The organism is Tractidigestivibacter sp. (assembly GCF_057241865.1).
Genome location: NZ_DBHHPX010000012.1, coordinates 1 through 57076, shown reverse-complemented (window position 1 = coordinate 57076; position 57076 = coordinate 1). Strand labels below are relative to the sequence as shown.

The window sequence follows — 57076 nt, the reverse complement described above, 5'->3', positions numbered from 1 at the left end:
GCGTGCTGTTCTGGCTCGCGAGCATGACGCCGGGCATGTGGGGCGCCTACTACGACACGGGCAGCCTCCAGGTAAACGATGCCCTCAACGCCACGTTTGGCGGCTCGTGGTACGTGGTGGCGGGATCGTCTGTGGCCATGCTCTGCTCGTCTGTGACCAACTCGCTGCTCAACGAGGGCATCGGCCGCAGGCTCCGCAAGGACACGTTTGGCGCCTTTGCCCTGCGCTCCTACGCGAGCACGCTCGTTGGGCAGTTTGTCGACAACCTTGTGTTTGCGACCATTGTGAGCCACACCTTCTTTGGCTGGACGTGGCTGCAGGTCCTTACCTGCTCGCTCACGGGAGCCATCTTCGAGCTCCTGTGCGAGGTGTTCCTCTCGCCTGTGGGCTATCGCGTGGTGCGCGGCTGGGAGCGCGAGCGCGTGGGCGAGGAGTACCTGCACCTGCATGCCGCCAAGGCGACAGGGGCCGAGCAGTGAGTGCCGATAGGGGCCTGCCGCTCGACGCCGGCAGCCGCTCGCTTTCCGTGCTTGTCACGGGCACGTCGCGCGGCATCGGCCAGGCGACGGCGGGCCTCTTCCTGTCGCGCGGGCATCGCGTATGGGGGATGGACGTGTTGCCCGCCGCAATCGAGCACACCCGCTATCAGCACGTTGTTTGCGATGTGCGCAATCGTTCTGCACTGCCGGCCGGCATTGCGCCCGAGGTCATCGTGAGCAACGCGGGCGTGCAGGGCAGCGGGGCCGACATCGACGTCAATCTCAAAGGCGCTCTCAACGTATGCGAGCGCTACGCGTTTGAGCCAGGTGGTCGTACGCCTGCGCCGCAGGTGCGCGCCGTAGTGCTCGTGGGGTCTTCCAGCGGGCACACCGGCGCGGAATTCCCCGAGTACGCGGCGTCGAAGGGCGGCGTGCTTGCGTATGCAAAGAACCTGGCCCAGCGCCTTGCCCCGCAGGCAACCTGCAACAGCGTGGATCCGGGCGGGGTGCTCACCAAGCTCAACCGCCCCGTGATGGATGATCCTGCGCTCTGGGGGCGTATCATGGCCCTCACGCCGCTTCGCCGCTGGGCAACGCCTGGAGAGATTGCGGAATGGATCTACTTCGTTGCCGTAACCAACCGTTTCATGACGGGGCAGAACCTGCTCATCGACGGTGGCGAAGCGGGAGGTTTTGATTTCGTGTGGCCGGAGGACTAAGAGATATGAGCAATCTGCTCGATGCCATCGCCGAATCCGACGGGGACATCCGCGGCCGTGAGTTTGTGGGCGAGGACCTCTCGGGAGAGGACCTTGGGCATGTGGAGTTCGAGGACTGCACCTTTAGCGGGTGCGTTCTTGCCTCTGCGCGGACGGGTCGGCCGAGCCTCGAGCGCTGCACGCTTATGGGTTGCGACTTGGCAAACGTTGCGGGAAACACCGGCTTCTGGCGTGATACGAGGGTTGCCGACTGCCGGCTTGTGGGGGCCGACCTCCACAAGTCCGTCCTGGTGCGCACGCAGTTTTCGGGCTGCAACCTGTCGTACGTGGGGCTTGCGGAGTCCAAGCTCGAGCGCGTCTCATAGGGCAGCTGCGACCTGCGTGAGGCGTCCCTCTCGCAGCTTCGCATTCGCGGCTGGCTGCACCTCGAAGACTGCGACCTCACGCGCGCCGAGCTCTTCCAGACGCGCTTGGCGGGTGTCAACCTCACGAGCTGCAGCATCGCGGGCGTCCGCGTGGTGACGATTGTGTTGCCGCCTGCAACACAATCGTCGACGAATCTGTTGCGACCTGCGGCTCGTCACACATTCGTGCACGAATGTGTGACGGATAGAAGGGAGGCTGGCGAGAACGGCGCGAGGGCGGCTGGCGAGAACGGCGCGCAATCAGGGCGCCGCGCCCCCTCATTAGCGTCTCGGCAAAGGGGTATCCTCTTCTTTGTCAGGCCGACGGAAAACCCGTCGGGACGGCGGTCGACAGGGGAGTTGCGCATGGATGGGTTCAAGCGCTTCTGCATGTTCGTCTTCTCGCTGGCAGGGCTTTTGACCCTAGCGGCGTTCGCGCTCACATGGCTGGGACCCTGGACGGCCCAGGCATCGGCGCTCTTCGTGCTTCCGGGGTACTACACTGCGGTTGAGGTGCTGCTTCTCATTACGGTGGTGGGTCTTCTCATCCTGCTCTTCCGCTCGGTCTTTGCGCGGCGAGTACGCACCGTCGAGGTGACCACCGTCGACGGCGGTACCATCTCGGTCTCGCGTGATGCCATTGCGTCCCAGGCCAGGCATGTGGTCGAGGTAGACGGTGCCTGCTCGGCAGACCGCGTCTACGTGAACGCCAAGAAGAGCGGGCACATCCGCGTGCATGTGCGCGTCCTGCCGCACGAGAGCGTGGACGTGGTCCAGAAGGGCACCGAGCTCCACGACGAGCTGGTCCATGGTCTCGCGGCCGTGTGTGGCGACAAGCTCGAGGACGTGAGCCTCGAGTTCGTGGAGCCCAGGGAACCCACTGACACCCCCGTTGCGGGCAACGTGAGCGTGCCCACGCCCTCGCAGGCAGCACCTGCTGCTGAGGACCATCTCGCACCAGGGCCCGAGGTCGAGGCCCCCGCGCCGGAGGCCCCTGTGGCAGCATCCCAGACGGCATCCTATGGCGCCATTACGGTACCCATGAGCCCGGGACATGAGGGGTCGTCCGCCTCAGCAGACGATAAGCCCGCAGACAACCGGGATGGGGAGGCCTAGCCATGAGCGACGAGTTCAACAAGGCACCGCGGGCCAAGGTCGAGGCAGAGGCCCCGCAGGCGCAACGCGCCGACGAGCACGACGCCACGCAGGCGTCCACGGAGACTCCCCGTACCGACGCCACACCCGGGAAGACGACCCCCGAAGGCTCGCAGAGCGGCGTCGACAAGGTCTCCGCGTGGGTGAGTCGCACCTTCCCCGGCCACGAGAATGCCTTCTTGGGCGGCGTCTGCGGTTTGATCGTTGCAATCGTGATGGCGGCCATCGGATTTTGGCGCGCGCTGCTGCTCGTGCTTCTCGTGCTTGTCGGCGTGGCCATAGGCCAGAAGGCAGACGGCGACCCCAAGATCTGGCGCGCAATAAGCAAGCTCTTCAGGGATCACGAGATTCACTAGGCACGCGACTCACGCATCATGCCCACTATGCCGTAACATCGCAGTCATCAGTCCACATAAAAGGAGCGAGCATGGACACCGAGAATAGCGCACAGCAGGCCGAGGCTCCGGCAGAGACGGGCATCGTTGCCACCACGGCATCCACAGTCCCGAGTGAGCCTGTCCAGGTTCAGGACATCGACATCGCAGACGACTCCGATTCCGAGGACTCCCTCACGTTCTCCAACGGCGTGATCGAGAAGATCGTCGCCATTGCCATGCGCGACGTCCCCGGCGTAGTGGGCATGAAGGGCAGCTGGCTCAACCGCGTGCAGGATGCGTTTGGTGCCTCTGATACCACGAAGGGCGTGTCGGTTGAGGTCACGCCCGAGAGCGCCGTCAAGGTGAACGTCTCGGTGCTCATCGAGTACGGCGCCTATGCGCCGCAGGTCTTTGAGGACGTCAAGAAGGCCGTCGTGAAGCAGGTCACGGGCATGACCGGCCTGGAAGTTGCGGGCGTCAACCTGCGTATCGAGGACGTGCTCACGCCTGAGGAGTACAAGCGCAGCGTGGAGGCCGAGAGGGGCGCAGAAGAGTCCGCGCCCGTGGCCGGCACCGACGACGCTGACGCAGCCACTGCACGTGGCGGGAAGGCATAGCGCATGGGAGTTCGCAATGCCTGCGCCGTCGGCCTGGGACGGCTTGCGTCCTGGGGCCTGCGTCGTGTGCTCCACCGCAACGCATCGCAGATGCCGGGCAGGGTCGCCCTTGCGCTCGACCCTAATGCCATAGCGCACCTCGCGTCCAAGCTCTCCGAGGGCTCTATCGTGGTCTGCGGCACAAACGGCAAGACCACCACCAACAACGTGCTGGCCAACGCCATCGAGCGCTCGGGCAAGAGCGTGCTGTGCAACCGTGCGGGTGCCAACATGGCGGCTGGCGTTGCCGCCGCAATGCTTCCCGGCTCCGGCGCGGACTGGGCGGTGATGGAGGCCGACGAGCTCTCGACCGTCCACATCCTGCCCCAGCTGCGTCCTCGCTACCTGGTGCTGCTCAACCTCTTTCGCGACCAGCTCGACCGTGCGGGCGAGATAGACCACGTACAGGACACCATCGTCGCCGCGCTCGCAGCCTCGCCCAACACGACGCTTGTGGTGTGTGGGGACGACCCGCTCTCCGTGGGAGTGGCGCTACGCGCCCAGAGGGTTGGCACCAAGGTACTGACCTTTGGGATGGGAGAGGACCTTCGCCTTCCGCCCGACCGCGTGCCCGAGGCGCGCTTCTGCCAGGTCTGCGGAGCCGAGCTCACCTACGACTATCGTGCCTATGCCCAACTCGGCGCCTTTAGGTGCCCCAACGGCGACTTCTCCCGTCCCAAGCTGGACTTTGTTGCCACAGGCGTGCACGTGGACGCCCATGGCGTGGCCTTTGACGTGGCGTTTCCCGAGGGTGGCGCGGCGCACGTCTCGGCGGGCTTTGGCGGCGTGTACATGGTCTACAACCTGCTTGCGGCTGCGGCGGCGGCGCACCTTGCGGGCGTCGATGCCGCCTCGTTCCAAGCCGCGCTCGACGGCTACCATCCTGAGAACGGCCGCCTCCAGCACTTCATGGTGGGAGGCCGCGAGGTTGTGCTCAACCTGGCAAAGAACCCCACGGGCTTCAACCAGAACATCTCGCTGCTCCAGGCCGACGCCCGCCCCAAGGCCGTCTTCTTTGTGATCAACGACGACTTCAACGACGGCAAGGACATCTCCTGGATCTGGGATGTGGACTTTGAGCGGCTTCTTGGCGAGAAGGACCTCCTCGCCTTTGCGGGCGGCCACCGCGCCAACGACGTGCAGGTGCGCATGAAGTATGCGGGCATCAAGGCGCCCGTGGCGGCCACGGTCTCCGAGGTGCTGGGGCGTCTTGGCTCGGTACCCGTCGAGAGGCCCCTCTACGTGCTGTGCAACTACTCTGCGCTGTGGCCGGCCAAGGCCGAGCTCGAGGGGATGGGTGAGCGCCGTGACTAGCCAGGCTGTCGAGAGTTGCGGTGGCGCCAAGGGCGGCCGCACGCTGCGCATCGCCCACCTCTACCCGGAGCTCCTGAACCTCTACGGTGACTCTGGCAACATCCTGTGCCTGCGCCGCCGCATGGAGTGGCGCGGCCTCGCGCCGGACGTGATGGAGGTCCATGTAGACGATACGCCGTCCTTCTCGGGTGTGGACATCGCCTTCATCGGCGGCGGGTCAGATCGCGAACAGCGCATCGTGTGCGACAAGCTCCTGGCCGAGCAGGCAGAGATCAGGGCCTTTGTCGAGGACGGCGGCGTGCTTGCAGCCGTCTGCGGCGGCTACCAGCTGCTGGGCTCGAGCTACCTCATGGCCGACGAGCGCGTCGAGGGCCTCTCGCTCGTAGACCTCTACACCGACCACGGCGACCCGCGCCTCATTGGCAACATCGTGGTGGAGAGCAGCGTTTCCCCGCAACCCATCGTGGGCTACGAGAACCACGCCGGTCGCACCCACCTGGGCGAGGGCATAGCCCCGCTGGGACGCGTGGCCTATGGCCATGGCAACGATGGCGTGACGGGCTACGAGGGCGTGCTCTACAAGAACGTGGTGGGCACCTACGTCCATGGCCCGCTTCTGCCCAAGAACCCTGGCGTCGCGGACTACCTCATTGCCCGCGCGATGGAGCGCAAGTACGGCACGGCGGAGCTTGAGCCGCTCGACGATACCGAGGAGCTCGCTGCCAACCAGGTCATGTACCATCGACTCATGGCAGGAGAGGTTCGGGAGAGCTAGTGCGCCAGCCGTGGCCGTGGACGGTCGCGTGGCGCTCAGGATGGAGGGCGCATGTCGAAGGTCATCGTCTTTGGGTCGCTCAACATGGACCTCTCGGTTGGCTGCCCGCGCGTCCCCGGCGCAGGCGAGACCATCATCGGCCACGGTTTTCTCGCAAGCCCCGGTGGCAAGGGCGCAAACCAGGCCGTGGCCTCGGCGCGCATGGGCGTCGTCACGCACATGGTGGGCGCCGTGGGCAAAGATGTCTTTGGTACCCGCGTCGTGCAGTCGCTCGTCGAGGCCGGGGTGCTCTGCGAGCGCGTCCGCGCGCTCAAGGACGTTCCCACGGGCACGGCGACGATCCTTCGCGCCGAGGGGGACAACCGCATCGTGGTCGATCCCGGAGCCAACGCCGCAACCCCGGCAGACGTGGTCTGCTCGGCCATCGACGACATTGCAAAGCCAGGCGACATCTTCTTGGCGCAGCTCGAGTGCGACCTGGACACCACGGTGGATGCCATTGCCTATGCCCGTGAGTCTGGCCTCTACACCATCTTGAACGCCGCCCCCGTGGCGATGCTTCCCTCGGACGTGTACCAGGCCATCGACCTTCTCTGCGTGAACGAGACAGAGTGCGAGGCGCTCACGGACATCTCGCCAGACACCGAGAGGGGCTGCATGCGCGCGCTCATGGCCTTCTCGGCACGAGGCGTGGCAACTACGGTCATCACGCTGGGGGCAAAGGGGTCTGTCGCGCTCATTGCCGACGACATGTACCGCATGGGCTCCTTCGAGCTCAACGCTGCAGATACGACGGCTGCGGGAGACACGTACCTGGGCGTGCTGGCGGCGCAGCTCTCGCAGGGCCTCGACATCGTCGATGCCATGCGCTGGGCCTCTGCCGCAGGTGCCCTGGCAACCACGCGCGAGGGCGCTCAGCGCTCGATTCCCTCTCTCGCTGAGGTCCAGAAGTTGTTGTGAGACAAGGGGACTGTCCCTTTGTCTCACCCGGTGATGCGATAGAGCTTGTAGCCGTTCTCCTCAAGAACGAGCTCGAAGCCAGGTGTGCCATCGGTGATGTAGTTGATGCCGCGCCACTTGGTTGCGTCGTAGGTGTCCTTCACGAAGGTGTTGTTGCGCTCGTCGGTGCTCATTACGAGAACATAGCGCGCGCCAATGGACTCAACGGCCTCCTGCACCTGGGAGTCGTTGGCAATGTTGTAGAGCCGCTGGCGAATGACGCGGCTCTGCCAGGTCTCGTCGCTGCCTCCGTAGCCAGAGAAGAACCGGTAGTAGCAGCGCATGCCCGTGACGCCGTAGCCAAAGACGCTGCCGTCGAAGGGCTGATTGATGACAAGGTCGTTGCCAACCAGGCGGTGGGCCTCCTCCATGAAGTTGGCCTCCTGGTAGGTGAGCGGCGCTTCGTGCGAGTAGGCACGCCAGGCGTAGTTCTGGTAGGTGGCCCAGGGGCTGTTATTGTCGTAGTTAAAGCCGTTCTGGGCCTTGCCGGGATAGAAGAGCGCGAGCGGCACATACACCGCTGCCACGACGAGCGCCGCTGCCACAGAGAGCCCGCGCCAGTTCCGTGCGGGCGTCAGGCGCACAAGGCGGCACGCGCCCTCGGTGACCGCGTCCAGCCCAAAAGCAATCAGCGGCACCGAGAAGATCGTGGCCAACGACCCAATGCGGTACGGGTCGGAGTACCAGTACCCAATGAGGATGGAGCGAAAGGCGTCGTCGCTTGAGCCGCACGCAACGTAGGTCATGTACGCCGCGACGGCGTAGGGCACCACAACCCAGCGCGTCTCTCGGCGAGAGGCGAGCAGGACCCCGCCCACGAGCAAAAGCGCCGCAGGGAAGAGCTGCTCGGCATCGGGCGCCGGCCACATGCCGCGCATGTAGCTCAGGTGCAAGACGTTGGTGATGGCGTTGTCGTCCCTGGCAAAGGCGTCCCAGTGGTAGCCAATGAGGCCCTTGAAGGCGGGAATCTTTGTGGCTCCCACCCAGATGACCACACAGAGCAGGGCAAAGCCCACGGCAAGCGCACGCGGGCCGACGCTTACGCGCGACCCGCACCGAACGCGCAGGCTGGAGCCCCACACACGAGCAACGATCCACGGCACCAAAAAGACCGCCATCGAGAAGACCACGTTGGGGTGGAGAAGCACCGTGCCGCCTGCAGCGAGGGCCCATGCGACAAGGTGGGCAAGCGTTGCCCGGCGGTTGTCTCCCTGGTCGAAGGCGCGCATGAAGAGGGCGCAGATGGCGGGCAGCACCGCGAATGCGGCAATGTTGGGGTAGACCGGCCCCCAGTTGGAGATGCCCCAGGGAAAGATTGTGAGCGTGAGCGAGCCTACGGCGCCGAGGGCCACCACGCGCGTGCGTCCGGGGAAAAGCGTCGAGAGCAGAAGCAGCATGGAGAGGGGATAGACCACCGCCATAAACGCAAGGTTCACGGCATTGACGGCGCTGGTGACGCTGACGTTGGTGGAGAGCGCAACCGTTGCGCACAGCACGTGCCAGCCTGAGGGGTAGTAGCCGGTCGACTGCACGGAGAGAAGCGCGTCCGACTCGGTCGAGTACGAGCTGCCGTCAAGCGGTGACATCGAGAGCGAGTCCATCATCGCACGGATGGAGTTGATGTGATGCACCGTGTCGTAGTCCTGGTGGAAGACGTTGGGGGAGGGGAGCATGCTGGCAAGAAAGACGTAGCTGGCGGCAAGCCCTGCCACGAGGAAGAGCGCCACGAGGGCCGGGTGCACGGCTGGGGCCCCATCGGCGGTCCCGCGAGGGGTGCGCCTGCGGAGAAGCGCTGCTACCAGGAGCACCGTGGTGGGCAGGCCAACCATCATGACGGGCGTGGCGGGGACTCCCGCCATCGAGTACGCCTGCCCCATAAGGCAAAGGACGGCCACGCCGAGAGGTGCCGATGCAAGCAGTGCCGTCATGCGGGGAATCCCCACCGTGTGGCCGAGAAGATATCCCGGAACGCCCAGGTAAAGCAGCGTCACGAGGACCGTTGCATAGAATGAGAGCCACATGGCCGGTTGTATCCGCTTCGCTCGAGGGTGGGCGCGCGGGGCACCGCGCGTGTAGTCAGCCGTTCCATCCTAGCCCATAGGGGTGCAGGAGAAACGTGACAATGTCCCACATGGTAGACTACCTGCTGGGCTGGCATCCCGCTTGCCCCTAGTCGCGTCCTCCTGCATGGAGGAGATGGGAGCGGCCTCCCCATGTGGCCCTTGTTCTTCCTTGCTTGCCTGCTTGCCTTGGTGGTTCTCTACCTGCCGGGCGCGCTCGCGCTTCGAGCGCTGGGGCTTCGTATAGAGGACGCTATCGCCTGCGCTCCCCTCTATGGGATAGCCTTTCTAGCGATAAACGCCATGGTTCTGCCATACCTTGGCATCCCGGCATCTCTGTTCGCGCTTGTTGGCCCCATGCTGGTCTTTGGCGCCGCGGCCTACGCCATGGCCTCTGCGCGGCGTCGCCGTACGGCAGGCGACAAGGCCTCCGCCACGCCTGACGGGGACTGCATCCAGGTCTGCGGACACGGCGTGCCCGCATGGTCTGTCCTTGTCGTCTATGGCATCGTCGGTGCGGCCTTGTGCTGCCTGACCTTTGTGCGCAACCTCGGAGATCCCCAGGCCTTTGTGCAGGAGTTCGATAACTGCTTCCATCTTGCCGCCATTCGCACCTATCTCTCCACGGGGAACTTCTCGTCCTCCTCGAGCTTCTACTACGTGCCCGGGGGTGCCATGCCTCTCGTGTCTCAGACGGGGTTTTATCCCAGCGCTTGGCATGACCTGTGCGCCCTTGTCGCCCAGACCCTCTCCGCACCGGTGACCCTTGCCGTGAACGCCGTCAACGCAACGCTTGTGGGCGTGGTCTTCCCGGTATCTGCCTTCTTTCTGTTGCGCAAGGCTTTCCCAGGTGGGGACTCTGTCGTTGTGGCCGGGCTCTCTGTGGCTCCGTGCTTTGCCTGCTTCCCGTGGGACTTCCTCACGTTTGGGCCGCTCTATCCCAACCTGCTCACCAATACCCTGGTGCCACTCGGTGTTGGTGCGTTTGTCGTCTTCGTGTGGCCCGGTGGCAAGCGGGGCGTGCGTCTGCGCATGCTGGTGGTCTTTATCCTGGCCTGCGTTGCCCAGGGCCTCTCTCAGCCCAATGGCATCTTCACCATGGCAGCGCTGCTTGCGGCGTATGTCGTGTGGGCAACCATGAGGGCGGCTAGGCTCGCGCGCGAGGCTGGTCGACGCGCGCCCGCTCCACTGGCCGCGGGGGTCATCGCGTTTTTTGCCGTTGGCCTCATCTGGGCGGGCTGCTACAAGCTGCCCATGCTTCGCGCGGTCGTGACGTTCGACTACTGGCAGTCCAGCATGGGGGTTCGTGACGGCGCGCTTGCCGCCCTCTCCCTGGGCATGAACGGACATCCTGCCCAGTGGGCGCTTGCCGTCCTGGTGATCCTTGGCGCCGTGCTCGCCGTGATTGACCGCTCGCGCGACCACTGGTGGCTTGCCGTCTCCTGGGCGTTCATTCTCATCTGCTTTGTGATAGACGTGTCTACCGAAGGTTTGATCAAGCGCCTTACCTGTGGTTTTTGGTATGCAGACCCGCATCGTATAGCGGCCAACCTCAGTCTTGCCGCCGTGCCGCTTGCGGCGTTTGGCCTGTCCTGGCTGGGCGAGAAGGCCTCCTGCCTGCTGCGTCGCGCAGAGGGTTCCGCTGTCCCGCTTGCGGTGGGGGCCGCTGCCTTGCTCGTGGTGAGCTTCCCGGCGTACCTGCCAACCGGCTCGACCGAGGGTTCCACCGCCTTTGCGAATCTAGGAGTTTCGGTTGTTGGCCAGAGCGATCTCATTCACCATCCCCTCACGGCAGAGGAGTTCGAGTTCTCGAGGGAGGCCCTTGCCGCAATCCCCGAGGGCTCACTCGTGATTAACGAGTCGGAAGACGGCAGCGTCTACCTCTATCCGCTCCTGGACGCCAACATCTACTACCGTGCGATCTCTTTCTTCGACGGCAGCAAAAACGAGACGGCCGAAAGCCTTCTCATCCGGCATCACCTCTACGAGTATGCCTCCCGCCAGGATGTGCGCGATGCCGTCGCATCGATAGGTGCCCGCTACGTTCTTGTGCTGGACCAGGGCCCCGACGAGGGTGCGGGTCGCAGGCGCCTGTTGTCCTACGATCCCGAGCAGTGGGACGGCATCGAGGGGATAACGGACGGGACCCCTGGGTTCAAGATCATTCTCGTCCGTGACGATATGCGCCTCTACGAGATTGAGGGGTAATGGGGGAGCGCCTCTCGGACTCGGGCGCCTTGCGCCTTGCGGGCATCCAGGAGCGCATGAAGCTCGATGGCTGCCCTTTGGGGCTACGGCCGTCTTGATCCCAGCCTGCGCCGGCCCCTACGCCAGAATCTTGGCCTCAAGCTCGGTGGGCGTGTCTACGATGGTGGTCGCCCCATGCTCCGCAAGCCATTTCTTGTCGCGAAACCCCCACGAGCAGGACAGGCACGCGCACCCGCAGCTCTTGGCGGTCTCGATGTCGACCTCAGAGTCACCCACGTAGACCATGCCGTCCACGCTCCTCCCCAGCTCACGCAGGATCACGTCGATCATGTCGCGGTTGGGCTTTCGTCTCGTGCCCGCGCGCTCGCCCATCACGTAGTCGAACTTGTCGGGGTAGAAGTGGTCGATGATGCCCTGCACGGCGAAGTCTGCCTTGTTCGAAACAACGGCGCAGGCGACGCCCGAGGCGCGAAGGTCGTCGATGACTTCGGCCATGCCGGTGTAGGGGCGTGTGGTGTCGAGCTTGTGCTCGTCGTAGTAGGCCTTGAACTCGCTAAAGACCTGATCGGTGAGGTCCTTTGGCGTGCCTTCGGGGACCGAGAGGTCGATGAGACGCCGAATGCCGTTGCCGGTGAAGAGACGCACCTCGGCTAGGCTGCGCTTGGGCAGGCCACATGTCACAAGCGAGTGGTTGACGGCGCCAAAAAGGTCGTCCAGCGTGTTGAGCAGCGTCCCGTCGAGGTCGAAAATCGCGGTCTGGTATGGCATTCCACATCACTCCCACCGCATCCGCTCGAAAACCGTTGTCCGTGTGGTTACGTGGTGCGGATGCGCTTACGTATCATGAACGTCGGCTAGCCAAACGAGCGTACACGCAATCCAGCGCGTGCGCCGGGCACCTGCCAGAACGACACGTAAACCCCAGGTGGGCCACAGACAGCTGCCGGGGTTCTTCTCGTCTGCCGTGCGGGCTTTTCGTTAAGGTGTCGTTGCCGACCTGCGTGTTGGTGGGTACTCTCGCCTGTTTGGTTTACCATGGCCAGTTGCGCGTGTCGCCGCGGTCTACGTCGGCGCGCCGTCATCTGTTGGTCCGCCCGTACGGCACGGGGCGGAAGAGGCGAGAGGAACCACATGTCCCACAGCATGCATACGCACACCTGCGGCGAGTTGCGCGAGGCGAACATTGGCGAGGAGGTCACGCTTACCGGTTGGGTCTGGCACCGTCGTGACCACGGTGGCCTCATCTTTGTCGACTTGCGCGACCGCACCGGCGTCACGCAGCTCGAGTTTGACCCCGAGGTCTGTGACGAGGCAACGTTCCACGAGGCAGAGACCATTCGCTCCGAGTGGCCCATTCTCGTGAGCGGTACCGTGCGGGAGCGTCCCGAGGGCCAGGACAACGACAAGCTGGCCACCGGTGCGATTGAGGTCTATGTCACCCAGATCAAGGTCTTGAATACCTCCAAGACACCGCCGTTCCAGATTGAGGATCACGTGGACACTGCCGAGGACCTGCGCCTGCGCTACCGCTACCTCGATCTGCGTCGCCCCAAGATGACCCAGAGCCTCAAGCTTCGCTCCGACTTCACCTTCGCCCTGCGCGAGGCCTTCCACGGAAGTGAATTCATGGAGGTCGAAACCCCCTCGCTCTTCAAGTCCACGCCTGAGGGCGCGCGTGACTTCCTGGTGCCCAGCCGCATGCAGCCAGGCCACTTCTACGCGCTGCCGCAGTCGCCGCAGCTCCTGAAGGAACTCCTCATGGTGGGCGGCGTCGAGCGCTACTACCAGATTGCCAAGTGCTTCCGCGACGAGGACCTGCGCAAGGACCGCCAGCCCGAGTTCACCCAGGTGGACGTTGAGATGAGCTTTGTCACCCAGGACGATGTCATGGGCGCACTCGAGCAGGTCTTTGCCGAGGCCTTCGGTAAGATGGGCGTTGAGATGCAGCTTCCCCTGCGCCGCATCGGGTACTGGGATGCCATGGACACCTACGGCATCGACAAGCCCGACACGCGCTACGGCATGACGCTCCACGACGTTACGTCGATTTTCTCGGCATCCAAGTTCAAACTCTTCGCCACCGCCGCGGCAACCGAGGGCCAGTACGTCAAGGCCATCAACGCCAAGGGTGCCGGCAGGTGGCCCCGTGCGAGGGTCGATCGTCTGGCCGACGTTGCCGCCGAGTTTGGCGCCAAGGGCCTGGCCTACATCGCCTTCCGTGAGGACGGCTCGGTGACCAGCCCAATCGTCAAGTTCTTCTCGGACGAGGAGATGGCAGCGCTTCGTGCGGAGATGGATGTCGAGCCCGGGGACCTCGTGATGTTCGCCGCGGCAGACCGCCTGCGTGCCGACGAGATCCTGGGCGGCATGCGCTGCCACATGGCAGGCGAGCTTGACGTGCCACGTGAGGGCCACGACTTCCTGTGGGTCGTGAACTTCCCGCTCTTCCACTGGGACGAGGACCGCAAGTGCCTGGACTCCGAGCATCAGCCCTTCACCCAGCCCAACGAGGACGAGCTTGGCCTTCTCGACACCGACCCTCTCGCCATGGGCTCGCACACCATGGACTTTGTCATGGACGGCTACGAGGCCGGTGGCGGTGGCATGCGTGTCCACGACGCCAAGCTGCAGGAGAGGATTCTGGAGAAGCTCGGCTTCACGCCCGAGCGCGCGCGGGCGCAGTTCGGCTTCCTCATGAGCGCGCTCGAGTTCGGCGCGCCCCCCATGGGCGGCTTTGCGCTGGGTCTCGACCGCGTGTGCATGCTGCTTGCGGGCGCGGACAACATTCGCGAGGTCATGGCGTTCCCCAAGACGGCGAGCGGCTCCGACCTCATGAGCGCGGCCCCGTCTGAAGTCACAGGTGCCCAGCTCAAGGAGGTCTCGCTGAGGCTGCTGTAGGGCTGGGGATTGTTGCGGCTGGCGTGGCGCAGCTGCGTGTGATGCCGCACGTCCGCTTTTCGACGGGAAGCCCCGCTATACGGCCCCCTATGTCAATTCGACGCCGAGGGGAGATGCCTTTTTATACGTAATACCTGCGAAAACGCCCACTGCGGCATCAATACGGCGGCAGGGACATTCTCGTGCGAGAAGGTTGCTGGCCGAGAGCGGTGGTGCATACCGCGAGCGGGATCTTCTATAGGGATTGGTGCCGTGCCCCTCGTCTTGAATTACCAACAGTTGGCCGGAACGAACGCGGATTACCTTGGCCCCCATCTTACCGGGAAGGTAAGTTTGTTAAACGGAGGGGCGAGATCGTCCCACCGTTCAGGCGTGATGAAGATTGCCTTGGGCGAGGTTTGTCACTATCTGGCGGCGTCACACGTTCATCTTGGGCATGAAATGCTCGCCATCGACGTTGTCGGGGATGACCGACGGGTCGTGCAAGTACTCAGGCGCCCGCAGGCCATCCATAGCGGTGTAATCTCGCAAGAGCCTGGGATGTCGAGCGGGCGCTGCAGGCCTGCCCGGTTGCCGCTTGGGCACCGATAGTCGCAAGACGCTGCACAAAACTGCCCTAACGCTGGGAAATCGGGGCGCTCGTGCATAAAAACGCTCTATCGCGGGCGCTTCGAGGCACAAATATCAATGATGTAATTATCGTATCCAGTATTACGAATCTATCGTATAGTTTATGCATCATTGTGCAATCAATGTTCAACATTTGATGTCAAGGCCTCGATAGCCCCCTGCGATAGGCCGGTTTTGTGCATGAGAACGGGAATTTCCCTTCGATAGAGTGTTTTTGTGCAGCGGGGGGAGGGTCCCGCGCTGCGAAACGCGCGTAGGTTGAGACTAGGGTTGCCCGGTCCCACCTTTCTCGTACTTAAAGCCGCTCTCGCCCCTCTGAACCTCATGAGAGGTCCTGCCGTAACAGCCGACTGCAGCATTGCTAGATTCACGCTCTTCTCAACAGGATCTCCGCCACCTGCGCAAGCACAGTGGGCGTATAGCTCGCGTACTTCCAGCCTTTCTCGGTGTCGTTGATAACGGAGATGCCAAGGTGCCTGCCCGTTTCTGTCGGTAGCCTGTCCTCCGCAAGCAGCCCGGCATCTACCAGCAGTTTGTTCACGTCTCTTGCGCTCGTTGGAAGGGTTTCTGGCCAGGTTCTGGCTTCCTGGGCCGTTCGGATTGCCCTGGTGAGAGACACGGCTTTGCCCATGGGCGCCCCCAGCAGAGCAGCCAGCTTGCGTACTGCGTTCTCGGTATAGACGCACCAGGTGTCCCCCTCGTTGTTGCGCGAGAACGCAATGCCAAGGTTCTGCCCTGAGCCCGTCGGTAGGTGACCTGTGCTGGTCTGCTCAATAATGCCGTGCTTGGCGAGAAGAACATTGATGTCTTGAGTCTTGGCTGGCAGGGTATCTGGCCAGATCTTCTCAGCCCGAGCCCACCGAACGGCAGCCGTGAGCGACTTGGGCCATGATTGCGCCTCTGGTGCGGCGGGAGTCGCCTGCGGCTGCCCTGTCGGCGCAACTGGCACGGCTTGCGGCGCGTCCGCGCCATCCACCTTGGGGCCATTTGCCAGCCCTACCTTGTGGTCGAGGCAGTACGCGCTGAGAAGCCCCAGCACGCCGTCACCATGTTGCTGTGCCAGCAGATACTCGCTCCCAAAGAGGATGAAGCTGTCCTTCGCGCGCGATACGGCAACGTTCATGAGGTTGGGGTTGTTCTCGACAAACGAGGCACTGGAGCCTGCATCATAGACAAGCGAGAAGAGGACAACGGGGCACTCTGCGCCCTGGAGTCGATGCGCCGTCCCAACGGCAAGCTTATCCAGGTCGAGCGCAGGCCGCGTGGACCCATCGAACGCAGCGGCCAGCTCCCTCTTTCGCCGGCCGAGTGCCTTGCTGATCTCGCGCATCTGGGCGGCAAACGGCGTGACAACGCCGACGAGAGTCGCGGGGTCGGGTGCCTCCTTGCCCTTGCTTCTCGCGCTCTCGGCATAGCTGTCGTAGATTCCCGGCAGGTTTGCCGAAATCCAGCGAGCGACGGCTCTTGCCTCATCAGAATTTTTTCGAGACGTACCCGATGGCTGCGCCTTGCCCTCTACAGGGCAGAACCCCATAGCAGGCAAGTCGAGCGAGACAGCACGCTTCTCGATGCCACCTCTCATGGGGAGGAGCTGCCCCATGTAAAGTAGGTCGTTGCAGTACGAAATAATCTCGTCGAGGCAGCGCCTGTGCTCGCGCAGGAAGAGCCCGCCATCCAAATGGCGCTCCCCATCCCCCTCGACTGCGTGGCACCAGGGGCAGGCGGCCTGCGCCGCCCTCATGAGGCTCGAGTAGGCAGAGGCGCTCAGGCCCCGCTCGCGCATGATGTCCCAGACCTTCTCGAACTCTGCCGACCCGAGCGCCATCCGTCCTTCTGCAATCTGCCTGTCAACGGACTCGTCGAGGCTCCAGACAGGTGGAAGCTGCGCCGTATCGCCAACAACCACAGCTCTCTTTGCCAGTGCGAATGCGGCGGCGCCGATCGTGGTGTCTACCTGGCCCGCCTCATCGACGATGAGGAGATCGATGGAGTTCAGGCAGTGCGTCTCCTGCCCCTTGCCGTCCTCGCAGGCAAACTGGCGAGGCAGGCGGAAGAGCGTCATGACAGAAAGCGGCATGAGGGCTGCAAGCTGGTGGCGATAGGTCTCGACCGATGCCTTCGTCTTGCTTTTCCGGTCGTATTCCGGCTGAGGAATGCGAGCGCCCGGTCTAGGCGACCTCTGCTTGTGGCAGGTAATCCAAACGCCCTCGTAGTAATGCACGGCAAGCCAGAACTCGAGTGGACGTATGCAACTGTCGAGCACATCGTCCAAGGACCCAAGGTCGTGAAGTGCCTTCTCGCCTATGCCTTGTCCCCGCCTGTCGAGCGCACCGTATCCGGTGAGCCAGCCGGCATGCTCCCGGGCGCCTGCCGTGTTCCCTTGCGCAACAGCCTCGATCAGCTTGCGGCGCTGCACGTCAATCTTGCCAAGCATGTGCCGGCATTCCTCTTGGATGTCCGCTGCTGTGCCAAAACCCCGCCCAAAGTAGGCTCTTGCCTCCTCGGCGTAGACTTCTTCCGACTGCTCCTTGAATCGCTTGTCCAGAGCGTATCCGTAGAGGGTCTTATCCCGGTATAAAACATCGCAGATGAGGTAATTGCCGCCCTGTGCCTCTATCTTCTTGGAGACGCTCGGCGAATAGGCACCAAGGCTGTGAAGCGGTCGATCCTTCGTGTACTTGACTCTGAAACCGTTGTTCCCCTCCAGTGGTGCATAGTAGATATCTGACAGCCAACGCCTGAAGACCGAGCGGCCCTCGTCCTGCTCGATTTGGCCAAAGGCGTCGATAATGTTCCTCACAGCTTGGTTGTTTGTGGAGGTGCCGACAATAACAGGGGCTTCTCGGCCGTTGAGCGCGTGCCGTACAAGCGTGTCTGCGACGATGGACTCAAGCAGCGTGGTCTTTCCGGTCCCAGGAGGGCCGCTTACGGCGAGCACCTGGCCTTCGCTGAGCGCCGCACAGGCATGCACCGCTGTCTTCTGGGAGCGTGCGAGCGGATACTCCCTGCTCATGGTGCCGCAATGCTCGAGCATCTGCCGGAGCGATGTCGCGTCGGACGCAAGTTCTTGATGGCGGGGGCCAACATTGAGAAGCCCGCGATAGAGTGCGAGGGTGGCATCGTCTGGGGCTTGGTCCAGCCGCGCTGCGATTGTGTGATAGAGGTCCGCGACGTTTGCCGAGGCATTGACCTGCGTGTCGACGAGGACGTATCCATCTTTGTCGAGTATGGCGTCTGCCGCATTGAGTCGCGCTTCCGCATCGGGAGCTGCAGCCCGGAAGAGCTCCTCGCAATAGGCCAGGTACGCTCGCCATTGGGCCCGCCCCTCGAGTGCATCTATCTTCGACCTGCGCATTGACGAGGCGGAGACAAAGGAGCTGTAGGCTGTATAGGCGCCTATGGCTAGCTCTTCCTTGCGACCGGCTTCCTCCTTGGAAGCCGCCGTCTCCTCGAGAAGCGGCCGGGGGATCCAAGGGCTCTTTGCTCGCCAGTCGGCGGGATAGCCAAGGGCTCCCCTGTCGCTTCTGGCGAGAGACGCGTTCGCCGGGGCCACCAGGAGTGCCTGCTGGTTGTCGGGGGCTGTGTCGGCCTTTCCTCTCATGGAGCGTAGCACGAGAAGTACCGGCAGCGTACCTTCTCGGAGAGCCTTGCGCTTCTTGCCGCTGTCGAGAGACTCGAGGAGGCTGTCCAGGACTTCACCCGCAAGCTTTCCGGATTCTATCCCTTCCGTATCGCCTGCGGCGGTATAGCCCTCTCGCCTTGGCCTGCCGTTCCCTGTGCGCTCGACCGCGCTTCCCCTGAAGTTGACCATCACCATGTTCGAGGTGCCGAGGACATTCCTGAAATAGGATGTGATGCGGAGGGCTGTGTCAGGCATTGTCGCGTCCATTCTCGCTGGTATCGTACGCATGCGGTCGTGTTTGTGCCGGCCAACAGGCGGGGTGCCTGAGATTATGAGCCAAGGCGGATGCCCCATCCAACCAAAATGAGACAGGGGGGACAGCCCCCTTGTCTCACCTCGCCGCTGGCCCGCGCGATTGCCAGTCCGTTTCTGCCTGCCATTACAGTCAAAATAGGTTAACTTAGAATGCGAGAAACTCACTTAAAGAAACCCTTGATACGGTGTTATCCTTGAGACTACGTAATACGGTTTTGGGAGCCTGTGCGGCCGTTCTTACGGAAGGGGAAGCGATGTTGAGCCATGCAGTGACACTACATAAACGGAGGCCTGTGACCATCACGTTTATCGCTGCGTTTGTCCTCGCCCTCTTGGCGGTGCTGCCGATGCCTGCCAGGGCGGAAGCGAGCAATTCTGGCCAAGGGACCAGTTGGACGATTCCCAAGTCCAAGGTTGCAACCTGGCTTGAGGAGGGCAAGACTGCACAGGTCACGCTCCAGCTTCCAAGTGCCGAGGCTGTGCTTTCCTCCGACATCGTCTTTGTCGTGGACAACTCAAGCTGCAAGGACGATGCTATCAAGGACGCTACTGCGACGCTCGACCGGCTTGTTGCCGAGGCGGGCGGCGTCGACCAGGTGCGGCTAGGCGTTGTGTCGTTCAAGGGCGACGGCCACGTGGAGAAGGAGCTCTCGACGCTTACCACCGATAACGTCGACTCGTTCAAGAGTGCCATCACGGGTGGCTACACCGGTGATATGAAGTCCGGGACCAACATGCACGATGGGCTGCTCAAGGCCAAGGCCATGCTCGACGCTGACACCACCACCCCCGCGAACCGCAAGTACGTCATCATGGTCAGCGACGGCCTGACGCGCCTGTTCACCGGCGCAGACGGCAACGTGAAGGACATCTACTACCAGTACACCTATTTGGACCAGAGCTCCCAGCAGCCTGCAAGTGATTTCAATGCAAAGGACTTCGTCTACTACGGCATGATCGACGAATGGCGGCAGGCGCGCACGCCCGGCTCTGCAACGTATGCCATGCCGTACGGCAACTGGAGCGACTACTACTCCCACCTCCAAGAGTGGGTGAAGACCGACGGCGACAAGTACGCGTTTGATTTCGCGACGTACGGCAACGACGCGACGCCCAAGGTGAAAGACGCCGCAACGGGAGCTATCACCGACCCGAACTTCGCTTACATCGAGCACGGAACCCAGGCAGATCACGCCATGGCGCCCGACCGGGCGGTCTATGAGGCCTATGGCACATGGCAGGCGCTGAAGGGTGAGGGCTACAACTGCTATGCGGTGCGTACCGGCAGTGATTCCGACTTCTCCGTCAAGTTCATGGATGAGCTAAATGGCGGTAGTGAGCTCGACTTTTCGCAGATTGGCGACAATATCCTGTATGCGTGTGGAGCCGGCTCCATCATCATCGACTCCATGGGCAAGGGTGACGCGTATGACTTCGACTTCGTTCCGGGGTCGGCAGCGCTCAGCGTTGGTGACGAGCAGCTTGAGGCAACGGATGAGGGCGCAAACATGTGGAGCTTCCACAGCAAGGGCGACACGACGGTGCGCTTCACCTTGGTCTACGATCCGGACGCGGATGCTTATGCGCTTACGGCTCATGAGCCCATCTCGAACTTTGCTCCCGTGAAACTGACCTATAACCTCACGCTTGCGCAGGCCCCGACCGAGCCGGGCAGCTACGAGCTTGCGACCAACACCAAGGCGACGCTTTCCCCTGTTAACTCCAACGGCGTTGTGCGTGCCCCAGAGGATTTTGACGTTCCGTCCCTGGCCTACGTTGTCGAGGCGCCCGAGCCTCCCGCGCCGGATCCCGGCTCTGGCGATGAGCCCACGCCCGACACCACCAAGCTCGATACCAAGCCTGCTGTCAGGCGCCCAGCCACTTCCAGTGCTGAGAAAGTACCTCAGACAGGTGATGCGATGTCGTCGCTGGCCTTTGGTGCCGTAGTGTTTCTGGCCGCGGGCGCAGTTGCCATTGCTGTGGGAGTGAAGGTTTCACAGAGGCACTAACCTGTACAGTTGTGAAGCACGGACAGGTTTTTCTCGACGAACCGTCGGTCGTGGTGCAAAGCGGTCGGCGGTTCATTTTTCTCTTTGAGGGATGCGACTGACGCACCATCGCAAGACGGCGGAACCGATTCCACAGATGCCAAAGTGACGGTCGGTGGCAGTTTTCCGGGTGCGCTCGAGCATCAAGCGGCTCGTACCCTGATAAACTGCAGGTCATGGGTTTTCCAGTTCAGAGATACCACATCAAGGATTTTCCCAGGCTGCCACCAACTGTCATTTCGCGCACGAGACCTGCGACAGCAGACGCCAGACCTCTCGCGTCAGTCTGGAAATCGAGTGCCGTTCATGCAGCGCTTTTCGGCTTCTCGGTTGGGACCTGCGACAAATTGCTCCGGAGTTTCTACGGCCTGCCAGTGCGTGTGCGTCATCTCTTCGAAGCAGATGACGTGTTTATGACCGTCGATCAGGCTGCCCGGGGAGTTCCCCCTGGGTGAGCTTTCGGATGGACGAGCAGCCCGATATTGCCCTTGTGCTCGAACGCACTTAGTCGGGACGCTGCGTTGGGCAGGCGATTCTCACGGCGTAGATGGCCTGTAAGGGCACTCGCCTGATTGCGTCCTGGGTCCGAGTGGCCTTGGACTGCACAAAAACGCCCTATCGAAGGGTTTTTAGAAGTCCGGTGCACAAAAACGGGCTATCGCGGGACCTTTGGGGGCGTGCAACATCAATCATCAAACTATAGTTGCAAAATTATGCATATTTATATCGATTTAATCATAAAATTGAAATAATAGTTAAGTATTTGATGCTATATCTGGAAAAGTACCCCGCGATAAGCCACTTTTGTGCAATGAACTCGCCATTTCCCCGCGATAGACGCTTTTTATGCGAGACGCCGTCTCCAGTGAAGAGAAGTTGCGGCCGCTTCTGGCCCGCAGGTGGAGGGGGAGGCCTGTGTGCATGCACGCTGCAAAGAAGAGATGCGCAAACACGCTTCGCCAGGGCAGCCCGCTATCCCAACACGCCCGAGGCCAGGGCATGGGTGAGAGAGTCCACATCCGCATCGGTAGATGCCCAGCTCGTTGCAAGGCGCACGACAGTGTGCCCTAGGTCCGGCTTCTCCCAAAAGCTCGTCACCACGGCCTCGTTCAGGCGTGCCAACTGCTCATCCCTGAGGATGGGGAAGACCTGGTTTGTCTGGGAGGGGTGCGCAAGCACGCAGCCTGCAGCGCCGAAGGCACTGGTAATTCTTCGCGCCTGCGCAACTGCCGCTTGGCCAATCCGACCGTACAGCCCATCCTCGAAGAGCGCCTCAAACTGCACGCCGAGAAGCCGCCTCTTGGCGAGAAGCGCACCCCTCTGCTTTACGATCGTGAAGAAGTGGGGAACGGTGCCGTGGCGCGGGAAGGCCAGCGCCTCTCCAAAAAGCGTGCCACACTTGGTTCCGCCGATGTAGAAGGCATCCGCAAGGCGGGACAAATCCTTAAGAGAGACGTCGTTATCGGGTGCGCCAAGTGCATAGGCGAGGCGTGCGCCGTCCACGTAGATCCTCAGGTCGTGGCTGTCGCACACACCGCGCAGTGCCGCAAGCTCCGCCTTCGAGTACAAAAGCCCGTACTCGTTAGGCTGCGAGATGTACACAAGACTTGGCTGGACCATGTGGTCGTGGTTGCCGTCCTTCTCCCAGAACGCATGTAACGCTCGAGCTCCTCCGCAAGGAGCTTGCCGTCATGCTCCGGCAGCTCGAGCACCTTGTGGCCTCCCGCCTCGATGGCACCCGCCTCGTGCACGCTGACGTGCCCCGAGGTTGTAGCAATAACGCCCTGGTACGGGGCGAGAAGTGCGGAAATCGCGACCCCGTTGACCTGCGTGCCGCCAACGAGGAAGAAAACGTCCGCATCGGGCGCGTCGCATGCCTGGCGGATGAGCTCGCGCGCACGCTCGCTGTGCTCGTCCAGTCCGTAGCCAGCGGTTTTCTCGTGGTGGTTTGAACGAGGCGCCTCATGATGGGGTCTGCGCACCCCTCGAGGTAATCGGACGAGAAGTCAAGCCTTTCCATGGTGGACGCATCCCTTTCTGCCTGCTTGCGCAGGGCCCTTGTCGGCGCTTTCGCCGATTCCGCATTGTCGCCCCATGTACATGTCTGAGCACGAGAACAACTATAGAAGGATATTAGATATGATTTATTGTGCTTATAATCATGTTTGTAATGATGTTTCATCATATTATGAGGTCTCATGGATGCGAGCAAATGCGCGGCGCTTATAGCCGCAGTAGAGTGCGGCTCGTTTTCGGCGGCGGCTCGCCAGCTTGGCTACACGCAGTCGGGCATCACGCGCATGGTCGCCTCGCTTGAGGCAGAGCTTGGCTTTGCTCTGTGCGTTCGCACCAAACAGGGCGTCCGCATCACGGAAAATGGACGCCGCATGATGCCATGCCTGCGCGAGCTCGTACGCGCCCAGCGCGTGGCAGAGGAATCGGGCGCCGAGATTCGCGGCGTGCTTGCCGGCGCGCTTGCAGTTGGCTCCCACTACAGCATCTCCGCCATCTGGATACCCACGGTCCTCAGCGAGTTCGAGAAAAGCTACTCCGGCATCGACGTGGAGATTAGGGAGGGCGGAAACGCCGAGATGGGTCAGTGGCTCAATAGCCGTGCCGTTGACCTGTGCTTTTGCGCCAAGCCCGCCAATGGCACCTACTGCGACTGGCTGCCGCTCTACGAGGACGAGATGGTCATGTGGCTTCCCGAGGGGCATCCGTACGCGCACGCGGCGCGCTACCCCCTACGCGAGATCGAGCATGAGGCATTCATCCACACGCTTGCCAACCACGACACTGACCAGGACCGCCTAATTCGCGAGGAGGGGCTCCTCGTCCAGGATCGCTACACCACACGTGACGGCTTCACCACATACAGCATGGTCGAAGCGGGCCTCGGCGTGAGCTTTAACCAGCGGCTTATTAGTGAGAGGTGGAACGGGCGCGTGGCGGAGGTGCCCTTCGAGGAGCCGCGGCGCATCTCGCTGGGCATAGCTGTTCCCTCGCTTGCGGAGGCGTCCCCGGCAGCACAGCGTTTCATTGACTGCATCAAGCAGTTGATGCCGCGCCTGCGCGAACGCGCCGGGTCGTCAGCGTAAGGGCATCTGCGACGCTCGGCCGCGTCCTCGGTTCCGGCATCATGAGAGTTTTATATCTCTAACTCCTCTCGTGTAAGCAATGGCTAACATAAAAACATTGCCGAGAGAGGGGAGATATTCATGATGGACAAGAGACTTCTGGCGCTAGTGCCAGAAGCGATGTGCCATGTCATTCTTTCTGTGGCGTGGAAATGGGCGGGTCTTCTGGCTAACGTCTGCCTCGTCTGGGGCGTCGCGTCCGTTCTGGCGGCGGTGCTTGCCGGGACGGCCGTGCCTGTCGGGACGTCTGTCGTTCTGATCGCTGTTGCCTGCGTTGGCAAGGCGGCTTCAACCTGGGCTGGCGAGCGCGAGAGCTTCGCGGCCTCACAGGATGTGAAGCGCAAGCTGCGCCGCGCGATTCTCGAGAAGCTTCTGCGCCTGGGACCCGCCTATGACCGTTCGGTCTCGACCGCCGAGGTCGTGCAGCTCTCGGTCGAGGGCTGCGAGCAGCTCGAAACCTACTTCGGGCAGTACCTGCCGCAGCTCTTCTATTCGGTTCTGGCGCCGGTCACGCTCTTTATCGTGGTTGCCCCGATGGACCTTGCCGCGGCCTTCGTGCTGCTCGTCTTTGTGCCGCTGATTCCGCTCACGATTGTGGCTGTGCAGAAGATTGCCAAGCGCATCCTCTCTGCCTACTGGGACCGGTACACCCAGCTTGGCGATTCGTTCCTCGAGAACCTCGAGGGGCTCACGACGCTCAAGATCTACTCGGCCGACGAGACGCACCACAAGGCGATGAACAAGGAGGCCGAGCACTTCCGCATCGTTACGATGAAGGTTCTCTCGATGCAGCTCAACTCCATCGTTGTGATGGATATCGTTGCTTTGGGGGGTGCCGCAGCAGGCATTTGGGTGGCCCTCTCCGCGCTGGCAGCGGGCTCGATTACGTTGTTCCAGGCGCTTGCGATCGTGCTTCTCTCGGCAGACTTCTTCCTGCCCATGCGTCAGCTTGGCTCGTTTTTCCACGTGGCAATGAATGGCATCGCCGCCTCGGGCAAGATCTTTCGGCTGCTCGAGCTCCCCGAGCCTGAGAAGAGGGCGGGTGTGCCCGCGGCCAATGCCGTGCCAGCCCTTGAGGACGTGAGCTTCTCCTACGACGGCGAGCGGGAGGTGCTGCACGAGGTCACGCTGTCGGTTGCGCCCCGGGGCGTCACGGCGATCGTCGGTCTTTCGGGCTCCGGCAAGTCGACGATTGCGGCGCTGATGGCGGGGTGCCTTACGGGCTATGCGGGACACATCCGCTACGGCGCGCTTGAGCTTTCGGACGTTGATCCTGCGGTGCTCGCAAAGCGTGTCACGACCGTTGGCGTTGGTGCCTACCTCTTCCCAGGCACCGTGCGGGAAAACCTGCTCATGGCAAAGCCGGAGGCGACGGACGAGGAGCTGTGGGCGGCCCTTGAGGCGGCGAGCCTCGCGGGGTACCTTCGAACGCAGGACGGGCTTGATACGCAGCTCACGCAGGACGCGCAGAACCTCTCGGGAGGCCAGCGGCAGCGTCTTGCCTTTGCGCGCGCCTATCTCCACGGCTCTGCGATGTACGTGTTTGACGAGGCGACAAGCAACATCGACGCGGAGAGCGAAAGCGTGCTCCTCGCCTCGATCTTTCGCCTTGCGGCCGACCGTCCGGTCGTGATGATCGCCCATCGCCTGGCAAACGTCGTGGATGCCGAGAGGATCTACGTGATGGACCAGGGGCGCATTGTCGAGTCTGGCACGCACGAGGAGCTTCTGGCGGCTGGTGGCACCTATGCGCGCATGCGGGCAGGCCAGCAGGAGCTCGAAGCCTATGGGAGAGGTGGCGAGCGTGGATAAGAAAAGCAACCTCCGCCTCATGGGGCGCATGCTTGGCTTCGTGAAGCCGATGGCGGGCGTCATGTGCGCCTCGGTTGTCTGTGGCATCTTGGGCTTTTCCTGCGCGACGGCGCTGCCGGTCCTGGCCGCGGAGGCGGTTCTTTCGGTGGCGGGGAGAGGGAGCCTTGTCTGGGGCGTTGGCGCCTTTGGTGGCGTGCTCGTTTTTCTCGCCGTGGCGCGAGGCGTTCTCCACTACATCGAGCAGCGCTGCAACCACTACATTGCCTTTAAGCTCTTGGCACACATCAGGGACCTGGTATTTGGGGCGTTGAGAAGGCTTGCGCCCGCCAAGCTTTCCGGCAGGAATCGCGGCGAGCTCATCTCGACGATCACAAGCGATATCGAGCTCCTTGAGGTCTTCTACGCCCACACGGTCTCTCCCGTGCTCATTGCGGCAGGGATGACCCTTGTGCTCGTGGGATTTCTCGCGAGCCTCTCGTCCGTGTTTGCCTTGGTGGCGCTTGTGGGCTATGCGCTTGTCGGCGTTGCGTCACCTATTCTCGTCTCCCGCGCCTCGGGGGACGGTGGGGCACGGGCGCGCTCGGTGCAGGCAGGGCTCTCCGGCTACGTCCTCGACAACCTGCGAGGCTTGGCGCAGGTGATCCAGTATGGGGCTGGCGAGAAGCGCCTGGCGGGTCTTGACGAGCGCAGCCGCAGGCTTGTGGATGTGCAGAGGAGACTCCGCGCGAAGGGGGTCATCGGGGCTGCCTGCGTGGGCGTGCTTGTAGTGCTCACAGCCGTGGCGCAGCTCTTCGTTGGCGCGCCGCTTGTGGAGTCGGGGGCGGTCTCGGCCGAGGCCTACGTGCTTGCGATCGTGACGACGCTTTCCTCGTTTGGCCCTTATGTCGCGCTTGCCAACCTTGGCTCCACGCTGCAGCAGACGCTTGCATCCGGAGGACGGGTCCTGGGCATTCTCGACGAGGCGCCGGCGGTTGCGGAAAGGGAGACGGGCGAGGAGCCCGCCTTCACGGGTGCCGCGGCCGAAGGCGTGAGCTTCTCCTATGGGGACGAGAAGGTCCTACGCGACGTGAACCTTGAGATTCCCGTGGGCAAGATCGTGGGTGTCTCGGGACGGAGCGGCTCCGGCAAGTCCACGCTTTGCAGGCTTCTCATGCGCTTCTGGGACGCTGGGGGCGGTGCCATTCGCATTGGAGGTAGCGACATACGCGACATCCGGACGGGGTACCTGCGGGACCTCGAGGCCTTTGTCGAGCAGGATACCGTGCTCTTCCACGACACCATTCGGGCGAACCTCCTGATTGCGAAGCCCAATGCAACGCAGAAGGACCTCGAGCGCGCCTGCGCGCAGGCCTCCATCCTCGACTTCGTCGAGGGCCTACCTGCCGGATTCGATACTGAGGTGGGCGAGCTTGGCGACACGCTCTCTGGCGGCGAGCGCCAGCGCCTGGGCTTGGCACGCGCCTTCCTGCACGAGGCGTCCTTCGTGCTTCTCGATGAGCCGACCTCGAACCTTGATGCGCTGAACGAGGGTGCCATCCTGAAGGCGCTCGACGCTCAGCGGGGGACCAGGACGGTGCTTCTGATCTCGCATCGCCCGGGCTCGCTGGCAATTGCGGACGAGGTCATCTCCTTGGACCAGGGGAGGGTCAGCTAGGGGCGGACTGACGGAATCGGCCTGACGAAATCGGCCTGACGGCTCCGGCATCCAACGAAAGTAAGGTGGCATGATGCATACCCTTTATATCTTTCTGGGACTTCTCTTTGCGGCTCTCGGCATGGCTGGCATCGTCGTGCCGCTTCTGCCGACGGTGCCTCTCTATCTGCTGGCGGCGCTCTTTTTCGGGAAGGGGTCTGCTCGGCTTGATGCCTGGTTTAAGGGCACGAGCCTCTATGCGTTGCGGATGCGTCCGCTGTCGGAGGGTAGGGGGATGGCGCTCAAGGCGAAGGTCCAGGCCTTTCTTGCCGTGACGCTATTACTGGGCGTTGGCTTTGCCTTCATGGGTGCCGTGCCCTGGGGAAGGGCAATTCTCGTGGCCGCCTGGGTCTTCCACATCTGGCTCTTCTGGGTGAAGATCCCAGCTGACGCCCCCGAGGCCAAGGAGGGGTTCACGCACGAGGTGGCAGAGGAGCCTGAGGCCAAATGACGAGGACAGAAGACCAGGCCGATCGCAAGCGCATACGTGAGTCTCGCGTCATGCGGGAGACGATTTCGCTCTATTGTCGAGGTGTGCACCATGCGGCACGGGGTAGCCTCTGTCCTGAGTGCGAGGCGCTTGCCTCATACGCGCAGAGTCGCATCGCGCACTGCCCATTCATGCGGACAAAGACGTTCTGCTCGGTGTGTAGTGTTCACTGCTACGCGCCGGCACAGCAGGAGCAGGTGCGCCTGGTCATGCGGTATGCGGGACCAAGGCTTCTCTTTCGGCATCCTGTCATGTGCCTGCATCATGGTGTGGATACACTCGGGGCAAAGCTGAGGCCACGCAGGAAGGCCGAGGCCTAGTAGCGGGATTTGCAGCTACGGAAGAGAAGAAAGGGCGATATAGGACAGGGCCGCAGTCAGAAGCGACGCTCCCCTCATGCTGCGTGGCTCGTGCAAACTGAAGGATTTTACGAAACCGGTTTTCGACCCCTCGTGCTGGACAGCCTGCACAGAATTCTCCTAACGCGGGGAATTTCGGCTGTCTGTGCATAAAAACGGTCTATCGCGGGACCTTTTCTGGAGTTATCATCAAAGGTGCAATTACTGTATCCACATTTACGAGTTCTTTTCATAGAATATGCGAAAATATGCAAACATAGTTCAATTGTTGATACTACGACCCCAAATGGCCCCGCGATAGGCCGTTTTTGTACACAGAGGCCAGGATTTCCCAGCGATAGGGTGTTTTTGTGTGCCGACGGCCCCAGGCAAGAGTTGCGAGGGGTCGACGGAGTAGCGCGGGACTTCGCCGGATAGGCCGGCGAGAAGCACGAAGGCAGGGACCCGTCCCTCGTCTTGCAGGGCTCTCATCCTTTGGGATGATGCACCCGATGGCCGGCGCTTGGAAAATTTCCTAGAAGCAGGACACAGCCTGAAGACAGGCACTCTCTAGGATTGGAGCAACCATGGCGAAGCTCGCCTGACACCCGCGGTGGCTGCCAGTAGCGATATCACGCGCCGCCGCTGCGGGAATTGCGCTTGCGCTGGCAGTCGTCCCTGGCATAGCTTGGACCGACGCAACATTCTCTTCCGACAAACCAGTTAACAAAAGAGGACTACGCCCCTTAGGCCTCTCGGTAAACGACAATAAGCCTGCTAACGCTGTCGATATGGCACCCTACGATGCCTCCACTACAGACGCCACGACCATGCTGCTCTCCAACAGTGGCGTATATGTGGCCGCGAATGGAGCAAAGAGCAACGTCTACACGCTCCGCTCGAGGCTGAATCACATGGCTCAGTACTATTCGAAGGACTCCGATAGCGCACATCCCAGTTAGATAGTCGATAACTACGGTGGGCTGTGCGGCGCTTACGACTTCTACGGCATAAACGATGACAGTGACATCAGTAACAACGGTTACCAGCCCAAGATTGGTTGGTCGTACGATTCTAGTCTGAGCGACAACCAGCTGGACGTACTCAAGGGGGCCATGGACAACGGCTTTGATGGCATCTATGCCATGAGCATCGAGTTCGATATGGGTGGCAGTTACAGAGATCACGCGGCCGAGCTGCGCGCATATGGCAGAAACGCCTCGACCACAGTGGATGGCGTGAAGATTTCCGGTGGCTATGCCGTAAAGCTCTTCTCGTTTGACTCCTCGGGCAACAGGAGCGAGGTGGCAACCCTCTCGCCGACCGTCAATTCGACACTCAACGACGGCAGTGGCAAGTTTGCCTACCTCGACAGTGACTACCTGCAGGAAAACGACACCATGTTCGAGATTCAGGCGGGGAGATGTGGATAATGATGGCGTGGACGAGATCTGCCACCAAGGGACTTCACTGTCGTCTGGCCGGTTGTGGCCAAGCTTGTTGTAGTCGATGCCGTAGGTGGCGAAGCCACTGTTGTCGGCCATGCCCTTCTCGCCGCAGATCACAGGCAGCTTGTTCGCGTTTGCCACCATCGAGATGGTGGACACGCCAGCGGCGATGGGGTCGTCGGCAGCTTCGAGGGCATGGGCGACGCGCTGGCAACGTTTTCAGGCACCCAGCTTCGGGAGACTCCCAACGGGCTTGACCGCATCTGTCTCCTCGGTGGGAGGCGGCTGCCTCTATACCTCCCACTCAAACCGACGCATATCCACTTTTCCACTGGCGAGAAATCCAACGCCTTCTGCCTCGAGCATCTTTCGCTGCTCTTCAGGTCCACCAAAGGCAAACCCTGGGGCAAGGCTCCCGTCTGCAAAGACGACCCTATGGCAGGGCACCCCGCCAGCCAGGCCCGGACTTGAGTGCATGGCAAATCCCACGTAGCGAGCCTTCCGCGGCTCGCCCATCATGCGAGCGACCTGCCCGTAGGTGGCAACCCTTCCGGGTGGAATCTGTCGCACGACACCGTATGCACGCTGGAAGAATCCCTCGTTGTCCATGGGACCCCCTTCGTCTTACAGTTGCTTCCTACTTTGCGAAACCTTGTGCCGCAAGAGATACGATATCGTCCTTCAGCAGCTTGGGCAATTAGCTTGGAGAAGATGTGGCCGCCTATCAGGCAGCCTCCTGGATGTGAGGGAGAAACCCATGCTCATACCCACGCACGGCGGAGACCAAGACAAGGGCATCGGCATGTGGATTGGCATTGCGGTTTTGGTGGCCGTAGCCATCCCCTCCATCGTGTCGCTCTTTGCCGACTCGCCAATCCTCGACTACCTCTTCTAGAGTGCAGCTCCGACTGAGGCCTCGGCACCTTTTGCGACCACCTGGATTCACGAATTGACGGTTGGTGGCAGTTTGAGGCAAATCCTTTATGTGAGATCGAGCTAGTCACAAATCGTTTACCTGCGATTTATCAAATCTCAAAGAGCTTGCTACTCGGGGGTACCGACAAAAACTGCCACCAACCGTAAAAACTTGCCACCCAGCGGCCTGTGCCCCGTCGCCCGAGTCTGACATGAGCCCCCAACGGCACCCTGACGCCTCCGGCCATCGTCGAATGGTGCACATTTACGTTTGGTGGCAGTTTTTCGGGGACGGCCCGAGTATCAGACGATTGCATTTCTGATAAACTGCAGGTCAGCGATTTGCTACATCGACGCACTCACATAAAGGATTTGCCTCAAACTGCCACCAGCCGTCAATTCGCGCTGGGGGCTCGCATCAAGAGCTCACTTTGCCCACTCAGGGCCCACGTGAGGCCGATCATCGCCGATGCGCCCCACCCGTGTGGAGATTTGCAACTTGACGAATATCATATCTGCAGAGACTCCAATCAGGGTATACGCAGGTCAGTACTGTTTCTGACACTCTCCCTGAAAGGAGCATCATGGCTGAGAAAGACCTTCAACTCTATATAAAGAACGGTTGCCCCTACTGCCACAGGGTTCTGCGCTACATGGATGCCAACGGTATCGTGCTACCGCTCCACAACATCGACGAGTCCGAAGAAGATCGCGATCGCCTGGTCGAAGTGGGTGGGAAGCGGCAGGTTCCGTGTCTGTTCATCGACGGTACGGCAATGTATGAATCTGATGACATCATTGCCTACCTCGGCCGCGAGTTCTCGGCGGGCGACGAGGATACCAGCGACAAGGGCGATGCGCCTGCAGCTGGCGCGTCGTGCACTATTGGTGGCGGCTGCTCGTTCTAGGGCGAAGCCACTGCCGGCGCGCCACCGCAAGAGGGTGACGCGCCGGCAGCACTCTTAGGCGGGAGCCCAAGGCGCCTACTCCACCGTTCCGTATACGTTGCCCCATCCATGGGCAGTCACAATACTGTTGAGTTGGTCGCAAAGTCGTCCGCGCTTGTAGTGTCCCGCAGGCAGCAGATCCACGACCTCCATAAGGTCATCGCAGAGGTCATCGATCTCGGCGCGTGACAGCACATCAATCTTTGTCACCGTGCCGGACATGTTATGCGCGTAGAGCTCGTTTACCAGCTGCTGAAGGTCGCCATACTCCTTGGAGCGCAGGCCACCATGGGTGACGCTGCGCGCGGTTTGGTGCCGGTGGCTGTTACTATTTCTCATCATGGTTACACATGGTAGCAGCTGCATTTGGTATGCGAGTCGGCGCGCTATACTTCTTCTGCTCGGAGCCGCATCATTTAGCAACGTTTTCACGAGGAGGGGCCCATGCCCACCGCATACGAGCTCATGTCAGACCAAGACCTTACGCAAGAGATTGCACAGCTCGAGAAGGAGGCGGACCGCCTCCGCTCCCTGGAACTCAAGCTGGACATGGCTCGAGGCAAGCCCAGTCCCGAGCAGACCGCCCTTTCCAAGCCCATGCTCGACGTCCTTAGCTCCTCGACCGAGATGGATGACCAGGGCGTTGCCGTTGACAACTACGGTGCTCCGGATGGCCTTCCCTCTGCGCGCACCCTCGCCGCGCAGATCCTGGACGTCGATCCCAAGAACGTGATCGTGAACGGTTCCTCCAGTCTTAACCTCATGCACGACGTCGTCTGCAATGCCTTCACGCATGGCATCGGCAGCAACAAGCCCTGGAACCAGCAGGGCAAGGTCAAGTTCCTCTGCCCCTCGCCCGGCTACGATCGCCACTTCAAGGTCACGGCTCACTATGGCATCGAGAACATCCCCGTTCCCATGCTTGAGGACGGCCCGGATATGGCAGTGGTGAAGCGCCTGGTCGAGAATGACCCCGCGGTCAAGGGCATCTGGTGCGTCCCCAAGTATGCCAACCCCACCGGCATCACCTACTCCGACGCTGTCGTGCGCAAGTTTGCCGCGCTCACGCCTGCGGCGCCCGACTTCCGCATCTTCTGGGATAACGCCTATGTGGTGCATACCTTTGAGGGTGAGGGCGACCACCTGCTCAACATCTTCGATGCCCTGGCCGAAGCCGGCAAGAGCGACATGGTCTACGAGTTTGGCTCCACGGCCAAGGTGACGTTCCCCAGCTCGGGCATCGCGTTTGTCACCGCAAGCTCCGCCGACATGGCTGAGATCCGCGCAGCCTTCTCGGTGATGCGCGTCTCGCCTGAGAAGGTCTCGCAGTTCGCGCACGTGCGTTTGCTCGAGGACCTCGATGGTATCAAGGTCCACATGGAGAAGCATGCCCAAATCGTGCGCCCGCGCTTCGAGCTGGTGCAGGAGAAGCTCCACGCCGGCCTCGACGGGCTGGATTGCGCTACCTGGAGCAACCCCCACGGCGGATACTTCGTTTCGTTCGACGGCCCCAAGGGCTCGGCCAAGGCAATCGTTGCGATGGCCGCAGGGCTTGGCGTAAAACTCACGCCCGCCGGCGCCACCTGGCCCTACGGTCGCGACCCCGAGGACACCAACATCCGCATTGCCCCCACGTATCCGTCCCTCGAGGACCTCGGCGCTGCGCTCGATGTCTTTGTGCTGGCGGTCAAACTCGTCTCGGCGCGCCTTGCCAAGGCGGAGCGCGAGGGCAAGGCAGAGTAGGCGGTTCGTCCGGCGCAGATTGTTTGGTTCCGTTCGCCAGCCAGTTCGCCGAGAGGAACTACCCATACAATGCTTATATGGCAACGGTCTCCAGAATGTATTTTTCGTTCGGGAAGCCGTTGCATAGCATGGGAGTGGCATTTGGCTTGCGCTCCGACGGTTCCACAGAGTTCTGTAGAATCGGGAAGCGCGCGCATCGCTCGCGTGGGAGGGCCGGATGTGGCTTACATTAAAGAGTCACAAACGGCGCTGCTTGCGGCGTAGTGCGAGAGGGGCGGGCCAGCTCTCGGTTCGTCGGGCGTAGGTCAACACGGAGGGATTTCTCGGGCATGTCGAAGAAGCCAAGCAATAAGGTGCACAAGAAGGGCGCTTCGAAAGGCGCTGTCTCGGCAAGGGCCAAGGGCGGCTCCTCTTCCTCCAGCAAGGGTGGGGCGCAGTCCTCAAGCAACCTCTCCACGCCCACCAAGGTCGTCATTGTCGTCTTTGCCGCTCTCATGGTCGTCTCGCTCATGCTGCCCACGCTCTCTACGGCCTTCTCCAACAACCAGCAGGCCGAGCAGGGCAGCTCCGAGGACTCAAACTCGGACAGCAGCTCGGACTCCACGGATTCAAGCGCGACCGACTCAAGCTCCGTGACCGGCGCAGCTGCCGTCGATGCCAAGTACCAAGACACTGTCTCGGAGCTCGAGTCCAAGCTCGCCTCCGACAACACGAACCTCGCGACCCTGCTCAACCTCGGCCGCAACTACATGCGCTGGGGTGCTTCGGTCCTCTCGGCGTCCTCTTCAGACGATGACACCACCCATGGCAACGAACTGCTCGAGAAGGCCATTGGCTACTACGAGCAGTACCTCGGCCTCAAGGATTCCGACGCAGTGCGCGTGGACATAGCGCTCTGCAAGCTCTACGAGGGCGAGACGAGCGAGGCCATGTCCGATCTTGAGACGCTCACGCAGGACTCGCCCGCATATGCTCCCGCCTGGGCAAACCTCGGCATGGTCCAGGAGTACTCCGGCGACAAGGAATCCGCCAAGGCCTCCTATCAGAACGCCATCGACAATGATCCCAACGACGAGTACGGTGCAAAGTCCTACGCCACGCAGCGCCTGGCCGCGCTCGAGTCCTCGTCGAGCAGTACGACCGACACGTCGACATCCGCGACGCCCTCCTCGTCTTCGGGCGAGACCGGCGCGAAGGGTCTCACGGACACACTAAACAACCTCTCTGGCACCGGATTCTAGGGAAGGGGAACATTCATGAGCATCAACATCTCAACTACACCCATCGAGGGGGGCTGCCGCGTGGCAGTCTCTGGTGAGGTCGACGTCTCCAACGCCTCGGCGCTGCGCGATGTGCTTGACGAGCAGCTCGCCTCTGGCGAGGGGTCGCTCGCAATCGATTTGGCCGACGTGCCCTACATCGACTCCACGGGGATCGGCGTCCTTGTGGGTGCGGCACATCACGCCAAGGAGCAGGGTCGTGCGCTCTCGGTGGAGCGCCCGCAGAGAAACGTCGCGCGCGTACTCTCGCTTTTGGGCGTGGGTGCCGACCTCAACGTTACCGGACAGGAATAGCCGCGTCCCAAGACCCCTCGCTCGTGGGGGAGTGTAGGAATTCGATCCATGCTGGAGGAAACCGATCGTGTTTGGCATTGGAGAGTCAGAGCTCGCTCTCATCCTGCTCTTCGCGTTTCTCATCTTTGGGCCAGACAAGCTGCCTGGGATGGGGCGCACCATCGGCCGCGCGCTGCGGCAGTTCAGAAACGCCCAGGAGGGCTTCACGCAGGTCGTGCAGACCGAGATCGTTGATCCCGCGACCGAGGCCATGAGCGACTCGCCCAAGAAGCCCAACCGTAAGCGCAGCGAAGAGGAGGACGCGGACATCGAGGATTCCGGTGCCCCCAAGTCCACGCCTAAGACCGAGACGTTCGCCGAGCGCAAGAAGCGTCTCGAGGCCGAGCGTGCCGCTGCTGAGAAGGCCAAGGCCAACGCGGCTGCGGTGGCGCCCGAGAAGGCCGCCGCCACCGAAGCTGCGGCGAGCGATGCCGACGCCGATGCCGACATCGCGCCTGCGTCTGCCGAGGCCGCGGCCACGCCCGCAGCAGAGGCGTCCAAGGCGGCGCCCGAGGAACCCAAGCCCACGACGGCCGCCGACCTCTATGCGATGAGCCCCAGGCGTCGTCGCGAGCAGGCCGCTGAGGCTGAGAGGGCCGCGACTACCGACGTGACCCCCGCGACCAGCACCAACGTTTCTGCAGCAAACGGAGAGGAGGCCGGCGAGCAGCAGGCCTAGCGCCCCGCTCCCCATACCACCATGCCCATAGGATCAGCACGCATGCCCATCATGGACCACCTGGGAGAGCTTCGTCGCAGGCTCACCATAATCGTGGTCTCGCTCCTTACGGTGGCGGTCATCGTCTACTTTGCCACCCCCACCCTCATCGACATCATGATCGACCAGATCAGGGAGGCCATGCGCGGTGGTGACCTCTACGTTCTCACCGCGCTCGGCGGCTTTACCATCCGCTTCAAGGTCGCCGTGTTCTTCGCGATGATCATCTGCACACCCATCATCATCTGGGAAGTCATGGCCTTTATCATGCCGGCGCTCAAGCCCAGGGAGCGCAAATGGGTCGTGCCCACGGTGGCAGCCCTTGTCGCCCTGTTCTTTATCGGCATGGTCTTCTGCTACTACGTAATTCAGCCTGCGGCGTTCGGGTGGCTGCTCGACCAGTCCTTCGAGTTTGCGAACAACCTGGCCGACGCCGAGGACTACCTCAACATCTACATGCTGCTCGAGGTCGGCTTTGGCATTGCGTTCGAGCTGCCGCTTGTGATCTTCTACCTCTCGATCCTGCACATCGTGCCGTACAAGACCTTTCGCTCCCAGTGGCGCTACATCTACGTTGGCCTCATGGTGCTTTCGGCCGTTGTCACGCCCGACGCCTCGCCCGTGACCATGGTTCTCATGTTTGCCGCGCTTATCGGCCTGTACGAGGTGGCCCTCGCCATTGCCCGTTACGTCATCATTGCGCGCGACGGCAAGCAGGCCCTCAAGTGGACCCGCGAGGACTACGAGAACGCAGAGCTCGACAAGCTTTAAACTAGGGGAGTTCTGCCGTCACGATGCAAGCGAGGTAATCTCCTTTGATCCTTGTCGTCACCGAGAAGAACGATGCCGCCCAGCAGATCGCGAGGCTCCTCTCAGAGTCTGGCAAGCCCAAGGCGGACAAGGTCTACAACACGCCCATCTACCGCTTTAGGAAAGGCGGAGAGGATTGGGTGACCATAGGCCTGCGCGGCCACATCATGCAGCCGGACTTTCCGCCCGAACTCAAGTTTGACCTTGAGGAGGGCTGGTACGGTCTTACCGCAGAAGGCGAGCACCTCCCGGCAGACGTGCCCGACGGACTGCCACGCCCGCCGTTTGCCACCAAGCGCAAGCCCTTCCTGGTCGACGGCGTCGACATCAAGGGTTGGAAGATCCCGAGCCTGCCGTACCTTGTCTGGGCCCCCATCGAGAAGCTCCCTGCCGAGAAGGAGATCATCCGCTCGCTCAAGAACCTCGCCAAGAAGGCGGACTCTGTGATTATCGGCACGGACTTCGATCGCGAGGGAGAGCTTATCGGCTCGGACGCGCTCAAGCAGATTCTCTCCGTGGCACCGGCCATAGCCGTCTCACGCGCGCGCTACTCGGCCTTCACAAAGGCCGAGATTGACCATGCCTTCGATAACCTTGTGGCACTTGACCAGGACCTCGCCGACGCCGGCGAGAGCCGCCAGCACATCGACCTCATCTGGGGTGCGGTGCTCACGCGCTACCTCACCTGCGTGCGCTTTGGTGGCCTGGGCAACACCCGCTCTGCCGGCCGCGTCCAGACGCCCACGCTTGCCCTGGTTGTCGAGCGCGAGCGTGAGCGCATGGCCTTCGTGCCCGAGGACTACTGGGTTCTCTCGGGCGAGGCCGCCCACGACGGCTCCGACCCGTTCCGCATCACGCACGCCACCGCGCGCTTCTCGGACCACGACGCCGCCCAGGCGGCATACGACCACGTGCAAGGCGCGAATACCGCCAGGGTCACCGCAGTCACCCGCAAGAGCCGTCGCGTGAGCCCGCCGGCGCCCTTTAACACCACGTCCATGCAGGCGGCTGCCGCAGCAGAGGGCATCTCGCCCGCGCGCGCCATGCGCCTTGCCGAGTCGCTCTACATGGACGGTCTCATCTCGTATCCACGCGTGGACAACACCGTCTATCCATCCTCGCTTGACCTACGGGAATGCGTGCGCACGCTCTCCTCGGTGCCGCAATTTGCGCCCACGTGCAAGGCGCTTCTCGGCCAGGGCGCGCTCCATGCGACGCGCGGCAAGCAGGAGACCACCGACCACCCGCCCATCTACCCCACGGGTGCCGCGAATCCTGACAGCCTTCAGCCTGCGGAGTGGAAGCTCTACAACCTCATTGCGCGCCGCTTTTTGGCCACGCTCATGGGGTCGGCTACCATCGCCGGCACGAAGGTCGAGTTTGATGTCGCCGGCGAGCCCTTCGTTGCTACGGGCAACGTCCTTGCCGTGCCGGGATTTCGTGCCATCTATCCCTACGGCCTTAAGAAGGACGACCAGCTGCCTGAACTCAATGAGGGTGACACCTGCGACGTCTTGTCGATGGCGCTCGACGCCAAGCAGACGGAGCCGCCCGCGCGCTACAGCCAGGGCAAGCTCATCCAGGAGATGGAGAGGCGCGGGCTTGGCACCAAGTCCACGCGTGCCTCGATCATCCAGCGCCTCTATGACGTGAAGTACCTTAAGAACGATCCCGCCGAGCCCAGCAAGCTGGGGATGGCCATCATCGATGCGCTCACCAACTACGCGCCGCGCATCACTACGCCCGAGATGACCGCCGAGCTCGAGGGCGACATGACCAAGGTCGCCGAGGGCGCAGACACGCAGGCGCAGGTGGTCGACCACTCGCGTGCGCTTCTCGCCGGCATGATGGACGGGCTTGTCGACCACAAGGACGACCTTTCCGAGGCCATTGCCGACGCCGTCACCGCCGATGCGAAGATTGGCGTGTGTCCCAAGTGCGGTCGCGACCTGGTGGTGAAGACCTCTGCCAAGACGCGCGGGAGCTTTGCGGGATGCATGGGCTGGCCCGACTGCGACGTGACGTATCCACTGCCCAAGGGGCGCGTCGAGCCCATCGAGGGTACGGCAGGCGTGTGCCCGGAGTGCGGAGCGCCACGTGTGAAGGTGCATCCGTTCCGCAACCGCCCGTACGAGACGTGCATCAATCCGGCGTGCCCCACCAACCGCGAGCCTGACATCGTGGTGGGGGAGTGCGGCGCCTGCAAGGCAGCCGGCCGTCACGGAGATCTGGTGGCGCACAAGTCCGAGAAGAGCGGCAAGCGCTTTATCCGCTGCACCAACTATGACGAGTGCGGCACCAGCTATCCGTTGCCGCAGCGTGGCGAGCTGCACGCCACGGGCGAGACGTGCCCCGAGTGCGGCGCCCCCATCGTCGAGGTTGTGACGCAGAGGGGACCGTGGCGCATCTGCGTGAACATGGATTGCCCGAGCAGGGAGAAGAAGGCGGCTGCCAGCGGTGGCGCCCGCGGGCGCAAGGGGGGCTCGAGCCGCGGGAGAGCAACGGGCCGCGGTGGCGCATCCGGCCGCGGTGCGAGCTCCTCTCGGCGCAAGAAGGAGTAAGCTGCTCGGCCTGTTTGGATGCCGCGGTTTTTCGACGTTTAGCCATGGTTAGGCGTCCGGAATCCGCGGCACCGCTATCTTCTCGTGGGAAATCGCCGGTTAAGTGTGGCTAGCCGTTCGCGAAAAACCCAAACGTCGATAATTCACGAGTGGCCCTGCGGGAATGCGTCCTGCGGTGCAAGCCGCCTAATGCCGTCCCCCAGCATTTCGCGCAAATTGCGTCTCACCATGCAAATAATACGTCCGATTGGGCTATTGAAAAATCCTGCAAACAGCCAATCTACCAGCTATTTTATAAAATATAGTTAGTAGGTGCTGACTTTTCGGGCAATTCTTGGTTAGTTAGCCATATACTACTCATGAGTTAGATGCATTGAACTTCGCGGCAGTGACGTCCCATTTGCCGCATCGCGTCGCCGACAGGCACCGCGACACGGCTGATGGGACAGGAAGGAATGCCACTATGACAGTCATGGAGGCCGAGGCGTCGATGGCAGGAGCAGGCTCGTCAGAGGGGATGGGAAAGCCCGTAGTCACGGGGGCGCAGCTTCCTCTCGCCATGGTTTCCAAGGGCGAGACGATCCGCGTCCTCAAGGTTCGCGGTGGCGCTTCGCTACGCCAGCACCTCTCCGAGATGGGATTCGTTGAGGGCGCAGAAGTCAAGGTCGTCTCGCGCGTCAATGGTGACGTGGTCGTGAACGTCAAGGGTGCCACGTTTGGCATTGGTCGCGACATGGCAATGAAGATCGTCACCTGCTAACCGACAAAGCCTATCTGCGAGTCAAGCACGCATATCAGCTGTCACAGCCGGCGCCTGGCGTAGGCGTGGCATGAAGAAAGGGAGAGCATGGAAACCCTGAAAGACGTTCGTGTGGGAGAGACCTGTACGGTTTCGAAGCTCGGTGGCTCTGGCGCCATCAAGCGTCGGATCATGGACATGGGCATCACGAAGGGCACGCGCATCTACGTGCGCAAGGTGGCTCCCCTGGGTGACCCCATCGAAGTCACCATTAGGGGCTACGAGCTGTCGCTGCGCAAGGACGAGGCAAGCTACGTGGAAGTCACGAACGTGGCGTAACGACGCCGTTGCGAGAGGGGGCACTGCCCCCAAATTTCGTGAAAGGAAGTTACCCTTCACTAACAAATATCACCTCCGTGATAACAGTTGGCCGTTACAAGTTCGGTGGCGTGAGAGGCTGCGTAGGCAAATCCCTGGCTACCGAGAAGGACAATACAGGAAGGCAAGGAATGGCAGAGAAGATCGACATAGCCTTGGCTGGCAACCCCAACTGCGGCAAGACCACGCTGTTCAACGAGCTCACGGGTTCGAACGGCTATGTGGGCAACTGGCCGGGCGTCACCGTTGAGAAGAAGGAGGCCGTCTGGAAGAAGGACCAGAACGTTCTCTTCACCGACCTTCCCGGCATCTACTCGCTCTCGCCCTACTCGCCGGAGGAGGTCGTCTCGCGCGACTTCATCATCTCCGGCCGTCCAAGCGCCATCATCGACCTTGTGGACGTCACAAACATCGAGCGCAACCTCTACCTCACAACGCAGATTCTGGAGACGGGCCGCCCGGTGGTGGTTGGCCTCAACATGTGCGACCTGCTCGCGCAGCGCGGCGAGAAGATCGACTCCGAGCGCCTCTCCAAGATGCTCGGCGTGCCGGTAGTCGAGGTCTCCGCACTGCGCTCGAAGAACCTGGACGAGCTCGTCGAGACGGCAGTCAAGGACGGACGTGCCAACAAGGCCGCCCAGGGTGTCAAGTGCTTCTCGGCCGAGGTCGAGAATGCCCTTGACGCCATCGCGGGGGAAATCAAGGACAGCTGCGGCCCTGACCTCTTGCGCTGGTACTCCATCAAGGTCTTCGAGCGCGACTCGGCCGCCATCAAGCCCCTCCACCTCACCGAGGCCCAGCTTGCCTCGATGGAGAAGGTCATCAAGGCCATCGAGGAGGCGCACAACGACGACTCCGAGTCCATCATCACGTCCGAGCGCTACGAGTGGATTGCCACGGTCATGGACGCCTGCGTGGTAAAGGAGCCGGGCAAGCTCACGACGTCCGAGAAGATCGACCGCGTCGTGACCAACCGCATCCTCGGCCTGCCCATCTTCATCGCCATCATGATCGGCGTCTACTGGGTGGCCCTCGTTGCCGTGGGCACGCCCGCTACGGACTGGGTGAACGACAACCTCTTCTCTGACGGCTTCTTTGTGAACCCAAGCGGTCAGGCGGCCTTCGACGAGGCGAACGAGGCCTGGCAGGAGAACCACTACGCCGACCAGATCTCTGGCTACATCGCCGCAGCCGAGGAGGCCGGTGTCGACACCGACGGCGTCCAGGACGCCATCGATGCGGATCCGCAGACGGAAGAGGACGAGCAGACCATCGCAGCCTTCGAGGCGGCAGCCAAGAAGGCCGGCGTCGTGGCGACAGACGTCCCCATCACCGACTCCAACGGCAACTACCTCGACGCCGACGACAACGTCATCACCACGCTTGACGAGGACGGCAACCCGGTTCTCGCCGCCGGCCAGAAGCTCGCCGTACTGCCTTCCGTGACCGCGGCGGACTTCGAGACCGCCCTCGACAACCCCGCGCCCGACCAGCATGACTACGACGGCTTTGTGGATTCCATCCCCAACGCAGTGACTGGCTGGCTCACCGACGCGGGCGCCTCCGACGTGGTCATCTCGCTCGTAGTCGACGGCGTCATCGGCGGCGTGGGCTCGGTTCTCGGCTTCATCCCGCAGATCTTCGTCCTCTTCGTTATCCTGTGCTTCCTCGAGGACTGCGGCTACATGAGCCGCGTGGCCTTCGTCATGGATCGCGTGTTCAGGCGCTTTGGCCTCTCCGGCAAGTCGTTCATCCCCATGATCGTGTCCTCTGGTTGCGGCGTCCCGGGCGTTCTCGCCACGAAGACCATCGAGAACGAGCGCGACCGCCGTATGACCGCCATGCTCACCACGATGATTCCCTGCTCTGCCAAGCTTCCCATCATCGCCCTGGTCATGGGCGTGCTTGCTGGCGGCTCCGATATGTGGTGGGTTGCCCCCATGTTCTACCTCATGGGCATTGCCGCCATCATCCTCTCGGCCGTGATGCTCAAGAAGACGAAGCCCTTCGCGGGCGAGCCCGTCCCGTTTGTGATGGAGCTTCCCGACTACCACCTTCCCAGCGTCAAGAGCTGGGCTCTGCACGTGTGGGAGCGCGTCTCTGCCTACGTCAAGAAGGCTGGTACGATTATCTTCGCAGCTGCCGTGGGCATCTGGGCACTTTCGAACTTTGGCCTTGCCGGCTGGGAAGGCGGCGACGGATCCTTTGGATTCCTGCAGGCCATGGACGGCGCGCCCGACACCTACATGGACTACTCCATCCTCGCCGGCCTTGGCGGCGCCCTGAGCTTCATCTTCATGCCCCTTGGTTTTGGCAACTGGCAGGCCACTGCTTCCACGATCTCGGCGCTCATCGCCAAGGAGAACCTCGTCTCTACGTTCGGCGTCCTCTACGGTCTTGGTGACGCCACCGAGAACTCCGTCACCATGTGGCAGGGCTTCGCTGGCATGTTCACCATCGCGGGCACGCTCCACATCGGCGCCATGTGCGCATTCGTGGCGTTCAACATGCTCTGCGCCCCGTGCTTTGCCGCCATGGGCACCATCCGCAGGCAGATGGACGACCCCAAGTGGTTCTGGTTCGCCATTGGATACGAGTGCGGCTTTGGTTGGGTCGTCGGCCTTCTCATCAACCAGTTCTACGAGCTCTTCGTCTTTGGCAGCTTTGGGTTCTGGACCGTCGTGGCCTTCGTGCTTCTCGCGGGCATTCTCTATCAGCTCTTCCGTCCCATGCCCACGTGGGACGAGAAGGACGAGCACATCCTCGACGACCTTACCGGGGAGGCTGCAGCGTAGGGACAACGCCGCCTTGTAGGTAACGCCTAGCCTGCCCGAGCGGTTTTTCCCAGTGCCGCCGCCGGTGTGCCCTGCGCCCCGGCGGCGTGCGCCTTCTTGGGGGGCACCGGCCTTCTTCCCATCGTTTTCCTCTGGAGGCTGAGATGGACTTGGTTGACGCGGTCGCGTTTGCGGCTCTGGTTGCTGGCGCCTGCATAGGCGTGAGGCTAGCATGTGAGGGGGAATTGAAGTGAGCGCGAACCCGGGGAGCCCAAAGCCCATATCGGGTTCCAGCCTTCCTCAGCCCAAAGATGCCCTGCCGTGCAAAGGCCATGTCCGCAAGGAGTCCACGCGGATGCGGCACGTGAGGGTGGCCCTGCTCGCCCGGCGCGAGATGGTGCGTGATATGTCGTCACCTAAGACGATTCCCACGCTCGCCGCTATCTGCGACACATCTCCTACCGTGCTCAAGCAGGCGTTTCGTGAGACGTTTGGTATGCCAATCTACAGCTGGTACAAGGAGTACCGCGTGCGTCTGGCTGCAGAGACGCTCCTTTCCACAGACGCCTCCATCGCAGAGGTGGCGGCATCTGTGGGGTACTCAAACCCCTCGAAGTTCACCCGCGCGTTCACACAGACTATGGGCGTCACGCCTCGCACCTGGCGAGCGCAGGGCCGGAGGAAGGCCCTGGAATGCAGGCTTCGTTCCACAGACCCTAAGCCATCCTCGCGGGACGCATAGCACCTTCGCCGCCTGCGGCTTTCTCGAGACGCTTCTGGCAGCTAGGGCAGATGCCCGTAAGGATGGTGCTGCTCGTCACGTTTGCGTAGCCAGTGAGGTCCTCGGTCTTCTTGCAGAGGCCCGCATCCGGCGGTAGCGGCACATCAATCACGGTGCCGCACTCAGAGCACACGAGATGTGCGTGGTGGTCCATGCGACGGTCGAAGCGCTCGCCGCCAGGCGCCTTCACCGAGAGAATCTCTCCGGTGTCAGCAAGCAGGTGCAGGTTGCGATAGACGGTTCCACGGCTGATGTGTGCGTCCTGCTCGCGCACGTGCAGGTATATCTCGTCTGCGGTAGGGTGGTCACAGAGACTCTGGACTGCATCAAGCACCAGCTGACGCTGACGCGTATTTCTTCTTTCCATGACAGGCCTCCAGTCACCATCCTACGTCGTAGCCGCCCTGCTTGGGTTTCGAGCATGGTGCATCGAAGTGCAGTAGGCCACGGAAGCGTATTCCTGTTAGGAATAATACTAGGATTACTTCTCAATAACGTCAACAGGTCACTTGTGAGGCTAATACAGGCGAGCATGGCTGTCTAACTATCTGCGGGAATGCGAGAACACGGCAGCATGCGAGGGGTGCTCTGCCAAGCACTGGTCGAAGCTGGGTACGACCCATCGACCCATCTGGATTATTGCGCGCTACTTTGGGGAGCCTCAAAGGCCAACTGGGCAAACGTGTGGCAGGCATGAAACTGCGCGCAATAATTTGGCGATCGAAGGTTGGATGGGGTCCGCACGGCCCTCATCAACAAGGAGATTTGCAATCTCAGCGTTCAGGCTCACCAGAACGCTGACTTCAAGACCATCACCAAGGATGACATCCTCGGCAAGTGGAGCCTGTTCTTCTCCTATCCCGCAGACTTCACCTATGTCTGTTCCACCGAGCTCAAGGAGCTTCAGGAGAACCATGACGGCTTCAAGGCTGAGAACTGCGAGGTCCACTTCGCCTCCCGTAACACCCACTTCGTCCGCAAGGCCTGGCACGACGAGTCCGACCGCATTTCCAAGGTGACCCTACCCCATGCTCGCCGACCCCGCCCATGTGCTGACGGGCCCATTCCTGACTTGCCGAGCTCGGTGGGGGGGACTGAAGATGGGCGACAATGATGCCGAGAACGTCTGCGATGCGGTGGTGATAGGCGGTGGCCCTGCCGGGATTGCCGCCGCACTCTACCTTGCCCGGGCCGTTATCGTGTTCTGGTGGTGGAGAAGGAGCGCTTTGGTGGGCAGATCACTATCACGTCCGAGGTCGTGAACTACCAGGGCGTGCTTGCGTTCGTGGGCTATGCGCCGGCCACCTCACTTGTTGCCGACGTGGCGACGCTCGCGGCGACACCCTCCGTGGCAGGCGGCAACATGAGCGTGCCGTGCCTCGTGGTGGACGACGGTGGCGATGAGCGCGTGAGCCTTAGCAAGAGGGGGCTCTCCGAGATCTCTCGCTCGTGGGGTAGACGGGCAGAAGGCCTGGTCGGCCTCCTGGCGGCCCGTATTGGTGGGGCGCCACATCTCTCATGCGATGCTGCTGTGCAAGCGCGCCCTGCGGTGCCATCGCGTCACCACCTGCACACCTGCTAACCCACCAGCGACATCACGTTGATGGCGGTCACCTCCACGCCCGTTGCCACGAGCAGCACATTGGTGAGGGCGGTGTTGGCATACTTCCCCATGACGCGCCTTGAGCCTGTAAGGCTGATCTGCGTGAAGATGGTGATGGGGAGCTGCAGGGAGAGCAGCGCCTGCGAGAGCACCAGCCCCTGGAAGGTGTCCTCGACGAGAAGACACGCGAGGGCAGCCACGGCCAGGCAGGCAAGCACGCCTACGGAGGAGTGACGGTCATGGATGTCGTACTCCTCGCCAAACATTCCGGCGCTGATGGTGCCGGCCGCCATGCCAGCGGTGACGGAAGACGAGAGGCCCGCCAGAAGGAGCGCCACGGCAAAGATCACGGTGGCTGCCTGTCCCAGAATCGGCGTGAGCGTGGCTGCGGCAACGGAGAGGTCATCCACAACTATGCCACGCGCGAAGAAGGTGGTCGCTGCGAGAATCACCATCGAGGAGTTGATCGCCCAGCCCACGCCCATCGAGAAGAGCGTGTCGAAAAGCTCATAGCGCAGGCGCTCGCGAATCTTCTCGTCGCCTTGCCTCTCGTAGTGAACGCTCTGGATGACCTCGGAGTGCAAGAAGAGGTTGTGCGGCATGACCACGGCGCCCAGCACGCTCATCACAATGGCGGCCGACCCCACCGGGAAGCTCGGTTGGACCCACGAGATTGCGGCCTGGGGCCAGTCGACGCCCACGAGGGCGAGTTCCGCGAGAAACGCAAGGCCAATGAGCGAGACAAACGCGATGATCCATCGTTCGATGCGCTGATACGAGTTGGTTGCGAGCATCGCAATCGAGACCACGGCCACGATGATGGATCCCACGCGCACAGGCAGCCCAAAGAGCATCTGGAGCGCTATGGCCCCACCGAGGACCTCGGCCATTGCCGTGGCCACCGTGGCGAGATACGCCGTTCCGAGAATCGTGGTGCCAAGCCAGTGGGGCAGGTGCTTGTGGGTGGCCTCGGCCAGGCACTCGCCGGTGGCGATTCCCAGGTGCGCGGCGTTGTGCTGCAGAAGGATGAGCATCAGGGTCGAGAGTGTGACCACCCACAGGAGCCCATAGCCAAACTGCGAACCGGCCGCCATGTTCGAAGCCCAGTTGCCTGGGTCGATGAAGCCTACCGTGACGAGCAGGCCAGGGCCAATGTGCCTGAGAATCTCCAGGCCACCGTGGCCCCCGGTTCGCTCGCCGCCATATGCTTTGGTAATGCTCTCTCTTAGGTTCATTGGTACTCCAAGGCATCATGGGGCGCCGCGCTTGATGTGCCCATGCATGACGCCCAGAGAATGTCGTACAGTTGGTGGCACTATACCCCTTGGGAGCACTAAATGCGAGACTGAGTCGCAATAAGCTCACGACTCGCGATGATTGCCCGGGATCGTGAGCGTTCTCAGCGGGATTTCTTCTCGTGCGGAACCGCTACTTTTTGAGATAGGGCCGAGTGTTCGCCGCAGCGATGGCAAACGTCGAGAGGTTATGCAGGTACGCGGCGGTGCTTATCGTAAGCGCACCCGCCACGCCAAGCGCGATGAGCGCCGAGTTGAAGGTCACGATGAAGCGATAGCCTGCGTGGATGCGCTCCATGGTCCTCTGTGAGACCTGCCTCATGGTGACGAGAGACTCAAGCGTGCTGTCGAGCACCGAGACGTCCGCGACGACGCGCGCTATGTCGCTTGCGTCGGACATGGCCACCGAGACGTCGGCCGCGGCAAGTGCGGGAGAGTCGTTGATGCCGTCGCCGACCATGATGGCCTTGTGGCCACCCTTACGAAGACGCTGCACGTAGTCACTCTTGTGCTCGGGAAGCACCTGCGCATGGTAGGAGTCAAGCCCCAGGCTCTCGGCAACGGCGCGTGCGGAGGCCTCAGAGTCTCCGGTGAGCATGACGACCTTCTCGATGCCCAGGCCGCGCAGCGCGCGAATCACTTTGGCGGCCTCCGGGCGTACGGGGTCGGAGATGCAGAACGCTGCCGTAAGCACCTTACTCACGGCCATGTAGATCACCGATGCGGTGGGCGCCTCGCGCTCCACCAGCTCCTCGAGGCCCTCAGGTGCCTCTACGCCCTCGTCCTCGAAGACAAGGTGGTACGAGCCAATGCACACCGGGCGTCCGCCGACCATGGTGTCGATGCCGTGGGCCACCACGTAGTTCACGCTGGCGTGAAGCTCGTGCTCGTGGTTCAGGTCGCGCCTGCGCGCGCCGTCGACGATGGCGCGGGCCATGCTGTGCGGGAAGTGCTCCTCGATGCAGGCCGCATAGGTAAGCGCCTCGTCCTCATCGGCACCGTTAAAGGCAATGACCCTCTCGAGTGTGGGCTTTGCGTGGGTGAGCGTGCCGGTCTTGTCGAAGACGATGGTGTCGGCGTCGGCGAGCGCCTCGAGGTACTTGCCGCCCTTGACCACGATGTCGTTCGCGTATGCCTCGTTCATGGCGCTCATCACGGCAATGGGCGTGGAGAGGCGTATGGCGCAGGAGTAGTCCACCATGAGCACGACCATGGCCTTGGCAATCTGCCCCGTGATGCCCCAGATGGCGAAGAAGGCGAGATAGCTGTAGGGGACAAGGGAGTCGGCCAAGTGCTCGGCCTTGCTCTGCGCCCCTGCCTTGAGGTCGCTCGAGCCCTGTACCATGTCAACAATCTGGTCGATGCGCGCGCGTCCCGGAGGGGTTGTCACGCGCACGCGCAGGTCACCGTCTTCGAGGGCGGTTCCCGCGTAGACCATGGAGCCGGGGCCCTTGTGAACCCGGCGCGACTCGCCGGTCATGGACGACTCGTCGAGCTCGCCCTCCCCGAGCGTCACCTCTCCGTCGACGGGCAAGACCGAGCCCGCGAGGAGGTGCAGCTCCATGCCTCGCTCCACGCGGTCGATGGGGGTGGCCACGTCCTCGCCGTCAACGACGGCCCAGACCTTCTCGGGACGTGTGACAAGCCCTTGTCCAAGTGCAAGGCGCACGCGTCTCTCGACGTGGGCCTGCATGGCGTCGGAGAGCGTGATGAGCATCATGACCGTGCTCGCGTCCGAGAGGCAGCCGCGTGCGATTGACGCGACGACTGCCGTGGCGTCGAGCACCTCGACCGTAAGGCCGTGCGAGAAGAGCTGCTTGAGCCCTCTCGTCACAAATCCCACCGCCCTGAACACGGTGTAGGCTACCGCCAATGGGGCGGGCAGGATGAGGGCGCGCGCAACGTGCCACCCCACAATCCCCGCCACCTCCATGTGGAAGCGGTTGTCCTCCATCGCGGTCTGGACCTCGATGGGAATGGCTAGGTCGCTCTCCTCCAGGCGGGGAAGGGCGCACACGTCGAGCGCACGCATGGCGTCGAGAACCGCTTGGCGCGCATCTGGCGAGAAGGTCACGAGTATCGAGCCGTTCGCCGGATGGGCCTCCGCGTGACGCACGCCGTCCACCTGGAGGAGGGCGACCGAGACCCCACGGGCCTCGTCGTCATCAATCACCTGGGCGCCACAGCGTAGTCGCAGGCGGCCGGGTATGTCGGATGCGATTGTGAAGAACATGGGGTCTCGTCGCCTCGCTACCTTTGAACTACTTCCCTGCGCCTGCCGCGTCGACCTTCTCGGTCGCCTCCCTGCGAATCTGGGGTTCGAGCTCGGAGAGACGGTCCTTCACTGCGGCGTCGATCTTTGCGTGGCGACGGGCCTCGGCGCGGCAGTCATCCGCGTCATCGGCAATGCTCTGGGTCTCGGCGCTCACGGCATCCGCAACCGCCATACAGCCGCTGGTCACGGCAACGGCGCCCCTGTGGAGAAGCCCGCTTTGAGCCAGCCCTGCTACGGCACCAGCCGCCGCAGCGCCGCCTGCGAAGAGCCAGAAGTGATGTGCTGCCATGGTTGTTCCTTTCCCTTGACATCCGGCCGCTTGTCTGCGACACCTCATGAGAACATCAGCCTTGTGCAAGACGCACTCAACCCCAAACGGACCAATGAGCCCAAACAGACCGATTACAGTGCCGAATACAGAGAAACTTCCAGTTAGATGGGGATAACATGCATCCGTTCAAATGGGCTGTAGCCATGTGGCAAGCTGTGAGTAAACTATGGCTAACTATTGGTGCTGCGATGGCGCAGGTCGGGCGAGACCCGCATGTTGCCGCAGGATGAGTTGGGAGCTGTCGTTGAGTGACGAGGTTGTTATGGACGTCCGTGCGGACACGACGGAGCTTGACGGGTGTTCGGAGGAAGAGTGCCGGGCCTGCGTGAGCCTTGCAAAGACGCTCGTCTCGGCTGCGGCTGGAGTGATAGCCGGTGCAAAGCCGGCGGCGCTCTTCACGCTGAGGCCAGACGTCGCCGTGTGCCCGGGGGTCGCGCGCTCTGCCCTGTGTGCCTTCTCGCGCTACCTGCGCTCTCGGAGCGTTGAGGTTACGGGCATTTCATGGGTCCATGGGAGGTTTGCGGTCCTCGTGTGGCGCCCGGACATGGTGGGCGCGGTGCTTTGCGACCCCGAGCGCATGGCGTTCTTGCGTGCACATGGGCTACCCGTGGAAGGCCCCCATCGCCTTGTGGGCGAAGCTGCAAGGAGGCTTGCACGCTACTACCGCTCGCGGAGCGAGACGGCACCCAAGGAGGCGCCATCCAAGGCGCCCTTCCCGCACGAGATAGGGCTCATCCTGGGTTATCCGCTCGAGGACGTTATGGGCTTCGTGGAGGGTCGCAAGGAGACCTGCCGGGGCCTATGGCGCGCCTACGGGGATGCGGACGCCGCACGCGAGCGCTTTGCCCGTCTCGCCAAGCAAGAGGCCCAATGTCGCCACAGCTTTGAGCGGGGTGCCGCGTTTGGCGCGCTGCTCGCGTGACGCGTGGGCCCGGGTAAACGGGCCTTTCCAGCAACCGCCATGTCCGGCGGCCGCGCAGATGGCAACCATGCCCGCGTGTTTCGCGCGGGCTCCAAACACGACCAAGGAGGTCTTTCATGAGCAGGGTTGCGGTGGTTTATTGGACGATGAGCGGCAACACCGAGGCCATGGCAAATGCCGTGGCCGAGGGTGCTGGCACCGAGGCAATCGAGGTCTCGGACTTCTCTGCCAGCCAGGTGGCAGACTACGACGCCTTTGCGTTTGGCTGCCCCGCCATGGGCTCTGAGGAGCTCGATCCGGACTTCGAGGCCGTCTGGAACGACTGCGTTCCCGTGTTTGGCGACAAGCCCGTGGCTCTCTTTGGCTCATATGACTGGGGCGGCGGCGAGTGGATGAACATCTGGTCCGACGCCGCGCGTGAGGCAGGCGTAAACGTTGCCGACACGCTGACGCAGCACCTCGAGGTCGATGACGAGGGCCTTGTGGCGTGCAAGGCGCTGGGCGAGAAGCTCGCGCGGTAGCCGTTCGAAGGCGTGGGGATGCAGGACGTGGCTGCGCTGCTGCATCCCCCACGCCTTCCCCGCACACGCGGACGTGCCCCTTCCGCTACCATCACAGCGTGTGGTTTTCTGTGCAAGGGGGGGCGCCATGACACTGCAGCAACTGCGTTACGTTGTCGAGGTCGCAACGGCTGGTTCGATTACTGCCGCCTCGGCAACGCTCTTCATAGCCCAGCCATCTCTCTCCAAGGCGATCGCCGAGCTTGAGGCCGAGATGGGCATCACCATCTTCGAGCGCTCGAGCAAGGGGGTTGTCCCTACCGAGGACGGCACGCGCTTTCTCTCCTATGCGCGCCAGGTGATCGAGCAGGCCGACCTTCTCGAGGCGCAGTACAAGCACGGTGCCCCGGTCCGTCGTGTCTTCGGCGTGTCGAGCCAGCACTACGCATTCGTGGTCAACGCCTTTGCCGAGCTGGTGCGCGAGTACGGCGAGAGCCGCTACGAGTTTAGCCTGCGCGAGGGAACCACCTTCGGCACCATCGAGGACGTGCGTCTTCAGCGCTCTGAGCTGGGCGTCCTTTATAGGAATTCCTTCAATCGCGAAGTGCTCTCCAGTGCCATCCGCGACGCCGAGCTGCGTTTCGAGCCGCTCTTCGAGGCGCGCGAACACGTCTTCGTGAGCAGGGAGAACCCGCTTGCCAGGCGCACCTCCGTCACCCTTCAGGACCTCGCGCCCTACCCACGCCTCTCCTACGACCAGGGGTCGCGCAACTCGTTCTACTTTGCCGAGGAGCCCCACATTGTCGAGCCCGTGGACAAGGCCGTTGTGGTCACCGATCGCGCGACCCTCTTTAACCTGCTCATAGGGCTTGACGGCTACACCATTGCGTCTGGCATCCTGAGCAAGGACCTGAACGGCGGGAACATCGTGTCCGTGCCGCTTGAAGACGGTGGCGTGATGGAGTTGGGCTACATCCACCAGCCGCGCAGGCCCCTCTCGCCCATTGCCGAGAGCTACCTTGCGCACCTGCGCGGATACGTGAAGGTCTACCTCGGGCACTTGGGCGGGGAGGGTGACGAAGCGCTATCGAGCTAATCTATAACGAGCTATAGGCTATGCAGAGTAGTCGTGCTACATCTTGGTCTCATAGCTTCAGGCTATCTCTATCGATAGCATATCGATACTTCCTCGCCGCTTCGAGAACCGCCACCATCTCTTACGTGAAGACCACAGCCGTTGGCGCTTGCGTGCTGGATAAGAGAAGAGGTTCCCATGAGCATCCCCTACGACAAGAAGACCCCGCACCGCTTCGACGTTGTTGGCAGCTTCCTGCGTCCCGAGCGCCTGAAGCGGGCCCGCATTGACTGGAAGGCCGGGCGCATCTCGGCCGAGGAGCTTGCCGCCGTCGAGGACGAGTGCATCCGTGACCTGGTGGAAAAGGAGAAGGCCGCCGGCCTTGGCGTGATCACCGACGGCGAGTTCCGTCGCGAAACCTGGCACCTCGACTTTATGTGGGCATTTGGGGGCGTGGACCATCAGCCCACCAAGGAGGGCCTGCCCTTCCACGACGAGGCGGCCAAGATCGACGACACCTACCTTGTGGGCAAAGTTGCCTATCGCGACAGCCATCCCTTCATCGACCACTTCCGCTTTGTCCAGGCGCTCGAGGACGAGAGGTGCGTGGCCAAGCTCACCATCCCGGCACCCGCCCAGTTCTTCGAGCAGTTTGCCATGCCCTTCAACCTGGAGGGCACAAGGCGCCACTACGCCAGCAACGAGGAGCTGGCAGACGATATCGTTGCCGCGTACAAGGCCTTCATTGCCGACGTCTATGCCGCCGGCTGTAGGGACCTCCAGTTCGACGACTGTTCGTGGGGCATGGTCGTCGACCCGCACGCAAAGCAGTTCTTTGGCGTCGATTCCGCAGGTCTTGAGCGCGTGAAGGAAGACCTGCTCGACGTTAACAACCGTGCGCTTGAGGGACGCCCTGCCGACCTTACGGTGAGCACCCACGTGTGCCGTGGCAACTTTCACTCCACCTGGGCGTGCGAGGGCGGCTACGACGACGTGGCCGACTTCCTCCTCGCCTGCGAGAACGTCGACGCCTTCTTCCTCGAGTTTGACGACGCGCGTTCCGGCGGCTTCGAGCCCCTGGCCAAGGTGCCTGCAGGCAAGAAGGTGGTTCTCGGCCTCGTGACCACCAAGTCGCCCGTGCTGGAGAGCAAGGGGTCCGTGGTTGGGCGCATCCGCGAGGCGGAGCACTACGTGCCGCTGGAAAGCCTCTGCCTCTCTCCGCAGTGCGGCTTTGCCTCGTGCGAGATTGGCAACAAGCTCACGGAGGACGAGCAGTGGGCAAAGGTTCGCCTGGTGCGCGAGGTGGCCGAGGAGGTTTGGGGGTAGGGTGCCCGTTGGGTCCGGCGCTCCGGCGCCGGACCCGGGGACCTAATGACAAGTTCGCGGTTTTTGCGACTCACAAAAATAATCGCGAAATCTTGCAATTTGCCGTCGACATAGAGTTAGTTATGGTGTACTCTATGTTCAAGAGTTAAGGCAAGTTAACTCCACGTGAGGTCTTTTCCAAGCGTATGCGACTGCAGCGCAAGGGAAGGAAAGCCGTTGACTCCCGCCGAAATGCCCGGACCCTCTCCCCGGACAAGTCGGCAACACAAGTGCCGCCGACGTTCCCCTTTCTTGCGTCGGCGGCGCGTTTGTGTCGCGGCACCTCCGCTCGGTGCGGCCCCCACGCTGCGTCTATGGGTTTTCTGCGGTCGAGCAACACTTGGGCATTGTGGGGTATGCACAGCTTCCATATGGGTATACACAAAAAGTAAGTAGCAGTAAACTTCAGTACGGCACATGAGAGAGCCGGGACAGCGGGGACAGTGGCCTGACGTCTCGGCAACCACAGGAAGGTGGTAACCATGAGTGCAATCGAGAAGGTCCATGCACGCGAGGTCCTAGACTCCCGCGGCAACCCTACCGTCGAGGCCGAGGTCATGCTCGCCGATGGTAGCTTTGGCAGGGCAATCGTCCCCTCCGGCGCCTCTACCGGCGAGTTCGAGGCTGTTGAGCTTCGCGATGGCGACGCAGGCCGCTACCAGGGCAAGGGTGTCGAGAATGCCGTTGCCCATGTGAACGACGAGGCGCACGAGGCCGTTCTCGGCCTTGATGCCCGTGACCAGCGCGCTGTTGACGCGGCCCTCATCGCCGCGGATGGCACGCCCAACAAGGGTCGCCTGGGTGCCAACGCAATTCTCGGCGTGAGCCTAGCCACCGCTCGTGCGGCAGCGGCGTCGGCGGGGCTTCCGCTCTACGCCTACTTGGGCGGTCCCAACGCCCACACGCTGCCCACGCCCATGATGAACATCCTGAACGGTGGCGTGCACGCCGACAACAACGTGGACTTCCAGGAGTTCATGATCATGCCCGTGGGTGCCCCTGACTTCCGCACCGCCCTTCGCTGGTCGGCTGAGGTCTACCACACCCTGAAGGGCGTCCTCAAGGACGCGGGCCTCTCCACTGGCGTGGGTGACGAAGGCGGCTTTGCGCCCGACCTCAAGACCAACGCCGAGCCCTTCGAGTACCTCATGAAGGCTGTCGAGAAGGCCGGCTTCAAGCCTGGCGACGACTTCGTCTTTGCCATGGATCCCGCGACGAGCGAGTTCTACGATGCCGCCACGGGCACCTATGTCCTCAAGGGCGAGGGCCGCACGCTCACCAGCGCCCAGATGGTCGACTACTGGGACAAGCTGGTCTCCACGTATCCAATCATCTCCATCGAGGATGGCCTGGCCGAGGAGGACTGGGACGGCTGGCGTCAGCTCACTGCACGCCTGGGTTCCCGCGTGCAGCTCGTGGGCGATGACCTCTTTGTCACCAACACCGCCCGCCTGCGTCGCGGCATCGAGCTTGGTGCGGCAAACGCGCTGCTCGTGAAGGTCAACCAGATTGGCACCCTCACCGAGACGCTCGAGGCCATGCAGACCGCTCAGCGCGCTCGCTACACCACGATCGTCTCGCACCGCTCGGGCGAGACCGAGGACACCACGATTGCCGACCTGGCCGTGGCAACCAACGCCGGCCAGATCAAGACCGGCGCCCCCGCGCGCTCCGACCGCGTGGCCAAGTACAACCAACTGCTTCGCATCGAGGAGGAGCTGGGGTCCTCGGCCGAGTACGCAGGTCGTTCGGCGTTCTACAACATCGCGCGCGCGTAAGGCCTCCCGACCGCATAACTCTATGCGGTCGTCTGGTAATGAACGGGGCGAGCGGCACGGGAGGGTGAACTCCCGTGCCGCTGTTTCTTTGTTGGCCGTGGTGTTCTAGTCGCTAACGTCCGTATCCAGCGTTGCACATACGGTGTAGTTGGGAAAGGCCTTTTCGACCTCGCGTACGATCTGGTGGTACTCACCTATGCGGTCCGGCGCCTCGAAACCGATGATCACATCGAACTCAAGGAGGTGGCGGGTCTCGTCCACGTGGAAGCCGTGGAACTGCAGCACGTGGTCATGTGACATCACGATGCGCTTCACACGTCGACGCATGTCAGAGGCGTTCCGGCTGGTGCTTCTCGAGTAGATGCCCACGGCTGCGACGATGACCTGCCCGTCGGTGCGCTGGTAGACGCGCTCCTGCGTACGTCGGGCGAGTTCATCAATGACCTCTGCCGAGGTTGTGTCGGGCACCTCCACGTGGAGCGACCCCACAAGGCGCTCGGGGCCATAGCTGTGAAGCACCAGGTCGTAGACGCCAAGTACGGTTGGGTCCTCGGCCACGATGGTCTTGACCTTCTCGGCCAGTCCTGCCGACACGCGCTCGCCGAGGATTTGCCCAAGCGTCTGGGAGAGCATCTCGAGGCCCGCCTTCACGATGAAGGTGGAGATGACCATGCCAACCCAGGCCTCAAGTGAGATGCCCCACACGAGGTAGGCGATGGCAGCCCCCAACGTGGAGGCCGAAAGCACGGCATCGGAGAGCGCGTCTTGTCCCGAGGCCACGAGCGAACCTGCATTGACGCGATGCCCAACTGCCTGCACGTGGCGTCCGAGCAGGACCTTTGCGAGTACGCTAGCGCTGACAACCACCAGTGCCGCGGCAGAATAGTCTGGTGCTTCGGGCGAGATGACCTTGTCCACGGACTCGACTGCCGAGGTCACACCTGCATATAGCACGATGATTGCGATGACTGTGGCCGTGAGGTATTCGATGCGCCCATAGCCCATGGGGTGCTTTTTGTCGGGCGCGCGGCTGGCGAGCTTGGTGCCCACAATCGTGATGACCGAGGACAGCGCATCGGAGAGGTTGTTCACGGCATCGAGTGTGATGGCGATGGAGTTGGAGAGAATCCCCGCCGCAGCCTTGAGCGCTGCGAGCGACGCGTTTGTCACGATACCCAGGATGCTTGTGCGTACGATGGTGGTTTCACGGGTGGTCTGCGGCAGGGGGTTGGGTGTGTCCGTTTCGGCGTCCTTCGTCGCTGCGGAGCCGGTCATGCTTCATTTCCTTCTTTCTCAACCTGCCCGCGTGCGTTCTCGAGGACCTTTGCAAGCAGCCGTTTGAGCTCTGTGACCTCGTCCTTTGTGAGGGACAGGCGACATGCCAGCGCAAGGGGCACCTCAGCTGCACGGTTGCGTAGCTGAGAGCCCTTGGGTGTGAGACTCACCTCGAGGACGCGGGCGTCATCGGCGTTCCGCTGACGGGTTACGTAGCCATGGTCCTCGAGCTTCTTTAGGACCGGCGTGAGCGTGCCGGAGTCCAGGTAGAGCCGCTCGCCGAGGCGGCTCACGGTTACGGAGTGCTCCTCCCAGAGGACCATCATGCAGAGGTACTGCGTGTAGGTGAGGCCGAGGGGCCCAAGAAGCGGCTTGTAGCTGCGGACGACTTCCTTCGAGCACGCATAGAGCGGAAAGCACAGCTGGTTGTCTAGACGCAGGAGCTCTGTGGGGGAGGCCTGCGTGTGAGGGTGGGCTACCACTAGAGCTGCTCCACGATTGCGCGCTCGACCTCGGCCATATCGGCGGTGGGCTCGAAGCGGGCCACGAGGTGGCCGTTGCGGTCGATGAGGAACTTGGTGAAGTTCCACATGATGTAGGCCTTGTCGCCAAACTTCTTGTTGTTGGCCTTTGCGAACTTGTCGAGGGCGGCCGCCTTGGGGCTGCCGCCAAAGCCCTGGAACGGGCGCTCGGTTGCAAGCGCGGCAAAGAGTGGGTCGGCGGTGTCGCCGTTTACGTCGAGCTTCTTGAAGCGGGGGAACTCGGTGTTGAATCTGAGCGAGCAGAACTGGTTGATCTCGTCATCGGACTCGGGTGCCTGACCGGCGAACTGGTTGCAGGGGAAGTCCAGGATTTCGAGCCCTTGGTTGTGGTGGGCGGCATAGATGCGCTCGAGGTCCTCGTACTGGGGCGTAAAGCCGCAGCCGGTTGCCGTGTTCACGACAAGCAGGACCTTGCCGGCGTAGGTGCTCAGGGGGACGGTATTGCCGTTCTGTGCTGTGACGGAAAAGTCAAGATAGTTGGTGGCGCTCTCGAATGCCATATCTGCTCCTATCTTCAAGTCGTTGCATCTGAGAGCCGGATACCGGATGCTTTGATGCA

At 62.3% G+C, this 57076-nt stretch carries 52 protein-coding genes (1 of these 52 cut by a window edge); 38 read left to right on the top strand and 14 right to left on the bottom strand.

Annotation, left to right across the window (positions count from 1 at the left end; genetic code table 11):
• The 9 genes from ACO59D_RS05700 to ACO59D_RS05660 form a co-directional block, all read left to right on the top strand.
• Window positions 1-479 carry the 3' portion of a VUT family protein gene (locus ACO59D_RS05700; RefSeq protein ID WP_485126148.1) on the top strand. 262 nt of this gene lie to the left of the window's left edge, so the window shows 479 of its 741 coding nt (coding positions 263-741); its start codon lies off the left edge, out of view; it ends in the stop codon at window positions 477-479.
• Window positions 476-1198 (top strand): SDR family NAD(P)-dependent oxidoreductase, encoded by a 723-nt coding sequence (locus tag ACO59D_RS05695; protein ID WP_485126147.1) that lies wholly within the window; start codon window positions 476-478, stop codon window positions 1196-1198. Before ACO59D_RS05700 ends, ACO59D_RS05695 begins: the two co-directional genes overlap by 4 nt.
• A 5-nt stretch (window positions 1199-1203) precedes the next feature.
• The gene (locus ACO59D_RS05690) at window positions 1204-1563 is read left to right on the top strand and encodes a pentapeptide repeat-containing protein (protein WP_485126146.1); all 360 of its coding nucleotides are present in this window, start codon (window positions 1204-1206) and stop codon (window positions 1561-1563) included.
• 405 nt (window positions 1564-1968) lie between these two features.
• Window positions 1969-2718, top strand: a complete 750-nt coding sequence (gene amaP, locus ACO59D_RS05685; protein WP_485126145.1) for an alkaline shock response membrane anchor protein AmaP — start codon at window positions 1969-1971, stop codon at window positions 2716-2718.
• A gap of 2 nt (window positions 2719-2720) precedes the next feature.
• Window positions 2721-3113, top strand: a complete 393-nt coding sequence (locus ACO59D_RS05680) for a DUF2273 domain-containing protein (RefSeq protein WP_485126144.1) — start codon at window positions 2721-2723, stop codon at window positions 3111-3113.
• Between the two features lie 71 nt (window positions 3114-3184).
• Complete coding sequence (locus tag ACO59D_RS05675) at window positions 3185-3751, top strand: Asp23/Gls24 family envelope stress response protein (RefSeq protein ID WP_485126143.1); 567 nt, start codon at window positions 3185-3187, stop codon at window positions 3749-3751.
• A 3-nt stretch (window positions 3752-3754) separates the two neighbouring features.
• Entirely contained in the window at window positions 3755-5104 is a 1350-nt protein-coding gene (locus tag ACO59D_RS05670) for a MurT ligase domain-containing protein (RefSeq protein ID WP_485126142.1), read from the top strand.
• A complete protein-coding gene (locus ACO59D_RS05665; protein WP_485126141.1) occupies window positions 5097-5879 on the top strand; it encodes a type 1 glutamine amidotransferase in 783 nt (260 codons plus the stop codon). Before ACO59D_RS05670 ends, ACO59D_RS05665 begins: the two co-directional genes overlap by 8 nt.
• A gap of 51 nt (window positions 5880-5930) precedes the next feature.
• On the top strand, window positions 5931-6839 hold the full coding sequence (locus ACO59D_RS05660; protein WP_485126140.1) for a ribokinase: 909 nt from the start codon (window positions 5931-5933) through the stop codon (window positions 6837-6839).
• A gap of 23 nt (window positions 6840-6862) precedes the next feature.
• Here the strand turns inward: ACO59D_RS05660 and ACO59D_RS05655 are convergent, their stop codons facing one another.
• Complete coding sequence (locus ACO59D_RS05655; RefSeq protein WP_485126139.1) at window positions 6863-8899, bottom strand: DUF6541 family protein; 2037 nt, start codon at window positions 8897-8899, stop codon at window positions 6863-6865.
• 192 nt (window positions 8900-9091) lie between these two features.
• Between ACO59D_RS05655 and ACO59D_RS05650 the strand changes: the two genes are divergently transcribed.
• Entirely contained in the window at window positions 9092-11146 is a 2055-nt protein-coding gene (locus tag ACO59D_RS05650) for a DUF6541 family protein (RefSeq protein ID WP_485126138.1), read from the top strand.
• Between the two features lie 117 nt (window positions 11147-11263).
• Here the strand turns inward: ACO59D_RS05650 and ACO59D_RS05645 are convergent, their stop codons facing one another.
• Window positions 11264-11914: an HAD family hydrolase gene (locus tag ACO59D_RS05645; protein ID WP_485126137.1), complete on the bottom strand. Its 651-nt coding sequence runs from the start codon at window positions 11912-11914 to the stop codon at window positions 11264-11266.
• A gap of 363 nt (window positions 11915-12277) precedes the next feature.
• Between ACO59D_RS05645 and aspS the strand changes: the two genes are divergently transcribed.
• Window positions 12278-14044, top strand: a complete 1767-nt coding sequence (gene aspS / locus ACO59D_RS05640; RefSeq protein WP_485126136.1) for an aspartate--tRNA ligase — start codon at window positions 12278-12280, stop codon at window positions 14042-14044.
• Between the two features lie 997 nt (window positions 14045-15041).
• Here aspS and ACO59D_RS05635 read toward each other — a convergent pair.
• Complete coding sequence (locus ACO59D_RS05635; RefSeq protein ID WP_485126135.1) at window positions 15042-18551, bottom strand: DEAD/DEAH box helicase; 3510 nt, start codon at window positions 18549-18551, stop codon at window positions 15042-15044.
• 353 nt (window positions 18552-18904) lie between these two features.
• On the opposite strand from ACO59D_RS05635, the gene ACO59D_RS05630 reads away from it, so the two are divergent.
• Complete coding sequence (locus ACO59D_RS05630; protein WP_485126134.1) at window positions 18905-20620, top strand: vWA domain-containing protein; 1716 nt, start codon at window positions 18905-18907, stop codon at window positions 20618-20620.
• A gap of 1011 nt (window positions 20621-21631) precedes the next feature.
• Here the strand turns inward: ACO59D_RS05630 and ACO59D_RS05625 are convergent.
• On the bottom strand, window positions 21632-22279 hold the full coding sequence (locus ACO59D_RS05625) for a threonine aldolase family protein (protein ID WP_485126133.1): 648 nt from the start codon (window positions 22277-22279) through the stop codon (window positions 21632-21634).
• Window positions 22171-22641, bottom strand: coding sequence for a beta-eliminating lyase-related protein (locus ACO59D_RS05620; RefSeq protein ID WP_485126132.1), 471 nt, complete (start codon window positions 22639-22641; stop codon window positions 22171-22173). Before ACO59D_RS05620 ends, ACO59D_RS05625 begins: the two co-directional genes overlap by 109 nt.
• A gap of 216 nt (window positions 22642-22857) precedes the next feature.
• Between ACO59D_RS05620 and ACO59D_RS05615 the strand changes: the two genes are divergently transcribed.
• The 7 genes from ACO59D_RS05615 (at window position 22858) to ACO59D_RS05585 (ending at window position 29562) form a co-directional block, all read left to right on the top strand.
• On the top strand, window positions 22858-23757 hold the full coding sequence (locus ACO59D_RS05615) for a LysR family transcriptional regulator (protein WP_485126131.1): 900 nt from the start codon (window positions 22858-22860) through the stop codon (window positions 23755-23757).
• Window positions 23758-23877: 120 nt separating this feature from the next.
• A complete protein-coding gene (locus tag ACO59D_RS05610; protein ID WP_485126130.1) occupies window positions 23878-25608 on the top strand; it encodes an ABC transporter ATP-binding protein/permease in 1731 nt (576 codons plus the stop codon).
• The gene (locus ACO59D_RS05605; protein WP_485126129.1) at window positions 25601-27262 is read left to right on the top strand and encodes an amino acid ABC transporter ATP-binding/permease protein; all 1662 of its coding nucleotides are present in this window, start codon (window positions 25601-25603) and stop codon (window positions 27260-27262) included. Before ACO59D_RS05610 ends, ACO59D_RS05605 begins: the two co-directional genes overlap by 8 nt.
• Window positions 27263-27332: 70 nt before the next feature.
• A complete protein-coding gene (locus ACO59D_RS05600; RefSeq protein ID WP_485126128.1) occupies window positions 27333-27752 on the top strand; it encodes a YbaN family protein in 420 nt (139 codons plus the stop codon).
• Complete coding sequence (locus ACO59D_RS05595) at window positions 27749-28111, top strand: nitrous oxide-stimulated promoter family protein (RefSeq protein ID WP_485126127.1); 363 nt, start codon at window positions 27749-27751, stop codon at window positions 28109-28111. The genes ACO59D_RS05600 and ACO59D_RS05595 overlap by 4 nt, the downstream gene beginning before the upstream one ends.
• Window positions 28112-28920: 809 nt before the next feature.
• Entirely contained in the window at window positions 28921-29091 is a 171-nt protein-coding gene (locus ACO59D_RS05590; RefSeq protein ID WP_485126126.1) for a hypothetical protein, read from the top strand.
• Window positions 29092-29244: 153 nt separating this feature from the next.
• Window positions 29245-29562, top strand: a complete 318-nt coding sequence (locus tag ACO59D_RS05585) for a hypothetical protein (protein ID WP_485126125.1) — start codon at window positions 29245-29247, stop codon at window positions 29560-29562.
• A gap of 306 nt (window positions 29563-29868) precedes the next feature.
• Here ACO59D_RS05585 and ACO59D_RS05580 read toward each other — a convergent pair whose 3' ends face one another.
• A complete protein-coding gene (locus ACO59D_RS05580; RefSeq protein WP_485126124.1) occupies window positions 29869-30186 on the bottom strand; it encodes an MGMT family protein in 318 nt (105 codons plus the stop codon).
• 148 nt (window positions 30187-30334) lie between these two features.
• Between ACO59D_RS05580 and ACO59D_RS05575 the strand changes: the two genes are divergently transcribed.
• Window positions 30335-30472, top strand: coding sequence for a hypothetical protein (locus ACO59D_RS05575; RefSeq protein ID WP_165443484.1), 138 nt, complete (start codon window positions 30335-30337; stop codon window positions 30470-30472).
• Window positions 30473-31076: 604 nt separating this feature from the next.
• Window positions 31077-31400, top strand: a complete 324-nt coding sequence (locus ACO59D_RS05570) for a glutaredoxin family protein (RefSeq protein WP_485126123.1) — start codon at window positions 31077-31079, stop codon at window positions 31398-31400.
• Between the two features lie 75 nt (window positions 31401-31475).
• On the opposite strand, the gene ACO59D_RS05565 is transcribed toward ACO59D_RS05570, so the two are convergent.
• Complete coding sequence (locus ACO59D_RS05565; protein WP_485126122.1) at window positions 31476-31805, bottom strand: 3-demethylubiquinone-9 3-methyltransferase; 330 nt, start codon at window positions 31803-31805, stop codon at window positions 31476-31478.
• Between the two features lie 78 nt (window positions 31806-31883).
• Here ACO59D_RS05565 and ACO59D_RS05560 point away from each other — a divergent pair, with 78 nt between their 5' ends.
• The 10 genes from ACO59D_RS05560 (at window position 31884) to ACO59D_RS05515 (ending at window position 43517) form a co-directional block, all read left to right on the top strand.
• Window positions 31884-33182, top strand: coding sequence for an aspartate aminotransferase type Ic (locus ACO59D_RS05560; protein WP_485126121.1), 1299 nt, complete (start codon window positions 31884-31886; stop codon window positions 33180-33182).
• 329 nt (window positions 33183-33511) lie between these two features.
• A complete protein-coding gene (locus ACO59D_RS05555) occupies window positions 33512-34423 on the top strand; it encodes a tetratricopeptide repeat protein (protein WP_485126120.1) in 912 nt (303 codons plus the stop codon).
• A gap of 15 nt (window positions 34424-34438) precedes the next feature.
• A complete protein-coding gene (locus ACO59D_RS05550; protein ID WP_130810640.1) occupies window positions 34439-34756 on the top strand; it encodes an STAS domain-containing protein in 318 nt (105 codons plus the stop codon).
• 67 nt (window positions 34757-34823) lie between these two features.
• Window positions 34824-35474, top strand: a complete 651-nt coding sequence (locus ACO59D_RS05545) for a Sec-independent protein translocase subunit TatA/TatB (protein ID WP_485126119.1) — start codon at window positions 34824-34826, stop codon at window positions 35472-35474.
• A gap of 21 nt (window positions 35475-35495) precedes the next feature.
• Complete coding sequence (gene tatC, locus ACO59D_RS05540) at window positions 35496-36284, top strand: twin-arginine translocase subunit TatC (protein WP_485126118.1); 789 nt, start codon at window positions 35496-35498, stop codon at window positions 36282-36284.
• A gap of 44 nt (window positions 36285-36328) precedes the next feature.
• A complete protein-coding gene (locus tag ACO59D_RS05535; protein ID WP_485126117.1) occupies window positions 36329-38884 on the top strand; it encodes a DNA topoisomerase I in 2556 nt (851 codons plus the stop codon).
• Window positions 38885-39347: 463 nt separating this feature from the next.
• The gene (locus tag ACO59D_RS05530; protein ID WP_371683361.1) at window positions 39348-39644 is read left to right on the top strand and encodes a FeoA family protein; all 297 of its coding nucleotides are present in this window, start codon (window positions 39348-39350) and stop codon (window positions 39642-39644) included.
• 87 nt (window positions 39645-39731) lie between these two features.
• Entirely contained in the window at window positions 39732-39962 is a 231-nt protein-coding gene (locus ACO59D_RS05525; RefSeq protein ID WP_485126116.1) for a FeoA family protein, read from the top strand.
• Between the two features lie 170 nt (window positions 39963-40132).
• Window positions 40133-42796, top strand: a complete 2664-nt coding sequence (gene feoB / locus ACO59D_RS05520; RefSeq protein WP_485126115.1) for a ferrous iron transporter B — start codon at window positions 40133-40135, stop codon at window positions 42794-42796.
• Between the two features lie 334 nt (window positions 42797-43130).
• Complete coding sequence (locus ACO59D_RS05515; protein ID WP_130810629.1) at window positions 43131-43517, top strand: helix-turn-helix domain-containing protein; 387 nt, start codon at window positions 43131-43133, stop codon at window positions 43515-43517.
• Here the strand turns inward: ACO59D_RS05515 and ACO59D_RS05510 are convergent.
• Entirely contained in the window at window positions 43492-43923 is a 432-nt protein-coding gene (locus tag ACO59D_RS05510) for a Fur family transcriptional regulator (RefSeq protein WP_130810627.1), read from the bottom strand. The two genes, ACO59D_RS05515 and ACO59D_RS05510, sit on opposite strands and share 26 nt — an antisense overlap.
• Window positions 43924-44283: 360 nt before the next feature.
• On the opposite strand from ACO59D_RS05510, the gene ACO59D_RS05505 reads away from it, so the two are divergent.
• Together ACO59D_RS05505 and ACO59D_RS05500 are read left to right on the top strand one after the other, a co-directional pair.
• Window positions 44284-44670 carry a redoxin domain-containing protein gene (locus ACO59D_RS05505; RefSeq protein ID WP_485126114.1) on the top strand — a complete coding sequence of 129 codons (387 nt, stop codon included), beginning with the start codon at window positions 44284-44286 and terminating at the stop codon, window positions 44668-44670.
• A 93-nt stretch (window positions 44671-44763) separates the two neighbouring features.
• A complete protein-coding gene (locus ACO59D_RS05500) occupies window positions 44764-45138 on the top strand; it encodes a hypothetical protein (protein ID WP_485126113.1) in 375 nt (124 codons plus the stop codon).
• On the opposite strand, the gene ACO59D_RS05495 is transcribed toward ACO59D_RS05500, so the two are convergent.
• From ACO59D_RS05495 to ACO59D_RS05485, 3 genes are all read right to left on the bottom strand, one after another.
• Window positions 45135-46394 carry an Nramp family divalent metal transporter gene (locus ACO59D_RS05495; RefSeq protein WP_485126112.1) on the bottom strand — a complete coding sequence of 420 codons (1260 nt, stop codon included), beginning with the start codon at window positions 46392-46394 and terminating at the stop codon, window positions 45135-45137. The genes ACO59D_RS05500 and ACO59D_RS05495 overlap by 4 nt on opposite strands.
• 193 nt (window positions 46395-46587) lie before the next feature.
• Entirely contained in the window at window positions 46588-48687 is a 2100-nt protein-coding gene (locus ACO59D_RS05490; RefSeq protein ID WP_485126111.1) for a heavy metal translocating P-type ATPase, read from the bottom strand.
• Window positions 48688-48715: 28 nt separating this feature from the next.
• Window positions 48716-49018, bottom strand: coding sequence for a DUF1490 domain-containing protein (locus ACO59D_RS05485; protein ID WP_485126110.1), 303 nt, complete (start codon window positions 49016-49018; stop codon window positions 48716-48718).
• A 286-nt stretch (window positions 49019-49304) separates the two neighbouring features.
• Between ACO59D_RS05485 and ACO59D_RS05480 the strand changes: the two genes are divergently transcribed.
• The 5 genes from ACO59D_RS05480 (at window position 49305) to eno (ending at window position 54700) form a co-directional block, all read left to right on the top strand.
• Window positions 49305-49982, top strand: a complete 678-nt coding sequence (locus ACO59D_RS05480) for a DUF3793 family protein (RefSeq protein WP_485126109.1) — start codon at window positions 49305-49307, stop codon at window positions 49980-49982.
• Between the two features lie 116 nt (window positions 49983-50098).
• A complete protein-coding gene (locus ACO59D_RS05475; RefSeq protein WP_130810617.1) occupies window positions 50099-50503 on the top strand; it encodes a flavodoxin domain-containing protein in 405 nt (134 codons plus the stop codon).
• 127 nt (window positions 50504-50630) lie between these two features.
• A complete protein-coding gene (locus tag ACO59D_RS05470; RefSeq protein WP_485126108.1) occupies window positions 50631-51578 on the top strand; it encodes a LysR family transcriptional regulator in 948 nt (315 codons plus the stop codon).
• Window positions 51579-51755: 177 nt separating this feature from the next.
• Window positions 51756-52883 carry a 5-methyltetrahydropteroyltriglutamate--homocysteine S-methyltransferase gene (locus ACO59D_RS05465; RefSeq protein WP_485126107.1) on the top strand — a complete coding sequence of 376 codons (1128 nt, stop codon included), beginning with the start codon at window positions 51756-51758 and terminating at the stop codon, window positions 52881-52883.
• Window positions 52884-53404: 521 nt separating this feature from the next.
• Complete coding sequence (gene eno, locus ACO59D_RS05460) at window positions 53405-54700, top strand: phosphopyruvate hydratase (RefSeq protein WP_485126106.1); 1296 nt, start codon at window positions 53405-53407, stop codon at window positions 54698-54700.
• Window positions 54701-54805: 105 nt separating this feature from the next.
• Here eno and ACO59D_RS05455 read toward each other — a convergent pair whose 3' ends face one another.
• The 3 genes from ACO59D_RS05455 to ACO59D_RS05445 are packed head-to-tail and all read right to left on the bottom strand — an operon-like array spanning window position 54806 to window position 57017.
• Complete coding sequence (locus ACO59D_RS05455) at window positions 54806-55975, bottom strand: cation diffusion facilitator family transporter (RefSeq protein ID WP_130810609.1); 1170 nt, start codon at window positions 55973-55975, stop codon at window positions 54806-54808.
• Entirely contained in the window at window positions 55972-56457 is a 486-nt protein-coding gene (locus ACO59D_RS05450) for a MarR family winged helix-turn-helix transcriptional regulator (protein ID WP_130810607.1), read from the bottom strand. The genes ACO59D_RS05455 and ACO59D_RS05450 overlap by 4 nt, the downstream gene beginning before the upstream one ends.
• The gene (locus tag ACO59D_RS05445; protein ID WP_485126105.1) at window positions 56457-57017 is read right to left on the bottom strand and encodes a glutathione peroxidase; all 561 of its coding nucleotides are present in this window, start codon (window positions 57015-57017) and stop codon (window positions 56457-56459) included. Before ACO59D_RS05445 ends, ACO59D_RS05450 begins: the two co-directional genes overlap by 1 nt.
• Window positions 57018-57076 lie beyond the last annotated feature (59 nt).

Coding starts and splice junctions, on each gene's coding strand:
- ACO59D_RS05690 (WP_485126146.1), top strand. CDS start 1,204: ATGAGCAATCTGCTCGATGCCATCGCCGAATCCGACGGGGACATCCGC.
- amaP (WP_485126145.1), top strand. CDS start 1,969: ATGGATGGGTTCAAGCGCTTCTGCATGTTCGTCTTCTCGCTGGCAGGG.
- ACO59D_RS05680 (WP_485126144.1), top strand. CDS start 2,721: ATGAGCGACGAGTTCAACAAGGCACCGCGGGCCAAGGTCGAGGCAGAG.
- ACO59D_RS05675 (WP_485126143.1), top strand. CDS start 3,185: ATGGACACCGAGAATAGCGCACAGCAGGCCGAGGCTCCGGCAGAGACG.
- ACO59D_RS05670 (WP_485126142.1), top strand. CDS start 3,755: ATGGGAGTTCGCAATGCCTGCGCCGTCGGCCTGGGACGGCTTGCGTCC.
- ACO59D_RS05660 (WP_485126140.1), top strand. CDS start 5,931: ATGTCGAAGGTCATCGTCTTTGGGTCGCTCAACATGGACCTCTCGGTT.
- ACO59D_RS05655 (WP_485126139.1), bottom strand. CDS start 8,899: ATGTGGCTCTCATTCTATGCAACGGTCCTCGTGACGCTGCTTTACCTG.
- ACO59D_RS05650 (WP_485126138.1), top strand. CDS start 9,092: ATGTGGCCCTTGTTCTTCCTTGCTTGCCTGCTTGCCTTGGTGGTTCTC.
- ACO59D_RS05645 (WP_485126137.1), bottom strand. CDS start 11,914: ATGCCATACCAGACCGCGATTTTCGACCTCGACGGGACGCTGCTCAAC.
- aspS (WP_485126136.1), top strand. CDS start 12,278: ATGTCCCACAGCATGCATACGCACACCTGCGGCGAGTTGCGCGAGGCG.
- ACO59D_RS05635 (WP_485126135.1), bottom strand. CDS start 18,551: ATGCCTGACACAGCCCTCCGCATCACATCCTATTTCAGGAATGTCCTC.
- ACO59D_RS05625 (WP_485126133.1), bottom strand. CDS start 22,279: ATGGTCCAGCCAAGTCTTGTGTACATCTCGCAGCCTAACGAGTACGGG.
- ACO59D_RS05615 (WP_485126131.1), top strand. CDS start 22,858: ATGGATGCGAGCAAATGCGCGGCGCTTATAGCCGCAGTAGAGTGCGGC.
- ACO59D_RS05610 (WP_485126130.1), top strand. CDS start 23,878: ATGATGGACAAGAGACTTCTGGCGCTAGTGCCAGAAGCGATGTGCCAT.
- ACO59D_RS05600 (WP_485126128.1), top strand. CDS start 27,333: ATGATGCATACCCTTTATATCTTTCTGGGACTTCTCTTTGCGGCTCTC.
- ACO59D_RS05595 (WP_485126127.1), top strand. CDS start 27,749: ATGACGAGGACAGAAGACCAGGCCGATCGCAAGCGCATACGTGAGTCT.
- ACO59D_RS05590 (WP_485126126.1), top strand. CDS start 28,921: ATGGCACCCTACGATGCCTCCACTACAGACGCCACGACCATGCTGCTC.
- ACO59D_RS05585 (WP_485126125.1), top strand. CDS start 29,245: ATGGACAACGGCTTTGATGGCATCTATGCCATGAGCATCGAGTTCGAT.
- ACO59D_RS05580 (WP_485126124.1), bottom strand. CDS start 30,186: ATGGACAACGAGGGATTCTTCCAGCGTGCATACGGTGTCGTGCGACAG.
- ACO59D_RS05575 (WP_165443484.1), top strand. CDS start 30,335: ATGCTCATACCCACGCACGGCGGAGACCAAGACAAGGGCATCGGCATG.
- ACO59D_RS05570 (WP_485126123.1), top strand. CDS start 31,077: ATGGCTGAGAAAGACCTTCAACTCTATATAAAGAACGGTTGCCCCTAC.
- ACO59D_RS05565 (WP_485126122.1), bottom strand. CDS start 31,805: ATGCAGCTGCTACCATGTGTAACCATGATGAGAAATAGTAACAGCCAC.
- ACO59D_RS05560 (WP_485126121.1), top strand. CDS start 31,884: ATGCCCACCGCATACGAGCTCATGTCAGACCAAGACCTTACGCAAGAG.
- ACO59D_RS05555 (WP_485126120.1), top strand. CDS start 33,512: ATGTCGAAGAAGCCAAGCAATAAGGTGCACAAGAAGGGCGCTTCGAAA.
- ACO59D_RS05550 (WP_130810640.1), top strand. CDS start 34,439: ATGAGCATCAACATCTCAACTACACCCATCGAGGGGGGCTGCCGCGTG.
- tatC (WP_485126118.1), top strand. CDS start 35,496: ATGCCCATAGGATCAGCACGCATGCCCATCATGGACCACCTGGGAGAG.
- ACO59D_RS05530 (WP_371683361.1), top strand. CDS start 39,348: ATGACAGTCATGGAGGCCGAGGCGTCGATGGCAGGAGCAGGCTCGTCA.
- ACO59D_RS05525 (WP_485126116.1), top strand. CDS start 39,732: ATGGAAACCCTGAAAGACGTTCGTGTGGGAGAGACCTGTACGGTTTCG.
- feoB (WP_485126115.1), top strand. CDS start 40,133: ATGGCAGAGAAGATCGACATAGCCTTGGCTGGCAACCCCAACTGCGGC.
- ACO59D_RS05515 (WP_130810629.1), top strand. CDS start 43,131: ATGCGGCACGTGAGGGTGGCCCTGCTCGCCCGGCGCGAGATGGTGCGT.
- ACO59D_RS05510 (WP_130810627.1), bottom strand. CDS start 43,923: ATGGAAAGAAGAAATACGCGTCAGCGTCAGCTGGTGCTTGATGCAGTC.
- ACO59D_RS05495 (WP_485126112.1), bottom strand. CDS start 46,394: ATGAACCTAAGAGAGAGCATTACCAAAGCATATGGCGGCGAGCGAACC.
- ACO59D_RS05490 (WP_485126111.1), bottom strand. CDS start 48,687: ATGTTCTTCACAATCGCATCCGACATACCCGGCCGCCTGCGACTACGC.
- ACO59D_RS05485 (WP_485126110.1), bottom strand. CDS start 49,018: ATGGCAGCACATCACTTCTGGCTCTTCGCAGGCGGCGCTGCGGCGGCT.
- ACO59D_RS05475 (WP_130810617.1), top strand. CDS start 50,099: ATGAGCAGGGTTGCGGTGGTTTATTGGACGATGAGCGGCAACACCGAG.
- ACO59D_RS05470 (WP_485126108.1), top strand. CDS start 50,631: ATGACACTGCAGCAACTGCGTTACGTTGTCGAGGTCGCAACGGCTGGT.
- ACO59D_RS05465 (WP_485126107.1), top strand. CDS start 51,756: ATGAGCATCCCCTACGACAAGAAGACCCCGCACCGCTTCGACGTTGTT.
- eno (WP_485126106.1), top strand. CDS start 53,405: ATGAGTGCAATCGAGAAGGTCCATGCACGCGAGGTCCTAGACTCCCGC.
- ACO59D_RS05455 (WP_130810609.1), bottom strand. CDS start 55,975: ATGACCGGCTCCGCAGCGACGAAGGACGCCGAAACGGACACACCCAAC.
- ACO59D_RS05445 (WP_485126105.1), bottom strand. CDS start 57,017: ATGGCATTCGAGAGCGCCACCAACTATCTTGACTTTTCCGTCACAGCA.